48 protein-coding genes and 1 pseudogene (2 of these 49 cut by a window edge) are annotated in these 57,671 nt (G+C 38.5%); 48 read left to right on the forward strand and 1 reads right to left on the reverse strand.

All coding sequences use genetic code 11. The features are described 5' to 3' along the window. The 3 genes from BMX84_RS12460 to BMX84_RS01240 all read left to right on the forward strand — a co-directional run. Positions 1–1,493, forward strand: partial view of a family 16 glycosylhydrolase gene (locus BMX84_RS12460; protein WP_091486276.1) — the 3' portion only. It extends 1,315 nt beyond the left edge of the window; the window shows 1,493 of its 2,808 coding nt (coding positions 1,316–2,808); its start codon lies off the left edge, out of view; its stop codon occupies positions 1,491–1,493. A gap of 138 nt (positions 1,494–1,631) precedes the next feature. Then, the gene (locus BMX84_RS01235; protein ID WP_091486279.1) at positions 1,632–2,612 is read left to right on the forward strand and encodes an acyltransferase family protein; all 981 of its coding nucleotides are present in this window, start codon (positions 1,632–1,634) and stop codon (positions 2,610–2,612) included. Between the two features lie 1,271 nt (positions 2,613–3,883). Next, positions 3,884–5,746: an LTA synthase family protein gene (locus BMX84_RS01240; RefSeq protein WP_091486281.1), complete on the forward strand. Its 1,863-nt coding sequence runs from the start codon at positions 3,884–3,886 to the stop codon at positions 5,744–5,746. A 79-nt stretch (positions 5,747–5,825) separates the two neighbouring features. On the opposite strand, the gene galE is transcribed toward BMX84_RS01240, so the two are convergent. Next, positions 5,826–6,839: a UDP-glucose 4-epimerase GalE gene (gene galE / locus BMX84_RS01245; RefSeq protein ID WP_091486284.1), complete on the reverse strand. Its 1,014-nt coding sequence runs from the start codon at positions 6,837–6,839 to the stop codon at positions 5,826–5,828. A gap of 293 nt (positions 6,840–7,132) precedes the next feature. Here galE and BMX84_RS01250 point away from each other — a divergent pair, with 293 nt between their 5' ends. The 45 genes and pseudogenes from BMX84_RS01250 to kwaA all read left to right on the forward strand — a co-directional run. Beyond that, positions 7,133–8,185, forward strand: coding sequence for a glycosyltransferase family 2 protein (locus BMX84_RS01250; protein WP_091486286.1), 1,053 nt, complete (start codon positions 7,133–7,135; stop codon positions 8,183–8,185). 185 nt (positions 8,186–8,370) lie between these two features. Beyond that, positions 8,371–9,690, forward strand: coding sequence for an IS1380 family transposase (locus BMX84_RS01255; RefSeq protein ID WP_091486289.1), 1,320 nt, complete (start codon positions 8,371–8,373; stop codon positions 9,688–9,690). 214 nt (positions 9,691–9,904) lie between these two features. Continuing rightward, positions 9,905–11,341 carry a lipopolysaccharide biosynthesis protein gene (locus BMX84_RS01260; protein ID WP_091486292.1) on the forward strand — a complete coding sequence of 479 codons (1,437 nt, stop codon included), beginning with the start codon at positions 9,905–9,907 and terminating at the stop codon, positions 11,339–11,341. A 19-nt stretch (positions 11,342–11,360) separates the two neighbouring features. Continuing rightward, positions 11,361–12,287, forward strand: a complete 927-nt coding sequence (locus tag BMX84_RS01265) for a glycosyltransferase family 2 protein (RefSeq protein WP_091486294.1) — start codon at positions 11,361–11,363, stop codon at positions 12,285–12,287. Between the two features lie 161 nt (positions 12,288–12,448). Further along, the gene (wecB, locus tag BMX84_RS01270) at positions 12,449–13,567 is read left to right on the forward strand and encodes a non-hydrolyzing UDP-N-acetylglucosamine 2-epimerase (protein ID WP_091486297.1); all 1,119 of its coding nucleotides are present in this window, start codon (positions 12,449–12,451) and stop codon (positions 13,565–13,567) included. Between the two features lie 31 nt (positions 13,568–13,598). Further along, complete coding sequence (locus BMX84_RS01275; protein WP_091486300.1) at positions 13,599–14,837, forward strand: hypothetical protein; 1,239 nt, start codon at positions 13,599–13,601, stop codon at positions 14,835–14,837. Further along, a complete protein-coding gene (locus BMX84_RS01280; protein WP_371860938.1) occupies positions 14,827–16,203 on the forward strand; it encodes a sugar transferase in 1,377 nt (458 codons plus the stop codon). The genes BMX84_RS01275 and BMX84_RS01280 overlap by 11 nt, the downstream gene beginning before the upstream one ends. A 14-nt stretch (positions 16,204–16,217) precedes the next feature. Next, entirely contained in the window at positions 16,218–17,339 is a 1,122-nt protein-coding gene (locus tag BMX84_RS01285; RefSeq protein WP_091486305.1) for a hypothetical protein, read from the forward strand. A gap of 131 nt (positions 17,340–17,470) precedes the next feature. Further along, positions 17,471–19,534, forward strand: coding sequence for a glucosaminidase domain-containing protein (locus BMX84_RS01290; protein WP_091486306.1), 2,064 nt, complete (start codon positions 17,471–17,473; stop codon positions 19,532–19,534). Positions 19,535–19,773: 239 nt separating this feature from the next. Beyond that, positions 19,774–20,871, forward strand: a complete 1,098-nt coding sequence (locus BMX84_RS01295; RefSeq protein ID WP_177165421.1) for a glycosyltransferase family 4 protein — start codon at positions 19,774–19,776, stop codon at positions 20,869–20,871. Between the two features lie 4 nt (positions 20,872–20,875). After that, the gene (locus tag BMX84_RS01300) at positions 20,876–22,195 is read left to right on the forward strand and encodes a nucleotide sugar dehydrogenase (protein WP_091486311.1); all 1,320 of its coding nucleotides are present in this window, start codon (positions 20,876–20,878) and stop codon (positions 22,193–22,195) included. Between the two features lie 17 nt (positions 22,196–22,212). Further along, complete coding sequence (locus BMX84_RS01305; protein ID WP_091486314.1) at positions 22,213–23,187, forward strand: SDR family oxidoreductase; 975 nt, start codon at positions 22,213–22,215, stop codon at positions 23,185–23,187. Further along, positions 23,187–24,314, forward strand: coding sequence for a glycosyltransferase family 1 protein (locus BMX84_RS01310; protein ID WP_091486317.1), 1,128 nt, complete (start codon positions 23,187–23,189; stop codon positions 24,312–24,314). Before BMX84_RS01305 ends, BMX84_RS01310 begins: the two co-directional genes overlap by 1 nt. A 15-nt stretch (positions 24,315–24,329) precedes the next feature. Further along, positions 24,330–25,463, forward strand: a complete 1,134-nt coding sequence (locus BMX84_RS01315; protein WP_091486320.1) for a CDP-glycerol glycerophosphotransferase family protein — start codon at positions 24,330–24,332, stop codon at positions 25,461–25,463. Positions 25,464–25,494: 31 nt separating this feature from the next. Beyond that, the gene (locus BMX84_RS01320) at positions 25,495–26,547 is read left to right on the forward strand and encodes a glycosyltransferase family 2 protein (RefSeq protein WP_091486323.1); all 1,053 of its coding nucleotides are present in this window, start codon (positions 25,495–25,497) and stop codon (positions 26,545–26,547) included. Between the two features lie 39 nt (positions 26,548–26,586). Then, a complete protein-coding gene (locus BMX84_RS01325) occupies positions 26,587–27,012 on the forward strand; it encodes an FAD synthase family protein (protein ID WP_091486326.1) in 426 nt (141 codons plus the stop codon). Between the two features lie 31 nt (positions 27,013–27,043). Then, positions 27,044–28,192 carry an EpsG family protein gene (locus tag BMX84_RS01330; RefSeq protein ID WP_091486329.1) on the forward strand — a complete coding sequence of 383 codons (1,149 nt, stop codon included), beginning with the start codon at positions 27,044–27,046 and terminating at the stop codon, positions 28,190–28,192. Between the two features lie 14 nt (positions 28,193–28,206). After that, positions 28,207–29,628, forward strand: coding sequence for an oligosaccharide flippase family protein (locus tag BMX84_RS01335; RefSeq protein WP_091486331.1), 1,422 nt, complete (start codon positions 28,207–28,209; stop codon positions 29,626–29,628). A gap of 167 nt (positions 29,629–29,795) precedes the next feature. Beyond that, positions 29,796–30,665 (forward strand): glucose-1-phosphate thymidylyltransferase RfbA, encoded by an 870-nt coding sequence (gene rfbA, locus BMX84_RS01340; RefSeq protein WP_091486334.1) that lies wholly within the window; start codon positions 29,796–29,798, stop codon positions 30,663–30,665. Between the two features lie 11 nt (positions 30,666–30,676). Beyond that, positions 30,677–31,246 carry a dTDP-4-dehydrorhamnose 3,5-epimerase gene (gene rfbC, locus BMX84_RS01345; RefSeq protein WP_091486336.1) on the forward strand — a complete coding sequence of 190 codons (570 nt, stop codon included), beginning with the start codon at positions 30,677–30,679 and terminating at the stop codon, positions 31,244–31,246. Further along, the gene (gene rfbB / locus BMX84_RS01350; protein WP_091486339.1) at positions 31,246–32,226 is read left to right on the forward strand and encodes a dTDP-glucose 4,6-dehydratase; all 981 of its coding nucleotides are present in this window, start codon (positions 31,246–31,248) and stop codon (positions 32,224–32,226) included. The genes rfbC (BMX84_RS01345) and rfbB (BMX84_RS01350) overlap by 1 nt, the downstream gene beginning before the upstream one ends. Before the next feature lie 65 nt (positions 32,227–32,291). After that, on the forward strand, positions 32,292–33,134 hold the full coding sequence (rfbD, locus tag BMX84_RS01355) for a dTDP-4-dehydrorhamnose reductase (protein ID WP_091486341.1): 843 nt from the start codon (positions 32,292–32,294) through the stop codon (positions 33,132–33,134). An 84-nt stretch (positions 33,135–33,218) separates the two neighbouring features. Beyond that, positions 33,219–34,193, forward strand: coding sequence for an LCP family glycopolymer transferase (locus BMX84_RS01360; protein ID WP_091486344.1), 975 nt, complete (start codon positions 33,219–33,221; stop codon positions 34,191–34,193). 180 nt (positions 34,194–34,373) lie between these two features. After that, positions 34,374–35,354, forward strand: coding sequence for an LCP family glycopolymer transferase (locus BMX84_RS01365; RefSeq protein WP_091486346.1), 981 nt, complete (start codon positions 34,374–34,376; stop codon positions 35,352–35,354). A gap of 108 nt (positions 35,355–35,462) precedes the next feature. Beyond that, positions 35,463–36,632 (forward strand): nucleotide sugar dehydrogenase, encoded by a 1,170-nt coding sequence (locus BMX84_RS01370; RefSeq protein ID WP_091486349.1) that lies wholly within the window; start codon positions 35,463–35,465, stop codon positions 36,630–36,632. A 309-nt stretch (positions 36,633–36,941) separates the two neighbouring features. Beyond that, positions 36,942–37,685, forward strand: coding sequence for a YveK family protein (locus BMX84_RS01375; RefSeq protein WP_091486351.1), 744 nt, complete (start codon positions 36,942–36,944; stop codon positions 37,683–37,685). A gap of 14 nt (positions 37,686–37,699) precedes the next feature. Continuing rightward, a complete protein-coding gene (locus BMX84_RS01380; protein WP_091486354.1) occupies positions 37,700–38,401 on the forward strand; it encodes a CpsD/CapB family tyrosine-protein kinase in 702 nt (233 codons plus the stop codon). A 27-nt stretch (positions 38,402–38,428) separates the two neighbouring features. After that, the gene (locus BMX84_RS01385) at positions 38,429–39,199 is read left to right on the forward strand and encodes a tyrosine-protein phosphatase (protein WP_091486357.1); all 771 of its coding nucleotides are present in this window, start codon (positions 38,429–38,431) and stop codon (positions 39,197–39,199) included. A gap of 30 nt (positions 39,200–39,229) precedes the next feature. Further along, on the forward strand, positions 39,230–41,086 hold the full coding sequence (locus BMX84_RS01390) for a polysaccharide biosynthesis protein (protein ID WP_091486361.1): 1,857 nt from the start codon (positions 39,230–39,232) through the stop codon (positions 41,084–41,086). 95 nt (positions 41,087–41,181) lie between these two features. Then, positions 41,182–42,306 carry a DegT/DnrJ/EryC1/StrS family aminotransferase gene (locus BMX84_RS01395; RefSeq protein ID WP_091486363.1) on the forward strand — a complete coding sequence of 375 codons (1,125 nt, stop codon included), beginning with the start codon at positions 41,182–41,184 and terminating at the stop codon, positions 42,304–42,306. Between the two features lies 1 nt (position 42,307). After that, positions 42,308–42,958, forward strand: coding sequence for a sugar transferase (locus BMX84_RS01400; RefSeq protein ID WP_143058651.1), 651 nt, complete (start codon positions 42,308–42,310; stop codon positions 42,956–42,958). 26 nt (positions 42,959–42,984) lie between these two features. Further along, positions 42,985–43,608 carry an acetyltransferase gene (locus tag BMX84_RS01405; protein ID WP_091486366.1) on the forward strand — a complete coding sequence of 208 codons (624 nt, stop codon included), beginning with the start codon at positions 42,985–42,987 and terminating at the stop codon, positions 43,606–43,608. A gap of 18 nt (positions 43,609–43,626) precedes the next feature. Then, complete coding sequence (locus BMX84_RS01410; RefSeq protein WP_091486368.1) at positions 43,627–44,793, forward strand: glycosyltransferase; 1,167 nt, start codon at positions 43,627–43,629, stop codon at positions 44,791–44,793. A 107-nt stretch (positions 44,794–44,900) separates the two neighbouring features. Further along, positions 44,901–45,686, forward strand: coding sequence for a glycosyltransferase family A protein (locus tag BMX84_RS01415; protein WP_091486371.1), 786 nt, complete (start codon positions 44,901–44,903; stop codon positions 45,684–45,686). A gap of 156 nt (positions 45,687–45,842) precedes the next feature. Next, entirely contained in the window at positions 45,843–47,162 is a 1,320-nt protein-coding gene (locus BMX84_RS01420) for an IS1380 family transposase (RefSeq protein ID WP_091486373.1), read from the forward strand. A gap of 350 nt (positions 47,163–47,512) precedes the next feature. Beyond that, positions 47,513–48,473: pseudogene (locus tag BMX84_RS12825) on the forward strand (IS30 family transposase). Positions 48,474–48,733: 260 nt separating this feature from the next. Next, positions 48,734–49,933 (forward strand): CDP-glycerol glycerophosphotransferase family protein, encoded by a 1,200-nt coding sequence (locus BMX84_RS01430; RefSeq protein ID WP_091486376.1) that lies wholly within the window; start codon positions 48,734–48,736, stop codon positions 49,931–49,933. Between the two features lie 107 nt (positions 49,934–50,040). Further along, the gene (locus BMX84_RS01435; protein WP_091486378.1) at positions 50,041–51,105 is read left to right on the forward strand and encodes an EpsG family protein; all 1,065 of its coding nucleotides are present in this window, start codon (positions 50,041–50,043) and stop codon (positions 51,103–51,105) included. A gap of 224 nt (positions 51,106–51,329) precedes the next feature. Further along, a complete protein-coding gene (locus BMX84_RS01440; protein WP_091486381.1) occupies positions 51,330–52,769 on the forward strand; it encodes a lipopolysaccharide biosynthesis protein in 1,440 nt (479 codons plus the stop codon). 23 nt (positions 52,770–52,792) lie between these two features. Next, a complete protein-coding gene (locus tag BMX84_RS01445; protein WP_091486383.1) occupies positions 52,793–53,710 on the forward strand; it encodes a glycosyltransferase in 918 nt (305 codons plus the stop codon). 38 nt (positions 53,711–53,748) lie between these two features. Next, positions 53,749–54,642 carry a glucose-1-phosphate thymidylyltransferase RfbA gene (rfbA, locus tag BMX84_RS01450; RefSeq protein ID WP_091486386.1) on the forward strand — a complete coding sequence of 298 codons (894 nt, stop codon included), beginning with the start codon at positions 53,749–53,751 and terminating at the stop codon, positions 54,640–54,642. Further along, positions 54,639–55,205, forward strand: a complete 567-nt coding sequence (gene rfbC, locus BMX84_RS01455) for a dTDP-4-dehydrorhamnose 3,5-epimerase (RefSeq protein ID WP_091486389.1) — start codon at positions 54,639–54,641, stop codon at positions 55,203–55,205. Before rfbA (BMX84_RS01450) ends, rfbC (BMX84_RS01455) begins: the two co-directional genes overlap by 4 nt. Next, complete coding sequence (gene rfbB, locus BMX84_RS01460; RefSeq protein WP_091486392.1) at positions 55,202–56,182, forward strand: dTDP-glucose 4,6-dehydratase; 981 nt, start codon at positions 55,202–55,204, stop codon at positions 56,180–56,182. Before rfbC (BMX84_RS01455) ends, rfbB (BMX84_RS01460) begins: the two co-directional genes overlap by 4 nt. Before the next feature lie 83 nt (positions 56,183–56,265). Beyond that, entirely contained in the window at positions 56,266–57,117 is an 852-nt protein-coding gene (gene rfbD / locus BMX84_RS01465) for a dTDP-4-dehydrorhamnose reductase (RefSeq protein WP_091486394.1), read from the forward strand. A 107-nt stretch (positions 57,118–57,224) separates the two neighbouring features. Beyond that, positions 57,225–57,671: the 5' portion of an anti-phage protein KwaA gene (kwaA, locus tag BMX84_RS01470; RefSeq protein ID WP_091486397.1), read on the forward strand. It continues 108 nt past the right edge of the window; only the first 447 of its 555 coding nucleotides appear in the window; it begins with the start codon at positions 57,225–57,227; its stop codon lies off the right edge, out of view.

Here is a 57,671-nt window from a genome sequence, read left to right on the forward strand (position 1 = left end):
CGGGACAGGTCGAAGTGGATTATGTCCGCGTCTATGAAGATGCTAATGCCAACTATGACAAATCACCTTCACCACTGAAAGAAACGGTAGAAGAGCCGGAAGAACCGACAGACGAGCTGGACCGCGACCCGGCCAACTGGGAAGCTGTTGGAGACAACCTCGTCACAGATGGTTCGTTTGATGATACAACGACTTTCGGCGACCCTGACAGTGACGCTACTTGGAAGACTTTCAACATGGCTGACCATGATCCAAATGGCGGCAAAGGCGAGTTTTCAGTCGTGGACAACGTCCTGAACACTGAGATCCAGCAGCTTGGCTGGAACTGGTGGCAGATACAACTGATGCAGGATATGGAACTAACTGAAGGGACCTATAAGCTGACCTTCGACATGACTTCCGAACTGGCTAGAGACATGCGTGTCGAATTAGTCGGTTCAGGAGAAGAAATCAAAGTCTTCCCGGTCGACGAAACAGAAGAAACCTATGAACTGATCTTCCACGTAGGAGGCGGAACAGAGAGTCTGATGTTCGGCTTTGGACGCGAGATCGACGAAGAAGAATTAGCTGTCCCTTACAATATGACGCTGGACAATATCGTCCTTAAAGCAGCTGAACCAGTCGAAGAAGCACCGGCAGAACCGACACCGGATGAAGAAGACGGTGAGTGGGTCGAGATCGGCGACAACCTGATCGAAGACGGTATGTTCGACGAGACCACTGACTTCGGTAATGCAGATGAACTGTCTACCTGGAACATCCATAACCAGGGCGACTATGAAAACTGGGCCGGTCTGGCAGGCTTCTCTGTGGTGGACGGCGTAGTGAACGCTGAAATCACACAAGTCGGCTGGGACTGGTGGCAGATCCAGTTATACCAGAACCTGGACGTTGTTCAAAGCGGCACATACAGACTGTCCTTTGACATGGCATCCGAACACGCAAGAAATGTCCGTGTCGAACTCGTCAATGCCGGTCTTGAGGTCATGGACTTCACAGTAAACGAAGAAATGAACACCTATGAAGCCATCGTTGAGATCGAAAACGGTGAAGGCCTGCAGCTGCTGTTTGGCTTAGGCAGACTGCCGGAAGACGAAGAACTCGACACACCTTACACGGTGATGCTCGATAACGTCAGCCTCAAAGAAGTCGAATTCGTTGTGGAAGAAGAACCTGTTGAAGAAGAGCCTGGTGACGAAACGGATCCTGAAAACGGTGAAACGCCGGTCGAAGGGGAAGAACCTGGTGATGAAAACGACGACAAGAACGACGATAAGCAGGAGAATGAAAAAGTTGACGAAAAAGACGATTTGAAAGACGATCAGAACGAAGAGAAAGACAAAGACGATAAGAAAGATAAAGAAAAATCAGATACTGCAGATGAAGACGGCGAAAAACTGCCTGAAACAGCCACAGCTATCTGGTCAGTCGGTGCGCTCGGTTTGACCGGGCTAGGAACCGGACTGGGATTGAAAGTCTTTAAAAAAGACTAAGCTAAATCAATAAGTATCAGAACGTCTTCCGGACGACCGATCCTCCCGGAAGGCGTTTTTGATTTGCCTCAAAGCAAGCATAAAAGTTGTCTGGATCAGCGTATAGACGTATACTCTTTGTTAAGAAAGAGGTGCGCTATGGCAAAACGCAATTATACGATCGACATCATCAAGGCACTGGCGATCATCTCCGTCATACTTATCCATGGATTATCCAATGCCACGCTTTACGATATCCTGGCGCCTTATTATATCTGGCAGACGGTCCCGGTGTTTATGATTTTAATGGGCTATAACGCCGCCAATTCCTTCATGAGAAAGGGATACGAAAATCTCCCTGACATCCTTGCCCGTCATTATCTCCTGAACAAAGCGGAACGCATCCTGCTGCCGTTCAGCGTCATCTGGCTCATGCAGGTACTGATTCAGTTCTTTTATTTTGACAACAGGAATATAGGCGAACTCCTGCTGAGATTTCTGGAAGGGGGCTACGGTCCGGGCAGTTACTTTATTCCGCTGCTCCTGCAGGCATCGATCCTTATCCCGTTCATCTATCTGATCCTGAAAAAGCAGCCGACTAAGATGATGATCCTGCTGTTTTTTGTGAGTCTGCTGATCGATTTGGCTTCGTTCTGGTTGAATATCTCCGGGAGCTTATACCGCATCCTGATCATCCGCCACCTGTTTTCAGTGACCTTGGGGATATGGTATGCTTTGGAAAAGTCGACCATCAAGCTGAAGTGGCTCGTTATTCCAGCTATTGCGAGTCTGGCGTACATCACGGCCGTCCACTACTATAACTGGGAGCTGATCGTAGAGGAATACTGGCACAGTCAGCACGCCCCGTCCTATTTTTACGTGCTGTTCATCATCATGATCGGCATGAAGTATCTGGAAGTCGGCAAAGAGTCCCTCCTTGAGAAGTTTTTTATACTGATCGGTCGGGCATCGCTGCATATCTACCTGACACAGATGTTTTACTTCTGGTTCCTGCACGAACACCTGCCGGATTTCAGCGGCTTTATGTATCTTCTGATGTTTCTGACGATCCCCATCGCTTCAGGCATCGGTTTTTATCTGCTGGATGGCTACTTGAACAGGAGAGTCATTAAAAAGTAGATCATACGCGCAGGCTTGCGCGTATGACCATCATGAAAAGCAGTTTGCGGGACAAGTGGCTAGTAATTTCTGGATCACTTGTCCCGCTGATCGGTTTACGGACCAAGTGGTGCTCAGAGACTGTCCCACTTGTACCGCAAATGGCTATTCGGAACAAGTTTCAATCATAAAGAGTCTCACTTGTTCCAAAAAGACCTTAATAAATTGAAAAAGCCGCCAGCGATGGCGGCTTTCCTTTTAATAGATAAAATTCGGTACATGTGAGCAAATAGTATACTGCCGCTTGTACCGAATGTGTGTATATAGGAATAAACTGACTTTAAAGGTGAAGTAAGCAGCATGAAGTAAGGTGTTTTCTGTTCTATAAAATACAGAGGCACTGTAAAGACTTAAAGCGTTTTACAGGTCGTATGGCGATCCGTCTGCTTTAATGTAAGTTTTCTTTTTGCATTTAGTGCAGCGTTGAGTATAACAATAGGAATGATGAGGGTGTTCTTTAAAGTTGGTCCCCTTTAGCGCTGATCTGCACTCCGGATTGCTGCAAGGGACAGACATCAGATTTGGGAGCATTTTATTCATCCTTTCTTTCTTTGAGTTTAATGTAACGCTCAATAAGAAGGGAGTCAAGAATGTTTATAAAACACTGTTATTTTTTATGCATTAAGTGACAAAAAAGTGAAAAGTGCTTAGTGCTGTAACGCTTGAGCAAGGAAAAGTTAAACCATAAAACCAATCAAATCTAAATAATAAACGCATAAAATTATCAGGAAGGGTATGATTTTGTATTAATATACTTTTAGGGGGAACAAAGGCGCAGGCGTGCGCGTTTGAACATCATAAAAAACGTTTTGCGGTACAAGTGACAAGGATATTCTTCCGCACTTGTACCGCTGATTCATATTCGGAGCGAGTGAACTCCCCCAAAAATACCACTTGATCCATAACCGGCTATTCAGTACAAGTTGCAGCGTTAAAAAGACAAACTTGTATTGAGTATCATATAAGTAGTTAATATACAGATCCTGGCACTTTAAAATACGTGAAGTCGTTAAATTTGTTATAGTTCACTTATCTCTGTTAATAAATTGTTATCTTACGACGAGCAATATATTGAAATTGTGTACTCAATGTTGTTTACGCAGTCATAAAACTGTACAAGACGATGCTATAATAGAGGTTTTTTTCATCATTTTATAATAATATTTACAAATCATACAAAGAATAGTATAGTGGTATAGATATTAATAATCATAGAGAGGTTGAATATTATAATGATAAATAAAGAGAAATACGCGGGACGGGTGTTTAGATATTTCCTCTTTGGTATATTTGTTTCTTTGATATCAGCATTCGTCATGCAGTATTTTTTTACTCAGTTTAATTTTCAAGACACATACTTTTTTGTTTTTCATTCTCACACAAAGCTCTTTTTATATGGTGCAGGACTACTTTTCGTAGTATACATGTGGTTAACAGCGCTTACAGGAAGCTCTGTTTTAGGAAGTTCCATACTAATGTTTTTATCTATACTTTTAAGTTTAACCTCCTATGTGAAATATCAATATCGTGTTGAACCTCTATATCCAAATGAATTAGGAATGGTTACAAATCTTTCGGAACTAGCTACTATGGTCAGTACAGCAGACATATTAATGGCAGCTGGGGTAATACTGCTTACATCAATAACGACTTTTATATTATATAAAAAATTTTCAACTAAAAAAGAATACATTTCTCCAAAGACAGTTCATTATGGCTGGAGGATTTTAACACTTATTATTTCAACTTTTTTTATGATCTATGTCACTCATTTTAATGGTTCAGGTAATCAAATCAAGGAACATTTTTCCAACTATACCAGATGGGTAACATATAACCAGAATATGAATTATCAGCGGAATGGTTTTATAGCAGGTTTCTTATATAATTTAGGAACAGTAAATATGGAAGAGCCTGAAGACTATTCAAGAGATGAAATAGAGAGAATTTACAAAAAATATTTAGAGGAAGCTGAAAAAATCAACCAAAATAGGACTCAAAGTAAGATAAATACTAATCTTATATATATTATGAATGAATCGTTTTCTGATCCCACTAAAATTAATGGTTTTTCAACGGATCAGGATCCAATTCCTTATACAAGAGAACTTTTGAATAATACACTGAGCGGAGAGTCTTTAGCATTGAATATTGGTGGCGGCACAGCCAATAGTGAGTTTGAAGCACTTACCAGTCTTTCAAAGGAACCTTTTAGAGTGAGTGTTCCATTCGTTGAAGCCGTTAATATTATGCACAAGGTCCCATCTATTGTAAAAAAAGCAAACAATGATAAATTAACGACAACAGCTATTCATCCCTACGATCCAACGTTGTACAGACGTTTATCAGTATACGAAAAATTGGGTTTTAGCGAATTTTTATATGCAAAAAATATGAAAAATACTGAGAAGATGGGAAATAGCCGACATATTTCTGATCGTTCTGCATATAAAGAAAGTATAGAAGTAATTGAAAAAACTGAAGAAAAAGATTTTATTCATCTCGTAACCATGCAAAATCATGGTCCTTACCAAGGAAAGTACGAAGATCTTAAATTCAGTACTAACGCTAATGGTACCGAATCGAGCTTGGAGGCGGATAGTTACCTTGAAGATCTTCACAATAGCGATTTAGCACTAAAAGAGTTCTTAGAATATTTAGAAAATCAAGAAGAAGAGTTTTTAGTTGTATTTTGGGGTGATCACCTTCCTGGTATTTATAGCGAAGAAGTTCTTAGTGAAAACAGTGATTTAAATATGAGAGAAACACCATTATTTTTCTACTCTAATAAGCAAGAACTATCTGGAGATGTTGGAACAATAAGCCCGATGTTTCATACTAATCAAGTTCTTGATATATTAGATATTGAGGTATCTCCTTATGAAGCTTTGGTAGATAATCTAGAACAGAAATTGCCTGGTCTTAACGGAGGAGTATACTTGGAGAGAAATAGTGAAAAAGTCATTTCATCCAGAAATGAATTAAGCAAAGAAGCCCAAGCTATACTCAAAGATTTTAACTTAGTTCAATATGACATTGTTTCAGGCAATGAGTACGGTAAGAAGTTAGGTCTTTTTGAAATCAAAAGCCAATAATAAAAATCATTATTGTGTTATTTTCTTCTCTGTTATAAAGAAAAAAGCCGCCATCGCTGGCGGCTTTCCTTATAGTCTTTTAACTCTCGTATCCGTTCGGATTCGATTTCTGCCAGCGCCATGAGTCACGGCACATGTCTTCGATCGAATAGGTGGCTTCCCAGCCGAGTTCGTTTTTGGCTTTAGTAACGTCGGCGTAGCTGGTGGCGATGTCGCCGGGACGGCGGTCGACGATTTCGTGTGGGATCTCAACATCATTGGCATTTTCGAATGCATGGATCACATCCAGCACGGAATAACCTTTACCGGTCCCTAAATTATAAGCTTCGACGCCGGTCATGCCCATGACTTTCTCCAACGCCTTGATATGGCCTTTCGCCAGGTCGACCACGTGGATGTAGTCGCGCACGCCGGTCCCGTCATGTGTATCGTAGTCTGAACCAAACACAGATAGCTTCTCGCGCTTTCCGACAGCGACCTGAGTGATATACGGCATCAGGTTGTTCGGGATGTCGTTAGGGTCTTCGCCGATACGTCCGGATACGTGGGCGCCGATCGGGTTGAAGTAACGCAATAATGCGGCACTCCACTGATTGTCAGCGATATACTGATCCTGGATGAACTGCTCGATGAACATTTTTGTCGTGCCGTAAGGATTTGTTGTCGACAGGGGCATGTCTTCAGTGAACGGCGCTTCATTCGTCATACCGTAAACTGTGGCACTTGAACTGAAGACGATTTTCTTCACGTTGTATTCGTTCATCAGCTCCATCAACACGATCGTGCCGTTCAGATTGTTGCTGTAATATTTCAGCGGCTGGGCCACAGATTCGCCGACGGCTTTGTAGCCGGCAAAGTGGATTACCGCGTCCAGTTCGTGCTGCTCAAAGACCTCGCGCAGGGCTTCCTTGTCGCAGATATTCACTTCGTGGAAAGGGATGTCTTTTCCTGTGATGTCTTTCAGACGTTTCAGGACTTCCGGTTTTGAGTTGGAATAGTCGTCAACGATCACCACATCATATTTTTTTTCGATGAGTTCAACGACCGTGTGGCTGCCGATATAACCGGCACCACCTGTAACTAATATAGCCATGAGTTTCGCTCCTTCATAAGTAGTATTTTTTACTAAATTTTACTCTTTATTTTACTCCCCTCATTGTACCACAGACATCTGTTTCCGTGCATCGATATTCTTATTAGATAACAAAACGGTTAAACTCTATCGACAAATGTAAAGAATTAATGAAAACTCTAGTTATAGACAGAAACTGTGGTATAATTTGCTGTAATTGAAAAATCCATACCTATATGAAATCATAAATATAAACGTACGAAAGAGTTTCAAGAAGCAGCAGTTAAAAGCATCAAATAGAGAGGACTTGAGTTATGTTTGAAGTTTCCATCATCATGCCGGTGTACAACGTCAAGGAACATCTAGCGAGGGCGATCGAATCGGCCTTGAATCAGAAAAAAATACTCACTGAAATCATTCTTGTTAACGACGGGTCGACCGACGGCTGTGCAGAGATCTGTGACGACTATGCTCAGCGCGAACCTCTCTTAGTCAAAGTGATCCATCAGGAAAACAAAGGATCAGGCCCCGCGCGCAATGCCGGACTGGACCAGGCGATCGGCAAATATATTTATTTTGCAGATCCCGATGATTATTTTGACAACAACCTTTTGCAGGAAAACTGCCGCCTGGCCAAAGAAGCAGAGCCCGATATGGTGGTTTTCGGCTACACACAGGAAAAGGCGTCAGATCCTTTAGACCGTGAAATAAAACTGCCGAACTTCCCGCAGCTGACGACCCAAGAAGGGTTCCGCCAGCACTTTGGCAATGTCTACCATTTTTCTCCCTATGCTCTATGGAACAAGCTCTATAAAAGAAAATTTCTGAAAAAGCACCACATTCGTTTCACGAGTCAGAAGACCGGACAGGATGCGCTCTTTAATATCGACGTCTTCAAGCACCTGTCATCCGTCGCCGTCAACCGGAAAGCCTACTATCACTACGTTTCCCACGAAGGATCATCGGTGAACCGGTACCGTCCGGAGCGTTATCTGATGGAACAGAACATCGCAGAAGCCTTTGAACAGCTGATGAGTGAGTGGGGCGAAGAAGGGACCTTCGCCAATCTGATCGGTGAAGAGTATTTCAATACGCTCTACCTTGAAACGGCCAATCTGGTCCACAGAGACTGCCCGCTTTCCGATGAAGAGAAAATTAAACGTCTGATTGATATCTGGCAGACCATCGGAATCACAAAAATAGTCCCTTATAAACAGAGCGACCATAATCCGTTTAGACGCCTGCTGCTCAGCACCTATAAGCAGCAGAACTTCAATCAGGCACTACGCCTGATGAAGAGCCGCAATCAGGTCGCCAGACGCTACACGAAAGTATTCAGTAAAGTGAGAACCTTTTTTAAAAATTAAACAGGAAAAGAAATCCTGAATTATTCATAGTTTAAATCTAAATCTGTGTTTATCGTTGATGTTCTCAACTTTCTTTTCCTCTTTTTTCTTCACCCATTGGGTGAGGAAAAAAGGATACAAAAAGAGCACACTCTGTGTTAATGTAAAGTCATCCAAAACCAACAAAAACAGAGGTGTGCTCTTATATGGAAACTTTACAAGAAAAATCGCTAAAATTCAACTCAAATATAATTGTATCTAACGATGGTGGTCAATTATCCAATGATGCCGGGCTTCTTTTGCTTTTTGAATTTATACACAACATCAACTTTGATGCGTTGCTTGACGAACACTTCCATCTAAATGATTCTCGTGCCTATTGTATTCACGAATACGAAGATATCTTGAAACAATTGATTGTCCAACTGATCGCTGGGTATCCGCAAGATTCGGCTGCGAACCGACTACGTTTAGATCCTATTCTAAAGCAAGGACTGGAGAAAGAGCAGCTCGCTTCTCAATCCATGATTTCTCGTTTTATAAATGAACTAACAGAAGAGAATGTCAGTCAATTCCAACAAATCGCTAAAGTTTTAGCGGATCAGTGGCTTCACCATACGAATACTCAACACATGATTATTGATGTCGACTCTACCCATTCGGATACTTTTGGCAATCAAGAATACACAGATTTCAATACCCATTATGGTACCAATGGGTACCACCCTTTAGTCGCTTTTGACGGATTAACGGGCTTGTTTTTAGATGCCCAACTTCGCCCTGGGAATGTGTATACGTCTAATGCGGCAGAAGGTTTCTTAGCCTCTATTATTCAACAGTACAAGAAGCATTCATGTGATATGTTTCTAACGGTTCGTGGGGATAGTGGCTTTGCCAAACCTGAGATTTATTCCCTTTGTGAAGAAGAATACGTCAAGTATCTGATTCGATTGAAAGTCAATAAAAAGCTGAAAGACCTCGCACACCGTCACGTTCTTTATGGGGAAACCACTGACTTCACAAAGGAAGAACATCAATATTTCATGATGGACTATCAAGCGGGCAGTTGGACATCCTCACGGAAAGTAGCTGTAAAAGCCACTCGTGAAGCAGGCAATCTGTTATTTTCGAAGTATGAGTTTATCGTCACCAACTTCCATGGGCTTTCAGCCGATGTCGTATTTAAGTTGTATCAAAAACGAGGAACGATGGAAAATTGTATCAAAGAAATCAAGAATGGGTTTGCCTTTGATAAAACCGACAGTTCCACCTTTGTGGCCAATCAAGCCCGTATGATGATCAGTTGTGTAGCTTACAACTTGGTTCATCTGATGAAAGAAACCACCTTCCCAAAGGAAGTGAAGCGTTCAACCATTTCAACGATTCGTTTCAAACTCTTTCATATTGCCGGAAGATTGACGAGTCACGCTCGACAACTACGGGTTCGCTTGGCGACCTCTCATGTCTTTGATTCTCTCTTTTGGGAAGTGCTTGAGAACATACAGTCATTGGTTCTTTTGCATTAGGTTCGTCAGCTACCCTCAATTTTTTTGAGTTCTGTATGACCAAGGGGGCCGTATACCCTTTTTTAGAAAGAAAACGAGTCCTGCCTTCTAAAGAACTTCTATTCAAGGCTTTTGAGATGGATAATCGCTCAAAACAACGAAAATATTCGGTAAAATACTTATCCACAGAAAGCTATGAATTATTCAGGAAATAACAGCCGAGGAGTCAACCGCTATGATGGAACAGTTCAAACATGCCCTTTTTTATACAGCTATTGGTAAATATTCCATCGTTGTGGTCCAGCTGCTCGTTCAGGCAGTCCTGTCCCGGATCCTGACACCAGCGGAATATGGGATCGTGGCAGCCGTCAATATCTTCCTCGTTTTCTTCCAGCTGCTGGCCGATTTTGGGATCGGTCCAGCAGTTATACAGAATAAAAGTCTGAATAAAAGAGAATTAAATGATATCTTTTCTTTCAGCCTCTATGTCGCGGTCGGATTGGCAGTGGTGTTTTTCTTTCTGGGATATCCGATGAGTGATTTCTACGGGAACCCAGTTTATATAGCGATAAGCCGTATCCTGGCCATCGCCGTCTTTTTTTACGGCGTTTTAGTCGTACCGCAATCGATCCTCCTTCGGGAAAAGAATTTCCGGCTCGTCAATATCACGACAGTGACCGGCGCGCTGGTATCTGGAGTGATTTCTATCGGCCTCGCTCTGTTAGGGTTCAGCTATTATGCAATCATCATCGGCAATACGGCCCGGGCATTCATTATGTTCGTAATTTTCTACATAAAGACCGAGACGAAGATCAGTCTCAAATTCAACTGGGGACCGCTCAAAAAGATCTTTGCCTTTTCACGCAATCAGTTCCTGTTCAACTTCATCAACTACTTTTCAAGGAATCTGGACAATCTCCTGATCGGGCGCTACTTCAGTGCAAGCGCGCTGGCTTACTATGACAAAGCCTATCAGGTCTCGCTGTACCCCAATCAGGTGCTGACAAGTCTCGTGACGTCAGTGATCCACCCGATCCTGTCCGATTATGAAGATGAAAAGGAACGGATCAAACGCGTCTATTTAAGGATTTCCAATCTACTAGCAACACTTGGCATGCCGCTGTCTATCTTCCTGTTCTTCGCTGCCGAAGAAGTGATCCTGTTTCTTTTTGGGGGACAATGGGACGGCAGTGTCGCGGCCTTTCAGATACTGGCTTTGTCGATCTGGATCCAAATGATCCTGTCGAGCACCGGCGGCATCTTCCAGTCGGGGAACCGGACGGATCTTCTATTACTTTCAGGCATCTTGTCGACCGCCTTCAATATCACCGGTATCGTTATCGGTATTTTGATGGGACAGATCGAATATGTCGCCGGCTTTCTGGTCCTGGCGTTCAGCCTGAATTTTATCCAGGCCAATTACCTGCTCATGATCAAGATGTTCAAGTCAAGTCTGCTGGAGTTTTTTAAAGTGCTCACCAAGCCGGTCATTCTGGCGGTGATGCAGGCCGGGGCGTTCTGGCTGCTGCCGGAACTGCCGCTGAACAACTTCTTCAGCCTGGTCGTCAAAGGACTCGTGTTCGTTGTCGTCTGGATCATCGGTTTGTTCATCACCGGGGAATTTAAACGGCTGAAACTGGAACTGCAGCGTGCACGTGGCATCAAAGAATAAAGAAGAGAGGAGCAGGAACATGACTAAACCCTTAGTATCGATCATCGTACCCACTTATAATGTAGAAAGATATATCGAGGAGTGCATCGATTCCCTGCTCGCTCAGACCTATCCGAGTACCGAGATCATCGTTCTGGATGATGCGTCGACCGATGCGACTGTATACTTATTAAAGCAGTACACCGAAGAGATTATCCTGATCGAAAATGAAAAGAACAAAGGTCAGGGTGCAAGACGAAATCAGGGGCTGCAAATAGCCAGCGGAAAGTACATCTATTTCATGGATGCCGACGACTGGCTGGAAAAAGAGGCACTCGAAGAATGTGTCGAGCTGGCCGAAAAAACCAGTGCAGAACTCGTTCGTTTCAATGGCTTGGCCTTTTATCAGGACGACCAATCGGCGGTAAATGAAAACAACTACGACTTTTCTCAAACGCTCGAAAATAATAAGCTCTACACAGGAGAAGAGGCTCTTTTGAAAAATAGAAAAGCCTTCACGCCGTCACCCTGTCTCTATTTAGTGAAAAAAGACCTGATCGACCAAAACAACTTGTCGTTTATCGAAGGCGTCCTGCATGAAGACGAGTACTTCACGACCGTCCTGTTTTCGAACACCGAAAGAATGATTTACTTGAATAAAAAATACTATCACCGCCGCTACCGGACCGCTTCGACCATGACAGAACAGACGAAACAGCACAAGCTGAGATCGTTCAATTCTTACATCAAAGTGTTTCAGGCGCTGGAAGAGGAGTATAAACAGTCGAAATATTCAGAACATCAGAAACAGTTCATCAAGCGTCAGCTGCTATCCATATACAACGGACTGCTAATAAGCGACGTGTATCCGGAGATGAAACGCCAGCTGAAACAGTTTAAAACGGTATCGCTTAAGGACAAACTGTTCGTGCTTGGTGCAAGACTTAAGCAGCAGCTGAAAAAATAAGAATAAAAAGTGAATAAGAAAGCACTTACCTTTACCAGATTATGACAATACGCTGAAAATGTGTCGGTAAAGGTTCTTTTTATGGTAAAATAGCTTTTGATTGTGTCACACTATAGATACTGAATATCATGAATAAATAAAGAGAATGGAGAAGAGCCAGGATGAAGAAAAAGAAAATTGCGATCGTATTCGGTACGCGTCCGGAAGCGATCAAAATGGCGCCAGTCATTCTTGAACTGAAAAAATATCAGGATGAATTTGAATCCTGTATCATTGTCTCTGCTCAACATAGAGAAATGCTTGACCAGGTTTTATCCGTTTTTGATATCAAACCGGATTATGATTTGGACATCATGAAACGCAACCAGACTTTGTCGGATATCACATCTGATGTCTTGAAAGGGATCGAAACGGTCTTTGTAAAAGAACAGCCAGATATGGTGCTGGTTCACGGGGATACGACGACGAGTTTTGCCGCGGCTCTGGCGGCTTATTATCATCAGATCCCGATCGGTCACGTGGAAGCCGGGCTCCGCACTTACGATAAATATTTCCCCTTTCCTGAGGAAGGAAACAGACAGTTGATCGATGCAATTACCGATCTGTTCTTTGTCCCAACGGAGACCACGAAACAGAACCTTCTCAAAGAAGGCAAGGATGAACAACAGATAGTTGTCACAGGCAACACAGTGATCGATGCGGTTCGTTATACAAAAGTCAGTAAAACCAAGCACAATGCATTGGACTTAATGGATGAAAAAACGGATCAGAAATGGATATTACTCACATCTCACCGGAGAGAAAATTACGGACAGCCAATGATCAATATATTTGAGGCTATTTTAGAAGTTGTAAATAATCACAAAGAAATTGAAGTAATTGTACCCGTTCATTTAAGCCCGACAGTTCAGAGAGTAGCGAATGAGATTCTAGGCGATCACGACAGAATCCATTTAATCGAACCACTTGAAGTCGATGTCTTTCATCAAGTCATCAATAAAACCTATTTAGTACTGACAGATTCCGGTGGTCTGCAGGAAGAAGCACCTGCATTAGATAAACCTGTCCTTGTCTTAAGAGATAAGACGGAACGACCTGAAGGACTGGATGCAGGCACACTCAAAGTTATAGGTACAGATAAGAGAAGAATAGTAGAAGAAGTAAATGAGTTAGTTACAAATAGAGATCTATATATAAAAATGTCTCAAGCAGATAACCCTTATGGAGATGGATACGCAAGTGGAAGGATACTCGAAACAATAAAAGGTTACTTTCTGTAATTGAATGAGTATGAATAGAGGAGATGGTTGAGTGGAGTCGACGTTAGTCAATAAATGGTTAAATCAGTACGAAAACAGACAACCTGTATTCAACCATCTGGTTTTATTCTTAGTAGCTATCTCATTCGCCTTAAGTGACTGGCTTTACGGTGCATTCACTTTTACAGAACTGATACTTGGATTGTCTCTCAGTATCCTATTTTTAGCGGGAAAGTATAGAATACATGTTCACCAATTAAAATGGGTACTGGCTCCAATAATCATAATTTTAGTTCATTCTCTTTATTTATATAACGTTTATGATGATTTTAATTTGCGGATTTCAGTTATAGCACTTATTAAGTTATTATTTTACGTGTTGGCCGTTACTGGACTGTATAATTTTATCAAGGTGCAAAAGCTGAAAGAGGAGTTCATGATATGGAATAATCTTGTTGCTCTTATTATTTTAGCTCTGGGTGTATACATTGCTCTTGCCGTCTACATGGAAACGAACTTTGAGCAAGGATTACCTTATGAATTTCTGTTGAGATTTACTCGACTTGATGGACACCTTTACCGGCGAGATATACCGATCGTACGAATGAAGAGTATCTTCCAGGAACCTGCTCATTTAGGGTATTACTTAAATTCAATACTCATGATAAATCTGTTGAACAAAAAGCAGCTGAGAATGAAAAAATGGATCAACAGCTTATTGATTACGGGGGTTATACTAACGTTATCATATAGCTCAGTCTTTATTATGCTTTCGATATTGGCACTTTGGCTGATTGTCAATTTTAATCACTTTAAAGGTAAACTAAAATGGACTCCAAGTGCATTTGTCAGTTTAGGACTTGTATTGATCGTTGTGTTTTTTTTCAGAGAGTTAATATACACGACGCTGGTACAGAGGACCATAGAAATTATTACAGGTGTAGAAACATCAGGATATGAACGCTTAATTGTCAGCTGGCGCTATATAAATAAAGAAACATTTTTATCAGGATATGGTTTTTTACAAAGTCCTGGAATGTTATGGAACATTTTTGCCTATGTATTTACAGAGTTAGGTCTGATTGTGTTCTTTTTATACGTATTGAGTATCGGTTACTTAATGAACTATAATATACCAATTGCGCTAGTGTTTATATTAATGAACTTCGCTAAGGGCGGATATTTATCCTCTGGGTACTGGTTCCTGATTTTACTTGTGATCATTTATTCGGCTCGTAACTTTGAACCATTTCATGTTACTAATAGAAAGGGAGAACACCGTGAGAAGTAATGAAGGATTTGACAAGACAAAAAAAATATTAATAGGAATGGTAGAAGTCCTATTGTATCATTTATCGATATGGCTATCGTTTTATTATAGATATGACGGGAATATTCCTAGTTTTAACTATATATCGTATCAAAATGCCCGAGTGTATATATTTTTTGTATTTCTACTGTTAAACATTTTGTTTGGAATTTATATATACTACAACAAATCAATTATGGATCTGTTTGTGATTACAATCATTGTTCAGGTAATACTTACTGTAATGATTATGGCCATGACCTTTTTCGGAAGATGGTTTAGTTTCCCCAGATCTGTCATAGTTATTAGTTTTATTACCAGTTCAGTTATTCTATTTATTTGGAGAGTAGCAGTATTTAAACTCTACGAAAGAATTGCAGGGACGAAGAAAGTTATGGTCGTGGGTGAGGAAAATAAAATCGGTGAAATCATCTACAACTTCATGAATGCTAAAAATAAAAGGCATACTGTCACCTCGGCAGTGCTAGATAATTATATTGAAAACATAAAGAAACATATCGATACCATAGATATTGTCTATATTGCAGCCGACTTGTCACGTCAGGAAAAATTAACAATTATTGATTTTCTTGTTAAAAATAACAAAAACATATTTGTTAACACGAGTTTTGAACATCTGGCTTTAGTGAACCCAAACATTATGAATATTGAAGACGAGAGTGTGATAGAGTTATCTAATTTTCGAATCTCTCCTGAATTTGATTTAATAAAGCGGACGATCGATATCATTGTGGCGGCACTTATGATTATAGTTACATCGCCGATTATGATACTAACGGCTATGCTGATCAAGCTCACCTCAAAAGGTCCGGCCGTCTATAAACAAGTAAGAATTACTAAAGGTCAGAAAGAGTTTAATATATATAAATTTAGAACCATGTCCGCAACTGCAGAAACAGATTCTGGACCGGTGTTGGCGAAAGCGAATGATATGAGGGTCACACCGATAGGTAAATACTTAAGAGCTTTACGTATTGACGAATTACCTCAGCTGTTCAATGTATTGAACGGTACGATGGCATTGGTTGGACCGCGACCGGAAAGACCGTTTTTTGTTGACCAGTTCAAGAAAGAAAATCCTTATTATGATTTAAGACATAATGTTAGAGCTGGGATTACTGGCTATGCTCAAGTGTACGGAAAATATTCTACGAATTTTAACAGCAAACTAAATTTCGATTTAGTTTATATAAAGAATTATAACTTATTGATGGATTTAAAAATACTTTTACAAACCATTAAAGTTCTGTTTGATAAAGTTTCTTCAAAAGGTGTAGATGAAGAAATCGATACTAGCATTCCAGAGACGATAAAAATCTATAGATAGTTAGGAGTGGGGAAATGAAAGATGAGTTGACATTAAAAGATTTATACAGATTTTTAGTTGATAATATAAAAATCATTATTAGCACGGTCGCAGTTACGAGTATTATGGCAATAGTATTTGCTGTCTTATCAAATTTAGATTTAGATGACTCTGAAACTGTTGATACCACGCCTATTGAAAATCCTAGACTAATCAGTGAGAAAAGATATGAAGAATACGCTCAGTGGCCTGTAGAACTTTTCTCAGAGCCACAAATAAGACAAATGCAGGCGTACCTTCTTCCCAAAGCATATAAGATCACATTTTATGCCGAACATGAGGATTACGAACCAATCACAAACACAACATTCATGAGAGAAGTATTCAGAAATAACGATGTCCTAAATTATATTGAAGACAATCTAAATGCTGATTTAACACCTGATATCGATTTTGCAGTTCATATCGAGAATTTGGCTAACTCCGGTGTCTACGAATTACATTTTCAAAGAGGTACACAGGAGGAAAGTTTAGAATTAGCTTATATCGTGATGGATGCTATTGAAGAAGGCGTAATACCTGTATTAGAGAATAAAAATGTATATTTCGTTGAAGATGAACCTGAACTGGTCGAAGAAGATTATTCTAATTTTGAAGAGGACACAACAGTTGAATCTGGTTTTTCAATCGGCTCATTCATCAGATATATAGTGTTGTTTGGGATCATAGGTATTGCAGCTGGAACTGTGATTGGAATTATTATTGCTTTGCTTGGAATAATAATGAGTAAACAGGTGACAGCACTTTATGACTATGTACGTAAAGATACGGATAAAGTGGTGCGACTGAATCATTTAAGAAATGTTGGTCCAGAAGAACGGATGCAAAAAGGACAGACTAATATCAATACGCCATTAGTTAATTCTAAAATCCTTCTTTATGATGAAGAAACTGAAAATGAGTGGACTGATTTATTCAGCAACCTTAAAGCAAACGTTTTTAAGTATAAAGATTTTTCAAATATAAATGAAGAATTGATAAATATTGACGAAATCATTATTTTATCCAAAGTAAATAGGACCTCCAAAGACTGGTATAATAATCAGCGAGTTCAATTGAACGGTTATAACATCCCTATAAAGATAATCCAATTCTAGGTAATATTGTTACAAAAAAATGAATATTAATTACTCTTTTCTTTACTTCTTTACAGAATGACGTTATATATTACGCTTCTCTGTGTTATACTTTTTGAGTATCAAACTTTTACATACTTAAGGAGGACACAATGAAAAAATATAAAGCGTTTGGAATCATCATGAGTAGTATGCTAATCCTCGGTGCTGCCAGTACTACGACGATTGCTGTAGCAGAGAGCGTTGACGAGACAGCTGAAATGAGTACACAGAGTGATGGTGAAAGTTTAAATAGACTTTTCAATGAATTGGAAACCATCACTTTTGACTCATCTTCTTTATCTGAGGAACAAATAGCGGCACTTGAAGGTCTCATTGATGGTACATATAGTGTCATGTTAGAAGTGGATGAAAATACAACTTACATAGGTTTTAACGAAGTAGATGAAAGAGTAATTAGTTACTTTGAAAATCAGGAGTTTTTACAGTTTGTTTCTAATGAAAATAAATCGGTAACAGCTGAAGTCAGCCTCTCCGAATTATATGATCTAACAGAACTACTGGAAAAAGAATCTACTACTTCTTCAGAAACTGAGCCCCGACAATTGGAATCAGTTGCAACTGCAGCTAAAGAAGAAATACCTGAAGCGAGCTATACCCCTAAAACTTATTCTACAGAAGATGACGTTTCATATTCAAGATCATCTGAAGTTGAAGAATTATTACATGGAGGGGAGGATGTCTTTAGTACTTTCGGTACAATGATGAGCATCTCCTCTTCGGACGGTAGAGTAGCAGAAAACGGTATATATACAGTTGTTAGTGGAGATACATTCAATGACATAGCTTCGTCGTTTAATTTGAAAACAAGACAGTTACAAGAATGGAATGGGCATGTCTCTAATATCAATAGTTTGATAGTTGGGACAGAATTAGCGGTAACACGCAGAGGCGTGGAAGCACTGTTGTCTGATGCTGATAAAGCACGACTTTATAGAGGTGGAGCTGAACCGGTTTACACTATACCGCAAGAGTTTATCGATGATATTGCTACACAAGCGATAAAAGTATCCAATCTGGAGGGCGAAGAAGCGTTGTGGCCATCACTGATGATCGCTCAGGCTGCACATGAGAGTAATTATGGTCGTTCCTCATTAGCCAGCCCTCCTTATCACAACTTAAGTGGTATAAAAGGTTCTCACAACGGTAAATCTGTGTTGATGTGGACATGGGAGGTTTTAGATGGTGTGAGAGTCGATGTCTTGGCTCCGTTCAGGCATTATCCTTCTTACGATGCTTCTTTACAGAGTTATGCAAGTTTACTTAGAAATGGTCTTTCCTGGAGCAGAGACTATTATTCTGGAACCTGGAGAAGCAAAACCGATTCTGTCTGGGATGTGCTGGATAATGGGGGATTACGAGGATATGCGACAGATCCGAACTATTATGTTGCAATCAAACGGATCATCGACAACTTTGATTTGACTAAATACGACACAGGAAATTACTACGTTCGTACGGGAACATTCTTAGGAGAAACCTTCACTCAGCTTCAAGTCAATAAACTTGCCAGCCAAAATAAAGCGCTGGACTATAGAATAGAAGTCGATACGAATAAAACACCTTATTCATACCGAAGAATCGAATCCACTGAAGAGTTCCTGGGAGAAGCCGGTGCTCAAAGAGTGATCGATCAGTTACGCAGAGATAAAGGCTGGGGTGCATCGATGATCGCCACAGGAAATGGTACTGAAAGACACCGCGTACGCTCAGGATTCTTCAATACAAAGGCTAGAGCAGAAATCGCTCTTGATAACTTCAGGAACTTAAGTGGTTATTCAGCAAGTATTGAAATAGATTCGGATGGGAAATACAGAATACTTACAGGCTTCTTTAATGGAGCATCCAGCGCACGTAAAGGTCTTGCTTACATGCACGAGCTTGGATGGGGTGCAAGTATAATTGGAACAGGTAATTACACACCACACTACACTGTAAGAACTGGAACGTTCAATACACCAAACCATGTGAATAGTGCCGAAATCTACTTTAACCATTATGGATGGGGAAGTAAACAGGTACTGTCCACTAGAACAAATCCTTATTACCGTATTTATGCGGAAGGCTTTGTTTATGAAGGTCAGGCCAATACATTTGTTGAGCAGTTAAGCAGCCAATACAACTGGGGGTCAACAGCTTTTCCAGTACACAAATAAAGTCATAAAATAATCACTCATTTATACTGTCTAGATCCACTTTGATCAAAGGTTGGGATCGGAATAGACAGACTATAAGTGAGTGATTTTTTTGGCATGTAACGAAGCTGATATTTCAAATGTTATGAATTTCTGAAGATTTCATAATAATGGCACAATAAAAATGCATTATTGGTAAGTTTCCTTTATAATTGAATAGATTGTTTTAGACAATGATAATAGGTTTCGGAGGATATCTGATGACAAAAGTACTGATTTTTTCTAATCACCCGGCATATACGTATAACTTGAGAAAAGAAATTATTGAAGGTCTTATTAATGAAGGATACCAAGTGTCTTTAGTCGTACCTTATGGTAAAGAAGTCGAGCACTTCAAAGACATTGGCGTCAAACTGATCGATATAAAAATCAGTGAACGAAGCGTTAATCCTTTCACTGACTTGAAACTGCTTCAAAACAACGTAAAAATTTTAAAAGAAGAAAAACCGGATGTCGTACTTACATACGCCACCAAACAGAATATATACGGAGGGATGGCAGCAAGACTGACAAGGACGCCTTATATACCGATGATAACCGGTCTGGGAACAGCAATGGAGAATCCGGGCATCCTCCAAAAGATTGCCAGTACATTGTATAGATTGGGTGTCAAAGGAGCGACGGCTTTATTTGTTCAGAATGAGTCTATCCGTAAAAAGCTGAAGGACTTTGATATGATCCATGCACCCGTGTACATGACACCAGGGTCTGGAGTGAGCCTAGAGCGGCACCCACTGGCAGAATATCCGAATGAAAACGAACCGATCCAGTTTCTGTATATCGGACGTATCATGAAAGACAAAGGGATCTTTGAATTACTGGAAGCGGCACGTGCCGTTAAAAAGGAATATCCGACTGTTACTTTTAGAGTGATCGGACACGGTAATCTGGAAGAGGATATAGTAAAAGTAAAAGCTGCAGATAAAGAAGGGACGATCGAATATCTCGGTAGGCAGTCAGATGTGAGACCCTTTATAAGAGAATCCCATGCAACTGTTCTTCCATCCTATCATGAAGGGATGGCCAATGTATTGCTAGAATCAGCAGCCGCAGGACGCCCGATTCTTGCTTCGAAGGTGCCCGGCTGTCAGGAGACATTTGATGAGAACCGGACAGGAGTTGGTTTTAAGGCCAGAGATACCGGATCTCTTATTAAAGCTATTGAACAATTCATTGAGCTCCCTTATAATCTTAAAAGAGATATGGGTCGGGCTGGACGTCAGAAGATGGAAAATGAGTTCGACAGAACGATTATCTTAAATATGTATATCAAAATAATTGAAAAGATTGGAAGATGATAAAATGACTCTTTACGATGAAATAGTGAATAAAGAAGCAAAAATATCTTTAATTGGATTGGGTTATGTCGGTATGCCGATTGCCGTGGCATTTGGAAAAAAAGCAGAAGTTCTTGGATTTGATATCAGTAAGGAAAAAGTAGCCCTTTATAAAAAAGGGATCGATCCGACGAAAGAAGTTGGAGACGACGTCATTTCAAAAACAACAGTCGACTTCACTTCGGATGCTGAACGCTTGAAAGAAGCAAAATTTCATATCGTAGCGGTACCTACTCCCGTCAATGACGATCATACGCCAAATCTTAAACCGGTTGAATCGGCAAGTCACACTCTCGGTAAGCAACTGACTAAAGGATCGATCGTCGTTTATGAATCAACGGTTTATCCTGGTGTAACAGAGGATATCTGTATCCCGATCCTAGAAGAAGAATCTGGTCTCAAAGCCGGAGTAGATTTCAAAGTCGGTTTTTCACCTGAGCGGATCAACCCAGGCGACAAGGTGCACCGCTTAGAAACGATCGTTAAAGTCGTGTCTGGTCAAGATGATGAGTCATTGGATATTATTTCTAAAGTATACGAACTCGTCGTTGAAGCAGGAGTCTATAAAGCAGAATCCATTAAAGTAGCTGAAGCTGCTAAAGTTATCGAAAACTCTCAGCGGGATATCAATATTGCTTTTATGAATGAGTTATCCATTATTTTCAATAAGCTAGATATTGATACAAAAGCAGTACTTAAAGCAGCTGGAACAAAGTGGAACTTCCTCAACTTCTCTCCGGGCCTGGTAGGCGGCCACTGTATCGGGGTCGATCCATATTACCTGACTTATAAAGCGGAACAAGTCGGCTATCATTCACGTATCATTCTAGCCGGCAGACAGATCAATGATGAAATGGGTCATTATGTTGTCGAAAATCTAGTGAAGAAATTAATTAAAGCAAATGTCCCAGTCAAGACAGCACGAGTGGGTATTCTAGGCTTTACCTTCAAAGAAAATACACCAGACACACGAAATACGCGAGTCATCGATATTGTTGAAGAACTGAAGGAATATGGGGTGCAGCCTTTGATTGTCGACCCTGTTGCAGATGAGAATGAATTAAAAGAAGAATATGGTTTGAAACTGAATACGATGGAAGATTTAAAAGATATGGATGCCTTGATTGTAGCTGTGGGGCATGATGAGTTTTTGAACCTATCGTTTGAACAGCTGGAATCATTTTATAAAGATGTACCTAACGAACAGCGAGTATTGGTCGATGTGAAAAGTATTTTGGATAAGAAGAAATATCTGGCGTCTGGCTATAATTACTGGAGATTATAAAAGAAGGAGTTTCATTCATGGGATATAGTGAGGTTCAATTTGAAAAAGACAGTGTATTTTTAGTGACAGGTGGGGCAGGTTTCATAGGGTCTAACCTTATTGAAGTTTTGCTCGATAGTGGGTATTCAGTGAAGTGTCTGGATGATCTATCAAATGGACATAAAGAAAACATCGATCCTTTTATGGAGAACGAACGTTTCAGATTTATTAAAGGAGACATTGCGGACTTTGAGACATGTTTGAATGCAGCAAAAGGCGTGGATTATATACTGCACCAGGCGGCATGGGGCAGTGTGCCGAGGAGTATCGAAATGCCGCAGTATTATGAAAAGGTAAATGTACAGGGAACGATCAACATGATGGAAGCGGCTGTCAGAAATAATGTGAAAAAATTTGTGTATGCATCCAGCTCTTCTGTTTACGGTGACGAACCGACTCTCCCTAAAAAAGAAGGGAGAGAGGGACAGGTTCTTTCACCTTATGCACTGACTAAAAAAGTGGATGAAGAGTATGCACGTCTTTACCATTCACTCTATGGTCTTGACACGTACGGTTTGAGATATTTCAATGTTTTTGGACGACGTCAGGATCCTGATGGTGCCTATGCAGCGGTTATCCCGAAATTCCTGAAACAGCTGATCAATGATGAACAACCGACGATCAATGGTGACGGCAAACAGAGCCGGGATTTCACTTATATCGAGAATGTTATCGAGGCTAATCTGAAAGCTTGTCAAGCACCGAGTTCTGCTGCCGGTGAAGCCTTTAATATTGCCTTTGGCGGTAGAGAATATCTGATCGATATCTATCATCATTTAACAGACGCTTTAGGAAAATCGATCGAACCTAAATTTGGGCCAGAACGTGCCGGTGACATTAAGCACAGTAATGCAGATATCTCTAAAGCAAAAGAAATGCTGGGATACAGTCCCGACTGGAGCTTCGAAAAAGGAATTGAAGAAGCGATTGACTGGTACAAGGAGAACTTATAGTGGCGAAGAAGCCTGTTCGTATCTTACATGTACTTGGGTACTTTGATTTCGGCGGAACAGAATCACTGGTTATGAATATATTTCGTCACATTGATCGCAGCCAGGTGATTTTTGATTTTGTGGTACATTCTGAGCGAGAAGGGGCCTATGAAAAAGAAGCCAAAGAGCTAGGCGCAAAGATATATCGTGTTCCTCAGTATAAAGGTAAAAATCATTTATCATATAAGAAAGCCTGGCGATCATTTTTCAAGCTCCATCCTGAGTATGCAATCATTCATGGTCACGTGAGAAGCACTGCAAGTATATATCTAAACATAGCTGACTCTTATGGACTGAAAACTATTGCACACAGTCACAGTATTTCTTCTGGGTCTGGTGTTTCTGGGTTTATTAAAACTTTAATGCAGAAAAGAATCCGTAATAAGGCAGATCAGTTTTTAGCCTGTTCCAAGGAAGCAGGACAGTGGCTTTTCGGCGACGAGGTCGTAGAACAGCCTAATTTCCATGTGATGAACAATGCAATAGAAGGACAAAAATATATTTATAATGAAGAAATCAGAAACCAATTGAGAAATGAGCTGGCGGTGGATGATCATCTTGTTATAGGTCATCTAGGAAGGTTTCATGAATCAAAAAATCATATGAGATTGCTGGAACTCTTCAACTCTGTTCATGAACGGATTCCTCATGCAAAACTTATGCTGATAGGTGACGGAGAACTTTCTGAGCAGATAAAAGAGAAAACAGAAGAATTGAATCTCTCTGATCATGTATTATTTATGGGCTCCAGAAATGATGCCCATGAACTTTTGCAGGCAATGGACGTTTTCCTCTTCCCATCAAAATATGAAGGGCTGGGTATAGCAGTCGTTGAAGCACAGGCCAGTAGTTTGCCTTGTGTCGTATCCGATACCGTTCCCGATGAAGCTGTTTATACGAAACTGGTCACTTCAGTAAATCTCGATGAGCCGGATAGCGTTTGGGTAAAGCAGATTGAAAAGGCAGCGAATCTCGAAAGAAAGAGCCGAGTGACATTAGAGGATCTAAAAGAAGCTCATTATGATATCGCTGAGATTGCTTCCTGGTACAACAGATACGTCACTAATCTATTAACAAAAGAAAGTTAGGAGAATAGTATCGAAATGAAATATTTGTCAATCATGATTTTTCGAATGATCCTGAAAGTGTTTTATCTTTTCCCGATAAAGAACAATAAAGTCTTGTATATGTCATATGGTGGCAAAAAATTTAATTGTAACCCGAAATATATCTTTCAGTATATTCAAGATGAAACCAGTGAGCTGGAACATATCTGGGTGATTGAAGATGAGAAGAATGATGAGTTGAAAGATTATGATAATACATCACTGGTAGATAACAAAGGTCTGTCTTTCTATTACCATTTCCTGACATCTAAAGTGGTGATATCCAATGCCTCGATCCCGACCTACATTCCTCTCAGAAAAAAACAGAAGTATATAGAGACCTGGCACGGGGGGGGAGCGTATAAGAAAACAGGACTTTCTTATGACAAGAGCCCACTGCAGATTAAAAAACTGAAACTGATAGCGGATGAAATCGAGTTTTTCATTTCAAGCAGCCAAAAGGTGACGGATACGAAATCGGATAATCACCTGATCAGCAAAGACAAATTCTATAATATCGGTATGCCGAGAAATGATATTCTTTTAAAAGGATCGGAAGAAATCAAAAATAAAGTCAAAAAATTCTATGATCTGGATATGGATACAAACATCGTCTTATATGCACCGACATATAGAAGCAAAGAGGATGATGAGTCTTCATACGAACATCTGGATATGAAAAAATTAGTCAATGCTCTACAAACAAAATTCGGAGGGGAATGGGTCGTCTTCACGCGCATGCATTACTATCTGAATGAAAAAATGGAATATAATAACGCAGTAAATGTATCCGGATATGACGACATGCAGGAACTGATGCTGGCGACGGATGTACTGATAACGGATTACTCATCAGTCATGTGGGATTTTTCCTTGACGAAAAAACCTTGTTTCGTTTTCGCACCTGACATGGAGGAATATGAAAAAGACCGCTCATTCTTCACACCACCGAGCGAATGGCCATTTCCGATTGCTAAAACCAACGAGGAATTTGAATGGGAAATCATCGAGTTTGATCAAGTGCAGTACGAAGAAGCAGTAGATAGACATCATATTAACCAGGGAAGTTTTGAATCCGGACATGCCACACAGGATGTATGGATGAAAGTAAAAGAGTACACTGGAATTTAGCTGCTAATTATATATAAAAAGGAATAGTGATATGCCAAAAGTGAGTGTGATCGTCCCTGTTTATAACGGGGAACAGTATTTAACAGAAGCAGTCGGCTCAATTAGAAAACAGACAATGACAGACATTGAAATCATACTGGTTAATGATCAGTCGACAGATAACAGCGCTGAGATTTGTGACCAGTTAAAAAATGAAGATGACCGTATTAAGGTTATACATCTTGAGAAAAACTTAGGGATCTGTGGTGCTCGAAACAGAGGAATGAGTGAGGCAGAAGGTGAATATGTGGCTTTCTGTGACAATGATGATTTCTTTTTAACAACACTTATTGAAGATAATTATTCGATTGCAAAAAAAACAGAGGCTGATATGGTGAAATTCGGAAGAAAACTCATTGATGTCGATTCAAACGATAAGGTATTAAGAGAAAAAGAAACGCCTTTAAAAAAAGCGTCCGGCTTTAACGAACAGACTAAAATGGATCATTATTTCTATATGAAGTCTAAAGGTCTGTTGATGAACGTATGGAACGGGATCTATCGTTTAGCTTTAATCAAAGAGGGAAACATTTTCTTCAATGAATTTATGCGTTTTGGCAGTGAAGATGCTGATTTTTCATACCGTTATTTCTTAGCTGCAAAAAGAATAGCAGTAAACCCAAAAGCCTATTATATACACTATAGAAGAGATGCTTCGTCAACATCGAGAAAATTCAATGAAAACAAAATCGAGTCTATGATGCTGGCCTCAAAATCAGAGGCAGAGATCTTTGACAGAATGAAAAAAACACCTGAAGTCAAAGCAAGAATCATTATTGAAATAAACAAGCTGATCATGAACATGTATACACAGCAGCTGTTTCATCGGGATAATCCGATGACAGTTAAAGAAAAGGTCAGTTTCCTTAATACAGTTAAGAAGAACGAGCATTTGAACTACCATTTAGACAAAGTAACAAAAAAAGAGCTGGCAAAGATAAAACGCAAGCATTTACCTTTTTCACTGGCATTCAGTAATAACTGGATGATGTTAGCTTATGTTATCTTAAAAGGCCAGTTTATGCTTAATAATGAAAAGTGGTAGAAGGATCGTTTTCATATAGACAGAAAGGTCGTGAGACGTATGACGAAAATTGTAGGATATACGACAGGAGTATTTGATCTGTTTCATATCGGACATTTGAATGTGATAAAAAAAGCACATGAAAACTGTGATTATCTTATTGTTGGTGTCACAACGGATGAAGAAGTAGAACGTGTAAAAAAGAAAAAACCGATCATCCCTTATGAAGAACGTGCGGAAATCGTAAAAGCTATTCGGTATGTTGATGAAGTGGTCCCTGAGAATGATACAGACAAACTGAAAGCGGCCGAAGCCATTACCTTTAATCGTATATTTAAAGGTGACGACTGGAAAGGCACGCCTAAGTGGAATAGATACGAAGAAGAATTCAATAAAAAAAATATTGATGTCATGTATTTCCCTTACACAAAAGGAACATCATCGACACACTTGAGAAATGTACTGGACAATTTAATGAAGCAATAATGTCAGTTTTGTATGGAATGGAGGGGAAAGAATGACATTATTTCTATATTTAACAGTTGTTCTGACCAATGGCTATTACGCATTAAAGAAACGATCGAACCAGATCCTGGTCGTTCTGACATTGCTTTTTATTTTCTTTATAATGTCAGGGGCTGGGCCTTTCTATTCATTCCAGGCGGACTATGATAATTATTACAGAAACTACTACTCTGTGCTGGACCGGGGATTACTGCACGGCAATCAGGTTGGCTATGCGATACTAATAACCATTGGGAATTTTTTGGGTATCCCGTTCCCGCTGTTCAGACTGATCGTTATCGCAGCATGTATCGGCCTGCTTTATAAATATGTCATCAAACGGTATCAGGTCAACGTCAATTACATACTCGTTCTATACATGTTGTATGCAATTATTATTGATTCTGAACAATACAGAAACTGGATCGCACTCACTGTCTTGCTGAGTGGCCTGCATTTTCTTGAAACGTCACTATGGAAAGATAAACTGAAATTTTTCCTCGTCTGGCTGATCTCCATCAGTTTCCATTATTCTTTTGTGTTTTATGCACCACTTTTACTGGTAAATGGAAAACAGCATAACAAATGGATCAAACGTTTAGTCATTGCCGCACTGATGCTGAGTCTGATCATACTACTAAATGGGAATGAGATACCTTTTCAACAGTTGATTATCGATGCTGTAAATAATGAAGATATCGAAACGTATTTAACCACACGAACGAATTTTGGGTTTCTGATCCCCACTATCATGCACGGATCCAGTGTATTTTTAGCTTTCTGGTCCAGGAAGATCATCCATAATAAGTATTATGGGAGGGAACTGAATGCTTTGCCGAATGATCCGGAGTTTTTCGAAGAGCGAACGATTAGACGTGAATTGATTGTTTCAAACATCATATTCTGGATCAATGTCAGTATGCTTATGATTTTCCCATTATATCTAGTAAACGTTCAATTTTACCGACTGATGCGCAGTCTGCTCCTGATCACCTATGTTGTCTGTGCGAAAGCTTCTCAGCACATCATCAGACGCACGCCCAATATACTGTTTAATGCAATGGTTTTGGGATCTGTTTTTGTCTGGCTGTTTTTAGATTTGGTTCACCGTATCGCCCCGGGAAGGTTACTGATTCCTTTCTTTTTTGAAAACATCTTATAGATAGAAGGATAGTTATGAATAGTAAAGTTTTAAATTTTTTGAAGAATTTCTCTTATACCTTTTCTTCAAACCTCATCACGCTGTTGGTATCGACACTAGTCACCCTTATCGTACCCAAGTTGATCGGAGTGCAGGACTATGGTTACTGGCAGCTGTATATGTTTTATTCCACCTATGTAGGGTTCTTCCATTTTGGATGGAATGACGGTATTTACTTAAGATATGGTGGAGAAAATTATGAGTCTCTTGATAAACCGAAGTTTTTCTCACAGTTTATCCAATTAGGTGTTATGCAGCTGGTTTTCGCTGCAGTTGTCGCTTTATCTGCCGGTTTCTTTGTGGACGGTCCAGATCGTGTATTCATCTTACGTATGATCGCACTGGATATGGTGATCTTAAACGTCCGATATATGTTCTTATTTACCCTTCAGGCGACCAACCGGATCAAAAAGTATGCAGCGATCATGGTCACTGACCGTATCCTGTTTATAGCTACCGTACTCCTGTTACTATTATTCGGAAGCCGAGATTATCATTTAATGATTGCGGCTGATATTCTCTCAAAAGTAGTCTCATTAGTTTATGGTATGTATGTCTGTAAAGAATTCGTATTTCAGAGATTCTCTAATTTTTCACTGGATCTAAAAGAATCATGGAGTAACATCAATGTAGGGATCAAACTTATGCTGGCCAATCTGGCGAGTAAATTGATTATAGGTATCGTCCGGTTCGGGATCGAACGGGCATGGGATGTGGAAACATTTGGTCGTGTATCTTTGACATTAAGTATTTCGCATTTCATGATGGTCTTTATTACAGGTATCGGTGTCGTCGTATATCCGATCCTTCGGCGAACGAGCAGAGAAAAGCTCCCTAATATATATGAAATCATGAGGAACTTTCTGATGATCGTATCACTGTCCTTCCTGATTTTCTATTATCCGGCAAGAGTCATTCTGGCTGCTTGGCTGCCGGAATATGCCGAATCACTGTTATACATGGCTCTCTTGTTCCCTATGGTCATTTATGAAGGAAGAATAACATTGCTTATCAATACGTATTTGAAGACATTGCGTTACGAGAAAAAAATGCTGCACTTAAATGCTATAACCGTTGCAGTAAGTGCTGTGTTCACTATATTTACGACAGTTATCTGGCATAATTTAAACCTCGCTGTTTTGACCATTTTATTAGGCCAGATGGTAAGAGCTATCATTGCGGAAGTCTTCCTGTCCAGTAAACTGAATATCAGCTTGACTAAGGATTTTATCCTGGAAATCGCACTCACTATGATTTTCATCCTGTCGGGATGGTATATTGATTCCTGGTGGACAGTAGCGATTTATGGAGTAAGTTACCTTGTTTATCTGTTATTCAAAAAATCAGATGTCAAGAGAACGTACGTTGGAATGAAAGAATTAATGACAGCAAAATAAGAGTGAAGAGTAGTGGGCAGTTGGCTTTCTGCTCTTTTCTTTTAAGAGCTTTGTTTCTATTATCATGAAAGTCTTTACAAGAAAATAAGTTGTCAAAGTACTTTCAGTATATTAAAATTAGACCTAATGGAATAAATAAACGTGACACACAGAAAGGATATAACTCTATGAAAGGTATCATTCTTGCAGGGGGCAGCGGCACACGTCTGTACCCCTTAACGAAAGCTGTATCCAAACAGCTCATGCCGATATATGATAAACCCATGATCTATTATCCCTTATCGGTCTTAATGCTGGCAGGAATAAAGGAAGTATTGATTATTTCAACACCAGAGGATACTCCTCGCTTTGAAGAACTTCTAGGGGATGGCTCTGATTTAGGACTCTCTTTAGAATATGCTGTTCAGGAGAAACCGGAAGGCTTGGCTCAGGCGTTCATTATTGGAGAAGACTTTATTCAGGATGAGCCTGTCTGCTTAGTTTTAGGAGACAATATCTATTACGGTGGCGGGTTATCTAAGATGCTGCAGCGTGCGGCGGCAAAAGAAAAAGGGGCCACGGTATTCGGTTATCATGTGTCTGATCCTGAACGCTTTGGGGTCGTTGAATTTGATGATAATAAACAGGCGGTATCGATCGAAGAAAAACCTGAAAAACCTAAAAGTTCATATGCTGTCACAGGACTGTATTTCTATGATAATCAAGTTGTAGAAATAGCCAAGCAGATCAAACCATCTGAACGCGGTGAGCTGGAGATCACAGATATCAATCAGGCTTATCTAGATAAAGGAGAACTTGAAGTAGAACTTCTCGGCCGTGGCTTCGCCTGGCTGGATACAGGAACGCATGAATCCCTCCTTGAAGCCGGTCAGTTTATCGAAACGGTCGAGAAACGTCAGAACATGAAAATCGCTTGCCTGGAAGAAATCTCCTGGCGCATGGGGTATATCAGCTCAAAACAACTCAAAGAGCTGGCACAGCCATTAAAGAAAAATGAATATGGCCAGTACCTGCTGCGTCTAGTTGATGGGGAGTAAAGGAGAGACTTATGAAAGTAATTGAAACAACGCTAAAAGATGCAAAAATCGTTGAAACAGATGTCCACGGTGATCATCGAGGCTTCTTTACAGAAAGTTATAATCAAAAACGTTTTATTGAACATGGTATAGAAAATTCTTTTATTCAGGACAACCATTCCCTGTCAGTTGAACCGGGAGTTTTGAGAGGCTTGCATTTTCAAGTGCCTCCTAAATCACAGACAAAACTGATTCGTGCAACGACAGGTGTCATTTATGATGTCATAGTGGATCTGAGAAAAGGCTCTCCGACATACGGACAGTGGGAAGGGTTCATTCTAAGTGAATATAATCATCGGCAGTTACTTGTTCCTAAAGGATTTGCTCACGGATTTGTGACACTGACGCCCAACTGTAATGTTCAGTACAAAGTGGATGAGTCTTATTCTGCCGAACATGACGGTGGAATCATGTTCAACGATCCATCACTGGGTATCGACTGGACGATCGACAGCCAAAAAGCAATCTTATCGGATAAAGACAAACAGCATCCGACATTAGACGAATGGGATAATCCGTTTGTATGGGAGGATAAAACATAATGAATATACTTGTAACTGGGGGAGCCGGGTTCATCGGAAGTAACTTTGTTCACTACATTTTAGATAATGAAAAAGAAGCGAATGTAGTGAACTTGGATCTTCTTACTTATGCCGGGAATGTCCATAATCTAGATGATATCGAACAGAATGACCGGTATCATTTAGTTAAGGGAAACATCACGAATACTGAATTAGTCAGTCACTTGATCAAAGAACATAGAATTACACACATCGTTAATTTCGCTGCTGAATCACATGTAGATAGAAGTATTCTGAATCCTGATGTGTTTATCGAAACCAATGTTAAAGGGACCCTCAATCTTTTAAACTGTGCCAAACAGTTCGGTATTAAAAAATTTGTCCAGGTCTCAACAGATGAAGTATACGGAAGCCTGGGACCAGAAGGGTATTTCACTGAAGAAACTCCTTTAGCGCCGAACAGCCCTTATTCAGCAAGTAAGGCCAGTGCGGATATGCTTGTTCGTTCTTATAATGAAACATATGGAATGAACGTCAATATCACCCGTTGTTCAAATAATTATGGCCCGTATCATTTTCCTGAAAAACTTATTCCTTTGATGATCACCAATGCAATGGATGGAAAGCAGCTGCCAATCTATGGTGATGGAGAGAACATCAGAGACTGGCTGCATGTCAAAGATCACTGCCAGGCGATCCATCTGGTGATGAAAAACGGAAAAAGCGGTGAGGTATTTAATGTGGGCGGACATAACGAACGCACCAATAATGATATCGTTAATCTGATCGTAGATAAGCTCGCAGTATCAAAAAATCTTATTACATACGTGGATGACCGTCTAGGCCATGACAAACGCTATGCTATCGATCCAACGAAGCTGGAGAATGAATTGGGATGGAAGCCGGAATACACATTTGACACAGGCATCGAAGAAACAATCGACTGGTATCAGAAAAACGAAGACTGGTGGCGTCCACTGAAAGAAAGAGCACAATTGTAGAATCAAAAAAGAGTCAGCATAATGCGGCTCTTTTTTTACAGCTTAAAAGAAAGAAGGAGTAGAATATGAAAGCATTGATCACTGGAGCAACGGGGCAGTTAGGTCAAGAACTACAAAAATATCTTACTGAAATAAAAGTGCCATATACAGCATACGGTGCGTCTGAAATGGATATCCTGGATAAAGATAAAGTTGAAAAAGTAATAAGCAAAGATAAACCCACTGTCGTATTTCATTGCGCAGCCTATACAGCAGTGGATAAAGCTGAAGAAGAAACAGAATTAAACTGGGTAGTGAACGTAGAAGGAACGCGTCATGTGGCAGAGACATGTAAAAACAAGGACATACCTTTCGTTTATATCAGTACAGACTATGTCTTTGATGGGAAATCGGAGGAAATGTATAAAGTAGATGATCAGCCAAACCCGATCAACGAATACGGCAAGGCAAAACTGGCTGGAGAGAAAGTCGTCCAGGAAACATTGAAAAAGTATTATATCATCCGCACATCATGGGTGTTTGGAGAATTCGGGTCCAATTTTGTTTACACGATGAAAAAGCTGGCTAAAGACAGAGACGAGCTGACAATCATCAGTGATCAGATCGGCCGACCAACCTGGACACGTACATTAAGTGAGTTTATGATCCATCTCGTAGAAACAGAACAGGAATACGGGACGTACCACTTATCAAATGAAGGAACGTGTTCGTGGTATGAGTTTGCGAAAGGAATTCTAAAGGATGAAGCTGTAGCAGTTAAACCGATCGAGTCAAAAGATTACCCCCAAAAGGCTGAACGGCCTATGCATTCTGTACTTGATTTATCCAAATCCGTCAAAACTGGATATGATATCCCTCACTGGAAAAAAGCATTAAGCGATATTCTGGAAAAAGAAAATAATTTATAAAAAAGTCACAAAGTATAAGATTAAAGTTAATAAACTTCTGGTATAATGTATAAAGTATTTATAAACCGGAAAGTTGGAAATGTTATGACTAAGCAGACACGTTCTGAGAGAAACAAACCAAAAAAAAAGAAAACAGTCAGTAAGATCCTATTGAAAACCACTCTATTCTTCTTGTTGATCCTAGTAGCTGGCGGCGGATACGTTGGCTGGCAAGTATGGAGTGACCTGCAAAGCACGACGGATGATATGTATGAAGGGGCGGAAGACCGCGAAGAACACGCGTCTCGGCAAGATAAACCCGTTGATGTCAACAGTGGCGAAGATGCATTTACAGTGCTCTTAATGGGTATAGATAATGATGGTGACAATGTCGAGTATGGACGATCAGATACGATGATGCTGGTGACCGTGAATCCCAATACGGAAAAAACGAGTATTTTGAGTATTCCTAGAGACACGTACACAGAGATCGTTGGCAGAGGAACAAAAGACAAGATCAATCATGCGCATGCCTTCGGAAAAGCCAGTATGGCGATGGATTCGGTTCAAAACCTATTGGATGTCCCTGTGGATTATTATTTATCTGTGAATATGGAAAGCATGCAGCAGATGGTCGATGCTGTCGGTGGCATTACAGTCACACCCCCACTGTCATTCACTCAAGGCGAGTATCAGTTTACAGAGGGAGAACCAACGCATATGGATGGCGAAAAAGCCCTGGCTTATACCCGCATGCGTAAAAAAGACCCCAACGGTGATTATGGGCGTCAGCTGCGTCAGCGTCAGATCATAGAAGGAGCAATGAAAAGTGTCGCATCGGTCGATTCGATCGTGAATTACCGGGATATCCTTGGAACCATGGGCAATACGATGAAAACCAATATGAGTTTCAGTGAGATGCAGGATCTGTTCAGTAACTACCGCGGAGCGGCGAAAGAAATCGAACAAGATCAACTTTCTGGAAGCGGCACAATGATGAATGGTGTTTATTATGAAATTATACCAGATGAAGAGATCAGTCGTGTTCAGAATGATTTGAAAGCAGAACTGGAAATATAATTGTAGAGAAGTCCTTGATGTATTTAGGGGCTTTTTTAGTGTATAAGAATGAATCAACTGGAGAATCGTTCTTATATTTCTAAATTATGAAGAGGGTTTCGTGATATAATAGAGATTAATATGATCATAAACCAAAAAATATAAGGATTAATAAAGAACAGCTAAGAGAGTTGGGGCAAAATGGATGAGCAGTCAAACCGGACACATAATCACAGATCGAAAAAGAAAAAGTCAGTCACAAAAATCGTATTAAGTATCGTACTGGGCCTGCTCGTACTTATTACAGCCGTGGGCGGCTATGTCGTCTGGCGTGTGTATGATGATGTGAAAAGCACGACAGAAGTCATGTACGAACCGGTCGTAGAGCAGGAACCGCATGAGAGCCGGCTGAACAAACCTCTTGTGGTGGATGAAGGAGCGGACCCCTTCTCGGTTCTCATCATGGGGGTCGACACTGGCGACTTTAACCGGGAATACACGGGACGGTCGGATACCATGATGCTGGTGACGGTCAACCCGAACACCGAAAAAACGAGCATCGTCAGTATCCCCAGAGATACCTACACGGAGATCGTCGGACGGAATGAAAAAGACAAGATCAATCACGCCTATGCCTTTGGCGGGACCAGCATGGCAGTCAATACGGTCCAGAACCTCTTTGACATCCCGGTCGACTACTACATTTCTGTCAACATGGAAGGCATGCAGACCATTATCGATGCTATCGGTGGGATCACCATCATACCGCTTCTCACCTTCAGTCATTCAGGGAACTCATTTGTCGAAGGTGAGGAAACACAACTGTCGGGGGCCGAGGCTCTGTCCTATTCACGTATGCGTTACGAGGATCCGGAAGGGGACTACGGACGCCAGCACAGACAGCGGCAGGTCATTGAGGCCACGATGCAGAAAATAGCCACACTCGATTCTGTGCGCAATTACAGTTCCATCCTGGAATCGATGAGCAGTTCGATGAAGACCAACATGTCCTTCGACGATATGGTGGACATGTTCAACAAATACCGCGGTGCCGTAGATAATGTGGAGCAAATCCAGCTGTCAGGCAGCGGCACGATGATCGATGGCGTCTATTACGAAATCATCCCTGAAGAAGAAATCACACGGGTGCAAGAGTATCTGCAGAAAGAGCTAGAACTATAAAGCTGAAGGAGTGCTTCTACATGGAGCGCTCTTTTATTTTATATTGTGATAAATATTTCAACATGGTAAACTTGAAAAGATGAATGAACAAAGAGAGGAATGAAGTATATGAACATCACAGTTGTAGGCTTAGGCTATGTTGGCTTATCAAATGCCGTTTTGCTGGCACAGAACAACACAGTGAAAGCCATTGACGTCATACAAGAGAAAGTCGACTTGGTGAACGATAAAAAATCGCCGATCGTCGATAAAGAATTATCCGAGTACTTAGCGAACAAAGACCTGGACCTTGAAGCAACGACTGACAAAAAGGTAGCGTACGGAAACAATCCAAAATTTGTAGTGATTGCAGCTCCAACGAACTATGATCCAAAGACGAACTATTTCGATACATCCCTAGTTGAAACTGTCATTGAAGATGTCATGAATTATGCACCTGAAGCCGTCATGATTATCAAATCAACGGTGCCTGTTGGCTATACTGAAAGCATCCGTCAAAAGTATGAGACAGATAAGATTATTTTTTCACCTGAGTTTCTACGTGAAGGCAATGCCTTGTATGACAATCTGCACCCGAGCCGTATCATTATCGGTGGAACAACAGAAGAGGCCCAGACATTTGCGGACCTGTTGTTAGAAGGTGCAAAAGATAAAGATACACCGGTCCTGTTAATGGCATCAACAGAAGCAGAAGCTGTTAAACTGTTTGCCAATACGTACTTAGCTTTACGTGTGGCTTACTTCAACGAGCTGGATTCTTATGCAGAAGTACATGGCCTGGATACTCAATCGATCATCGATGGCGTTTCATTAGACCCACGTATCGGTGACCACTACAATAATCCCTCATTTGGTTATGGCGGCTATTGTCTTCCAAAAGATACCAAACAATTACTAGCAAACTATGATAAGGTACCTAATAATCTTATTCAGGCTATCGTAGATGCTAACCGTACACGTAAAGATTTCATTTCGGAACAGGTCATTGCCAAGAATCCTAAGAAAGTCGGGATTTACCGCTTGGTTATGAAATCCGGATCTGACAATTTCCGTCAGAGTGCAATCCAAGGAGTCATGAAACGCATCAAAGCAAAAGGGATTGAAGTGATAGTCTATGAACCTGTCCTTCAAGAAGATACTTTCTATAATTCAAGAGTGAATAATGATATAGAATCATTCAAGGAAGAAGTGGATATTATTATCGCTAACAGAATTACAGAGGATATCAAAGATGTTAAAGAAAAAGTTTATACAAGAGATTTATACAACAACAATTAGACATAAATACTATATCGTATCCAGCGTTTTAATGATTTGTCACATTTAAGGATGATCATAAAAATCTTCAAAGTTTCTTTAGGAAACTTTGAAGATAATTTTTTGCTAAAAAGTTTAAAAAATACCAATAATCTATGAAAGCAATTACAATTTTGTCTGAAATTTGTCTAGTGAGACTTATAAAATTTATAACTTTTTAAATTCACTTAAAACAATCTACCGGTCTATGGTACTATTGAAATTGTTATACAAAGTATAGATACATTTTGTGAAAAAATAATCAATGTTATTTAACATCAGGAGGATCTAATGGAAGAAGAAATCAGCTTAGTCGAGTTGTTCGACATTGTAAAGAAAAGAATGGCATGGATCGTGAATGCTACATTACTTGGCGTTCTATTAGCAGCGCTTTACACGTTTTTTATTGCAGTACCTGAATACAGTTCAACTACGCAGTTACTCGTAAACCGTACGCAACAGACCGAGGTCATTCAGCAGTCTGATATCAACACGAATGTACAATTAATTAATACATATAAAGATATCCTTAAAGGTCCAGTCATTCTGGATGAAGTAAGAGAAGATTTAGAGTTAGAGTTAACACACTCTGCCTTATCAAATAAAATATCCATTTCCAGCGAAAACAACTCTCAGGTATTTTCTATTCGAGTAACAGACACGAATCCTTATGATGCTGCAACGATCGCAAATACAACAGCGTCTGTTTTCCAGGATAACCTGGATGAGATCATGAATGTCGATAACGTAACAGTGATCTCTGAAGGAACACCAAACATTACACCTATCTCTCCCAATAATGTTTTGAATATAGCCATTGGTTTAGTACTAGGTGGAATGATTGGCGTTGGATTAGCATTCTTATTCGAATTTCTGGATAACACTGTTAAAGATGAGAAGTTTATCGTTGAAGAACTTGGATGGACAAGCTTGGGACGTATTTCAGAAATGACACCAGATGAATTGAGATCTGACGGCAGACAGGCATTACCGCAGCGATCAACAGAGTCTAGAAGCGCTCGTTCGCGTGTGTAGGAGGGGAGTTAATCATGTTATTTAAACGAAAAAAAGAAATGAATAATACAGAACGTCCTGGACTGGTCGTTGTAAACAAGCCCTCATCGGTCGTTTCTGAACAGTTCCGGACAATACGTACAAATATCCAGTTTTCGATGATTGATGAAACGATTAAAACAGTTGTCGTGACATCTGCAGGACCAAGTTCTGGCAAATCAACGATCGCAGCAAATCTAGCCGCAACCTTTGCCTCAGAAGATAAACGGGTTTTGCTGGTAGATGCTGACTTAAGAAAGCCTACGGTACATAAAACATTTAAAGTACGTAACACAGATGGGTTGACCACTCTGTTGACGGATAAATTGACACATGTAGAAGATGTTGTCTACCGTACGCACACTGATGGTTTATATATTTTAACGAGTGGTGCGATTCCACCTAATCCGGCTGAACTCTTATCTTCCAAACGGATGGAAGAAGTGAAGCAGCAGATGCTCGATTATTTTGATATGATCATCTTTGACATGCCGCCTGTCCTAGCGGTAACGGATGCTCAAGTCATGTCAACAAAAACAGATGGTGTCCTCTTTGTTATTCCTCAGGGGCAGGCAAGTAAAGAGGAAGTCCACAAAGCAAAAGACTTGCTTGAAAAAGTAAAAGCGAATGTCTTGGGGGCTGTACTCAACCGCGTAGATAAATCTGACGACAGCTATTATTACTATTACGGTGAATAAAATAGAAGTATGTGGGGAGTGCTAGCTATGTTTGATTTACATTGCCATATATTACCCGGTATCGATGATGGGGCGAAGACAACGGATGATTCCATCGCCATGGCTGAAGCTGCCGTAGAAGAAGGTATCACACACATCTTAGCCACGCCTCATCACATGAACCGCAGTTGGATGAACGACAAGCAGAAGGTGATGCCTTTAGTCAAAGAACTGCAGGCCGAACTTGACCGTCGTCACATCGACTTGACTATTTTTCCTGGTCAAGAAGTCAGGCTGTACGGTGAGATCTTAAAAGACATGGAAGATAATAAAATCCTTTTCGTGGATGAACAGAAACAATACGTGTTGATCGAGTTCCCGACTGAAACAGTTCCGACTTATGCAGAACGTCTTTTTTACGACCTGCAGAATCAGGGTAAGACACCGATCATCGTTCATCCTGAACGTAATCATGAACTTGTCGAACACCCTAATCGTTTGAAGAACTTGGTCGATAAGGGTGCTCTTGCACAGTTGACAGCAGCCAGCTACACAGGTGGATTCGGAAAGAAAATCGAAAAACTTTCCAAACAATTGATCGAAGCGAATCTAGTCCATTTTATTGCCTCGGATGCACATAACACGACAAACAGAACCTTTCATATGAAAGAAGCGTATGACCTGCTGGCAAAAGATTATGGACGCAGTAAACGCCATGAGTTTCACCAGGCGACGAAAGATTTACTCAATGGTGACCAAGTCATCCCAGCAGATACATCTAGCATCAAAAAATCATTTTTATCGAAGTGGTTCAACTAGTATAAATTAAACATAGGAGTGGAAACAGACATGAATCGGACAATGAAACGCATCACATTAATCACACTGGACTTGACGGTCTTTTATCTGACGGCTCTCTTTTCCTATTTGTTCCTGAGTCCGCTCGTTGGCCTGGATGCACAGCCGATGGTCACGTCCCTGCTGGTAAGCACAGGGGTCTACATAGCACTATCTTTTTACTTTAGACTTTTTGATAAAATCAACCGCTATACTAGTATCAAAGAAACGATCGTGCATGCCTTAGTCGTGACCTTTGCCTTTGTGGTCAGTGATATCGTCACGATGCTCTTTGCACCGCTCAGCATGCGTTTCCTCTTCTTGTGGTATCTTCTAGCAGTCATGATCATCCCGGCAAGCCGTGTCGGTTGGCGGATCATTATGGAACACCGTATGAAGAAAGAAAAGCTGAATGGAAATAAAGACGTCACGAAACTTCGTACCTTGATTGTCGGTGCGGGCGAGGGCGGCGGACTTTTCATCCGAAACCTTCAGCACGATCCGGCTATTGAATTCGTTGGTATTGTGGACGACGACGACAATAAGAAAAATACCACCGTATTCGGCGTGCCGGTACTTGGGAAGACTAAAGATATCGAAAAACTGATCGATACCTATGATGTCGACCAGGTGACGATCGCTATCCCGTCAATTTCTTCTAAAAACTTAGAACGTATCGTCTCTTATTGTAACGAGACAGACATCAAAGTAAACCAGATGCCCTCAGTGGAAGATATGGTTCAAGGCACGTATGAAGTCAATGAATTCAAAGAGATCGATGTCACCGACTTACTTGGTCGTGACGAAGTGAAACTGGATATGGAAAAAATCGCGACCCAGCTATCCGGTCAAACGATTCTCGTTTCTGGAGCTGGCGGATCGATCGGTTCGGAAATTTGCCGTCAAATTATTCGTTTCTCACCTAAGCGAATCCTTTTATTAGGACACGGAGAAAATTCCATCTACTTGATCAACCGAGAACTGAAGCCTTTCGCGGATAAGAACGAGATCGATCTAGTTCCTGTTATCGCAGACATTCAGGACCGTGACCGTATTTTTAAAATCATGGCTCAGTACAAACCGGACCGCGTCTATCATGCGGCCGCGCACAAGCATGTCCCTCTGATGGAGTATAATCCAACAGAGGCCGTTAAGAACAACGTTTACGGAACGAAGAATATGGCTGAAGGGGCTAAGGCAGCCGGCGTCCAGAGTTTTGTTATGGTTTCAACGGACAAGGCCGTTAACCCGCCGAACGTCATGGGCGCAACGAAACGAATTGCAGAAATGATCGTGACTGGACTGAATGAAGAAGGTAAAACCAACTTCGTAGCTGTACGTTTCGGTAACGTCCTAGGCAGTCGTGGTAGTGTGATCCCCGTCTTCAAAGATCAGATCAAAAAAGGCGGTCCGATAACAGTCACAGACTTCCGTATGACCCGTTACTTCATGACGATCCCAGAAGCCAGCCGTTTAGTGCTCCAAGCAGGATCATTAGCTCGTGGAGGAGAAATCTTCGTCTTAGACATGGGTGAACCCGTCAAAATCGTTGATTTAGCAAAGCAGATGATTCAACTCAGTGGAGCGAAGAATAAAGACATCAAGATCACGGAATCGGGTATCCGTCCCGGTGAGAAACTTTATGAAGAACTTTTAAGTAAGAGCGAGAACACGAGAAAACAAGTCTATGAGAAAATATTTATTGGTAAAGTCACTAATACACCGCTTAATGATGTTCTGAATTTTGTTAGACGATTAGAACGACTTTCTGACGAAGAACTGAAAGAACAGCTAGTGGCGTTCGCTAATAATAAGATCAAACTTGAAGAACCAGAAACAAACGAAGAAACTGAAATGGTCTATGCGTAAGGGTAATGGCTTTGACTACGCTAAGTAGTTGGGGCCATTCTATACATAGTGATATAGATAATAGTAAAACACATACTTAAGGCAGGGTGACGAATATGACAGCAGAAAATAAAAAAATCTGGTTAGCTTCTCCACATATGAGTAAAGAAGGCTACGAGCAGCAATATGTGCAAGAAGCTTTTGATACGAACTGGGTTGCACCATTAGGACCCAATGTAAATAAATTTGAAAATGAGCTGGCTGAAAAAGTAGGTTCTAAACATGCAGCAGCACTTATTTCTGGCACAGGCGCTATTCATTTAGCATTAAAAGCAGCGGGCGTAGGAGAAGGAGATATCGTTTTATGTCCAACCCTTACATTTTCTGCGTCTGCCAATCCAATCATTTATCAGAATGCTACACCAGTATTCATTGATAGTAATTATGAAACATGGAACATGGATACTAATGCTTTGAAAGAAGCTTTTGAAAAATACGGTGAGCGCGTTAAAGCTGTAATCGTGGTTCATTTATATGGATTTTCTGCAGATATGGATAAGATCATGGAGATTTGCGATCAGCATAATGTTCCAGTCATAGAGGACGCTGCGGAATCTCTAGGGGCTTATTACAAAGGCAAACACACAGGAACGTTCGGAAAGTATGGAATATTTTCATTCAACGGAAATAAAATCATTACAACATCCGGGGGCGGCATGCTGGTCTCTGATGATGAAGAAAAAATTGATAAGGTAAGATTCTGGTCGACTCAATCGCGAGATACAGCGAGACATTACCAGCACAGTGAACTTGGCTTTAATTACCGCATGAGTAATGTGGTAGCCGGAATCGGTAGAGGTCAGCTGAAAGTACTTGACCGTAGAGTGGCTAAAAAGAAGTACATCTTTGATTATTACAAAAAAGAGTTAGGTGACTTAGATGGTGTAGAGTTTATGCCTGTCAATGACTGGAATGAACCTAACTTTTGGTTAAGTGTCATGACTTTAAATGGTGAAGTCAGACCTATAGATGTCATGGAAGCACTTGAAAAAGAAAACATTGAATCCAGACCCGTATGGAAACCGATGCACATGCAACCGTTCTTTGAAGAGTATGATTATGTTGGATCAGACGTAAGTGAAAAGCTTTATGAGGATGGTGTCTGCTTACCTTCAGATACTAAAATGACAGATGAAGATCTCGAGAGAATTTGTGAGATCATTAAGGGATTGTGGATGTAATATGGGAGAAAATATCAAAGTGAACAAAGGCGTATATAGGAAATTTATAAAAAGACCGATGGATTTAATTTTATCTTTAGCTTCAGTAACGGCTTTATCTCCTGTATTACTAGTTGTAGCTATATTAGTAAGAGTTAAACTAGGCAGTCCTGTACTATTTAAACAAAAAAGGCCTGGCCTCAATGAGAAGATTTTTACAATGTATAAATTTAGAACCATGACCGATGAAACAGACGAGAAGGGTGACTTATTACCGGATTCTGTAAGAATGACAAGTTTTGGTAAAACACTCAGAGCAACATCACTAGATGAACTTCCAGAGTTGTTCAATATAATAAAAGGTGACATGAGCATTGTAGGGCCAAGACCCTTACTGATTCAATATTTGGAGCTTTATAATAATCATCAAAAGAGGCGGCATGAGGTGAGACCTGGTTTGTCTGGCCATGCCCAAGTGAACGGCCGCAATGAAATAAGCTGGGAAGAGAAATTCAAGTTAGATGTTGAGTATGTCGATAACGTTAGTTTCATTGACGATTGTCGGATCATTCGATTAACTTTAAAAAAAGTCTTTGTTAAAGAGGGGATCAGTTCAGATACTTCTGTTACAATGGAAAAGTTTGAAGGCACTGATGAAGCATATAATAACTAGTTGTTTAGGAAGGACGTTTACCGATAATGAAAAATAAACTATTGATTATTGGTGCAAGCGGGCACGGAAAAGTTATCGCAGACATTGCATTGAAACTAAATAGATGGACGAGCATTGCATTTCTAGATGATGATGCGACAAAGAATATGTCTATGGGACTGAACGTCATTGGTAAGACAAAAGATGCTTTAAAGTATAAGGATATAGCTGATTTTTTCGTAGCTATCGGAGATAATGCAACAAGAAAAAAGGTTCAAGAAATGTTAGTCAAAGAAGGGTTATCGATAGCCACACTCATTCATCCAAATGCCTCAATTGGTACGGATGTTGAGATTGAAATAGGTTCTGCAGTGATGGCGGGCGTAGTGATTAATAGCTCAACGCGTATAGGTAAAGGATGTATCATCAATACAAGTTCCAACATCGATCACGATAATATAATCGAGGAATTTGTACACATTTCTCCCAGAGTAAGTCTCGCTGGTACTGTAAAAGTGGGCAAGAATAATTGGATAGGTACAGGTAGTGTAGTGAGCAATAATATTTCAATCTGCTCTGGCTGTCAAATCGGAGCGGGAGCATTAGTTATAAATGATATTACAGAGCCTGGAACGTATTTTGGTGTGCCAGCAAAGAGAATCAATCTTTAAATATGAGGAGAATAGTGAATGAACTTGTTTTTTAAACTATTATTTTATATTAGTGCCTTTATAATTTATTGGGCAATGATAGGATACCAATCATCATTAAAATACATTGGTAAGATTTATAAATCCAGAAAGCTACAGAAAGATTATAATCATCAACCGAAAGTTACAGTTATGGTTGTAGCTCATAATGAAGAAAAAGTAATACTAGAAAAACTTCATAATATCATAGAACTTGATTACCCTAAAGAGAAGATTGAATTTTTAATATCATCAGATAATAGCACTGATAAAACTAATGAAATTGTAAAGAATTTTATAGCCAGTCATTCTGAATATAATATAAGACTTTATGAAGTTAAAGCCCGTATGGGGAAAACTAATGCACAGAATGAAGCACAAAAAACAGTAGTGACCGAGTATCTTGTGATGACAGATGCAAATTCAATGATGGATACGAATGCAGTTAAAGAGTTGATGGCTGCTTTTACATCGGATGATATTGTATATGTTTCTGGACAGCTTTCAATTGTGAATCAGAAAGCAAGTGACGTAAGTAACGCTGAAGCAAATTACTGGGATAGTGATTTAGCAGCAAGAGAAATTGAAGGAAGAATACAAACCATTACAGCTGGTAATGGAGCTTTATATGCATGTAGAACAAAAGACTACTATGACTTCAATCCTATTCAATGCCACGATAGTGCAATGCCTCCGTTGTATGCACTTGAAGGTAAAAGAGCAATAGCGAACCATGATGCAATCGCTTATGAGAAGGCTGGAGAAGTTATAGAAGATGAATTCGGTCGAAAAGTAAGAATGAACCGGATTATTCTTAAGCATATTATACCTGACATCAGGATACTGAATGTATTCAAGTATGGTTGGTTTTCTTACTTTTATTTTGGACACAGAACTTGTAGATATTTGCTTTGGATATCACATCTTTTGATTTTAGTATCAAGTGCTCTGCTGATTAGGGAATCGTGGATATATTCAGTTGCATTTTTAGGGCAAACTCTGTTTTATTTACTAGCACTATTACGTGCAGTTACAAAATCACAAAACAAATATTTAACTTTGATTTACTATTATACAGTTACAATAATTGCTCAGTGGGTTGGAGTCTATCGAATATTAACTGGTAAATCCAAACCTTTTTGGGAAAAAGCTGAGAGTACTCGTTGAAGCTTCTTATACTTTAATTATATTTAAATTTTATAATACTAGTATGTATAATAGAAGAAACAAGTTAATACAATGATTTTGGGATAGTAAGAAAGGAGTTTCACTGTATGAACATGCAAGTACTCTTATCTACAATGAATCAAAGAAACTATAATTTACTTAATGAGATGAAGATAAGTTCCGATACGATTGTTGTGAATCAAACTAACGGTAATCAAATCGATGAATTCGATTATCAAGGAAATTACATTAAGTGGATAAACGTTACAGGTAAAGGATTAAGTAAAAGTAGAAACATAGCTTTATATAATTCATTTAGTGAAATTTGTTTACTAGCAGATGATGATTTAGAGTACGTCGATAATTATTCAGAGCTAATTAAGATCCAATTTGAATCACATGCAGAGGCTGATGTTTTAGTTTTTCAAGTAGAAGGAATTGAAAAAAAATTCAAGAAGTATTCTAGTAATTCTAAAAACATAAATTTTTTTAATAGTATGAAAGTCTCGTCAGTTGAGATAGCGTTTAAAAGAAAGAGTATTATCGAGAAAAATATAACATTTAACGAGCTTTTTGGTGCCGGAGCTATCTATTCTATGGGGGAAGAAAACATTTTCTTAATAGAATGTCTAAAAAAAGGATTAAAGATTAAATATGTTCCTATAAAAATAGCAGATTTACACATTGAAAACTCTTCCTGGTTTGAAGGATTTAATAAGGACTACTTTATTAGCAGAGGTGCTTCATTTGCTGCAATGGGTAAGAAGATTTCAGTGTTATTAGTTATTCAATTTGCTATAAGAAAAAGAAGTAAATTTAATAAACATATGAATTTATTTAATTCGATTAAGTATATGCTAAGAGGAAGAAGAGAATATTTTAAAAACTTTTAATAACCTGAACAATTCATACTTTTCGTTGAAACATGTGCCAACTGCTTAACGGCAGCTTAAATTTACTTTTTCATTTTCACCTGTTAAGTGATGAAAAAAGAACCCCATTCTGATATGGTAAAGGTGTCTAAACCAACCATACAAGGAGTTCTCTTCATGATTAGCTTACACAAAAACCAGGTAAAATTCAATTCAAACATCATCATTTCGCATACAGGTGGTCGTTTATCGAGTGATTCGGGTTTAGTCTTAGTTAAAGAAGTAATGGATACCTTCAAGTTTTCTGATTTGGCAAAATCACTTCTGGACATTAAAGATAACCGTGCTTACTACACGCATGATAATTTAGCGATATTAGAACAGCTCATTATGCAACTGATTGCTGGTTATTCTGCAGACTCGTCAGCTAATCTGTTACGACAGGATCCAGTCTTTCAAATGGTGTTAGGCAGAAAACAATTAGCCTCACAATCGTTAATTTCACGGTTTCTGGATCGTTTCACCACGGAAAATGTGGGTCAATTACAATCATTAAATCAGTCGCTCATTGATAAAGCGCGTTTGATTCGCAATGACACCGAGTTAATCATTGATCTCGATTCCACTCATTCAGATACCTTTGGCCATCAAGAACAAACAGATTATAATGCACATTATCAAACCTACGGCTACCACCCATTAGTTACCTTTGACGGACTGACTGGAGATTTCTTAAAAGCTGAACTGCGTTCAGGTAATCAGTACACATCTAAAGGGGTGAAAGCCTTTATCGACCCATTGTTACACCACTACAATGAATCCATACCGAATACTGACATATTGGTTCGTGGGGACAGCGGCTTCGCAACACCAGAGGTGTATGAGTCTTGTGAAGAAAATGAAAGTCAGTATGTGATCCGATTAAAGAACAATCGGAGGTTAAGTCAATTAGCTGAGCAATCCGTTCTTTACGGGGATAACCAAAAATGGGAAGATCGGGAAGTTCAGTATTTTTCAATGCCTTATCAAGCACAATCATGGTCGAAACCCCGTCGTGTCTGTATTCGATCAATCCGTGAAGCAGGAGAACTCCTCTTTCAACACGCATTCATTGTGACCAATCTGTCAGATAACGTATCGCCTCAAGTTATATTTTCTCTTTACGGCAAGCGAGGGACAATGGAGAATTTCATCAAAGAAGCGAAAGGTGGCTTTTATTTCGATAAAACAGATAGTCCACGCTTCTTAGAAAATCATGTCAGAATGATGATTAGTCTGCTTGCATACAACCTCATCAACTGTCTAAAGACTATCGGCTTTGATAAAAAGAACCAAGGGATGACTATTCATTCCATCCGACTAACATTCCTTAAAGTCGCTGGCAAACTTGTGCAAACAGGCAGACGAGCCTATCTAAAATTGTCGAGTTATCATGTGTATCAAACTGAATTCTATAGGGTCTTCGAGCGCCTACGGCGATCCAGTCAATGGATTTAAATCAGTTATCACGTTATTTTTTTGAATCAATCGTCTACAAGGGAGAAGTATGCCTTCAAACAAACAAGAGAATCGTAAGAAGGTTCATTTAGTTAAAATCTACTTCGAGAACGCACTATTTTGTAGAAAAATTCCCAATTTTTCCAAGAACGATTAATTTATTCAAGAAACCAGCTTAAATTATAGAGCTATGAATTATTCAGGAATAACTTTTAATAATCTTCTATAAAGTCGAATAACACTGGATTTTATAGTGAAGTTAGCCACCAAGGCTAACACAAAAAAACACCATATGAATTTCATGTTATATTGAAGTTACCACTAACTCTCAATAGACAGGATGAATTCACATGACGCACTCTAACGATACCACATTAGCACATAAAGGAAAACACTTATCATGTGCTTAGAAGGTTCAAATTGCTGTGTTAAAGAAGGAAGACTACTCCAACAGGCGTATTGCTGATGTCATCGGGCGAGTCCCTCAGACCATCAATAACGAAATCCAGCGCGGAACCGTTACTCAACTAAGACGTCAAAAACAAAACGGTAAGATCTACGATTATTATGACGATGTATACGATGCTTCTCAAGCCGCCTATGATAAACATCGATTAAACTGTGGCCGGCGGCCAAAATGGGCGTCTACAGGTGCTTTCATAGAATGGGCTGACGATAAAATGCTAAATGATAAATGGTCCCCTGATCGGTGGTCGGTTATGCTTAGAGACATGAATTGTTCGATGCTCCCATTATCCGTTGTAGAACCACGCTTTATGGCTGGATAGATAGAGGAATTATGAGAACGAAAACCATTGATTTACTGGAAAAGTTATTTCGGAAATCAATGGTTTCTGGCTAAAAGAAACGGCCGATGCTATTTTTCTCACTTTGGCTGAATGACAGATCAGATTTGAAATCATCTTAAAAGTAAATGGAAATGATTAGGAATCGGTTAATCAGGCGATTCGTGACCTAAAAAAACGATCAGGTCATACATTCTCTATACTATTTAAAACGATAACGTCTGATAATGGTTCTGTGTTTGCAGGACTTTATGAGCCCTTAAAGGATACTTTAGACATCTATTTTAGGCAGCCCTATGCATCGTTTGAACGGCAAACAAGTGAGAACCAGCATAAATTCATTCGTCGTTTCATTTCCAAAGGGAAGCCGATTGGTCGAGTCTCAGAAGCACAATGCTTACGTATATAACGATGGATGAATGATTATCCTAGAAAAATATTGAATTACAGAACGCCACATGAAAGCTACGTCAATGCTCTACGATCAGAGGTTCAAGCCGCTTAACCCGTGAGGGCTTGACAACGAGTCTCCTTTGACATGAATTGAAAGCTGTGAAGCTGGCCTAGGACAGCTTGTCAAAAAAATATCATACTTCAGCTTATTATCAAGCCCTCACTTTATGGATTGATAATTGCAAAATATCTCATGAAATATATTTTTACAGATGGCTTACTTAAACTTGAAATTTACATAATAATTTTTTAGTATTAACATTTATTTTTTTTAGGTTAAACAAGTAAAACTTTTTAATGGAGGAATAGATAATGCATAAAATCATAATGAAAATTTGCTTTATTAAATATAGTATTCAATATTTCTTAAACTTATATTTAGCTCTGCTTGTTTTTAATATTGTTTACAAAGGTAAAACTCTCAAAGGTTCAATCAGTATGGGAAGTTCAAGCGGGAAATTTTGTGATGAAAATATTCTAGAATTACTTAAGTATTTACAAAATAATAATGAATATGTTAACTATATAATCGATAAAGACAGTCCAGATTATTATAAGATTAATAAAGTTACTCCACCATTAAAACGTTTTTCTTTTAATGCGAATTTAAAAATATTCAGGTCAGAAATTATTATATATGATACATCATATATTGATCTTATACGATGTAATAGTAAATATATAAAACATATAAAGAAAATAAATATTTTCCATGGTATTCATGGATTGAAAAAGGTCTCTGTTCAAAATGCTAATAAAAGAGTAAAGAATGATAATTATATAATAGCATCATCTGATTATGAAGCTAAAATAAAAGAGAGTTGGGGATTCTCAAAGGATAAAATATTTGTAACTGGCTTGCCAAGGTTCGATAATTTAGAGAGAGCAAAAAAAAATAATAAAACAGAGAATATTATATTTTTCATGCCTACATGGAGACCTTGGTTTAAGAGAGGTTTTTTAAATCCTTCGGACAAGGAGTTAAATGAATTTAAAAATTCTAACTACTACAAAAACATTTTGAAAGTTGCTTCTAGTAAAGCTATCAATGAGTATTTAAAAGAACATAATTTCATTCTAGAAATTTATGTTCATAAGTTAATGAATAAGTATCTTAACAACGTAAGCGGACTTAATAATATGAGTAATATTCACTTTTTAGATGACGGTACCAATATTCAGAATTGTATTATAAATTCTAAAATTTTGATTACTGATTATTCAAGTATATTCTTTGATTTTCTTTATCTTGAAAAACCAATAATATTATTTCAATTTGATAAAAATAAATATTACAGATCGATACCTGGTTCTTATATTAGTGACGAGGAAGTTAGTGAACTTACAGTCTTTAATGCCGACGAATTATTTACAAAGATAAAAATGCACATTAAAACGCAATATGACCCATTTAATATTCAATCAAATAGATTATCATCAAGATATATTAAATTTAAAGATGGAAATAATTGTTATAGAGTCTATGATATGATAAAGAAAATTAAAGATTAAAAGTTCAATTAAGCTATAATTTTAAATGGTGGTTCAGTCAATAAGTTTATGTTAGAAGTTACTATAAATTATTAAGTGTTTTCTAGAAGTGGAGTGTTGTAAATAGTATGGCTATATATATTGGAAGTTTAATTTTAGTACTAATAAAACCTTTTCTACTGAAAGTATCTAGAATCAAGAAATCTAAATTAATTTATGTAGTTATTGTAGGATTTATTTTATTTTTCATCTCTGCTGTCAGAGATATACAAGTGGGTACAGATCTACCTGTTTATGTAACAAGATTTAATTTAATTTCTAATACTTCTGGTTTCGATCTAAGTTATTTTAATGAAAGATGGGGATTTGAATATGGTTTTCTATACTTAAATAAAGCATTATCTTTAATTGGTGGTGGTGAAAGGTTTTTTATTATATTTACTAGCGGCTTTATTATTTCATCATTTACTATTTTTATATATAAATATTCAAAAATACCTTGGTTGAGTTTCTATTTATTTATAGTTTTATATTTTTTTGGTACATCATTAAATTTAATTCGAATGTTCATAGCAATATCTATATGTCTCACTAGTATAAATTATTTAAATCACAATAATTTATATAAATTCTCTTTAGTTGTTACCTTTGCCTCTCTCTTCCATACCACTGCTATAGTTTTCTTTATATTATATCCCTTGTCTAAGATAAAATTAAATACAAAATATCTTATCTTAGTATCAGGTTTAATTCTTACATTAGGTCTACTAGGAAGTAGAATTATTAATATAGTTTTAAATGTTTTTGGTTATCAACAATACCTTTCTTACGTGGGATCAGGAGATGGTATTACCATGCTTATTCTTTTAGTTAGTATAATTTTACTTACATTAATTTTAAAGAAAACAAATAATCTAACAGAAGATAATGGCCTAAATTTATTACTGCAAATGTTAATTCTAGCAGTTGGCTTTAATGTATTGTCGTTACAACTGACATTTGCAGCCAGAGTAATGTGGTATTTTAAAACGGCATTACTGATATTAATACCTAATGTAATAGCAAATCTAAAATCTAATGATATAAAAGGAATAGGATTATTTTTAGTTATAATTTCACCTCTGATTTACTTTAATATTATGTCAAGTGCAGATACTGCAGGCATTGTTCCTTATATTTTTATGTGGGAATAGCCTATTACTTTTGAAAAAATTAGTTAGTAATAGACTAATTTTTGTTATCACTTTTTTTAGATTTATTAATTTATTATAACGAAAAGTTGCAATTGAAGAGTTAGCAATTCAGACTATAGGAATAGCAGTGCTCATAAATAGTGAAATAAACTTAGCCTTATTAAAGTATTAAAGTTAAAATGTAAAAGTAATATCAACTAAATAAGTATTGAAGGAATTGACAAATGAAAATCAATAATCAAACTACATCTATTAAAGAAGCTACAATAATAAATTTTCTAGGAAAGTATACTCATGTTATTATCCAGATTATATATGGAGCAATATTATCTAGGATACTTGGTCCAGAGGACTTCGGAATAGTAGCTGTTGTTACTGTATTTACTTCACTCTTTACTCTCATAGCGAACATGGGGATAGGACCTGCTATTATTCAAAATACTGATATAAATGATAATGATATAAATAGTCTTTTTTCAGTGACCATATATATAGGATTAATTATGTCTCTATTCTTTGCATTTTTTTCAGGTCCAATTTCAATATTTTACTCCAATACTGTATATATTCCTATTGGAATTTTATTAAGTTTTTCGTTATTCTTTAATACATTAAATATTGTACCTAATGCAGTTTTGTTGAAAAATCACAAATTTAGAACTGTAAATTTAAGATTAGTCATAGTGTCAATTAGTTCTGCTATTTTAACTATAGCGCTAGCTTTAGTAGGATTTAAATATTATGCTTTAGTACTTCATTCTATATTGGTATCTCTCTTTACATTTATCTGGAATATGGTTACTGTTAAACCTAAATTTACTAGATCGGATAATAGAAAGAGTTTTGACAAGATTAGAGATTTTTCTTCATATCAATTTGCATTCAGTATCATAAATTATTTATCTCGAAATATGGATAATTTGTTGATTGGCAGATTTTTAGGTAACGAAGCTTTAGGATTTTACGACAAGTCATATAGACTAATGTTATATCCAGTACAAAACTTGACACATGTAATTACCCCGGTACTACATCCAATATTATCATTACATCAAGATGATAAAGAGTACATATTCGTGAGATATATTAGAGTAGTCAAATTACTTTCGTTAATAGCTGTTTTTGTAACTGCTTATTCTTTTTTTTCTAGCGAAGAAATAATTATACTATTATATGGAAATCAATGGTATGAATCTATTGGTAGTTTTAGGATATTAGCGCTATCCATATGGGCTCAAATGGTCACTTCAAGTACTGGAGCAATCTTTCAAAGTATTGGGGATACTAAGCTTTTATTTAGAACCGGATCGTATTCTGCAGTGTTGATAGTCTCTTCAATATTTTTAGGTGTTTTTATAGGTGATATAAATACTGTAGCGATAACTGTTACTATAGCATATAATCTGAATTTTTTTATGTCTTTCTATATGTTGGTAGTTAAAGGATTTGGGAAACGCTCATTCACTAACTTCATACAATTGTTTATACCAGATATCTTTGTTTTTTTCCTTGTCTTTTTTTCATTATTTTTAACTAATAAGTTGGAATTTGATAATTTGTTATTGTCAGCAATTATCAAGTTACTGTTTGGCGTAATATCATATATAACTGCTATAGTAATTACAAAGCAGCATAAATATTTACTACCTTTTTTTAAAAAATAGAAAAGTATTTTAGGAGAGATTTTATGAAATATTGTTTTATTATACTTCATTTTTTAGAAGGCGCTATTAAAGATACCATTGAGTGCGTAGAATCAATCGAGAATAATATAAAAAGTGAAAATTATTCAATAATAATTATTGACAATGGCTCTAAAGATGAAAGTAGTAATATCTTAAATGAAAAGTTTAAAAATAGTACATCTATTGATGTGATTACGTCAGAAAATAATTTAGGTTTCGCTAAAGGTAATAACCTTGGAGCGAGCTATGCAAAAAATAAATATAATCCAGAATTTTTAATAGCGTTGAATAATGACACGATAATAAATCAATCGAATTTTCTTAAATTAATTGATGAAGAATATAATAATAGCAGTTTCTCAATTTTAGGCCCATATATATATGATGCCAACAACATTCCACAAAATCCAATGCAATTTAAACCTATAGAATCTGCTAATGACATCGAAAATAAAATTAATAAAAATAAAGAAATTCTAAAAAAAATTCAGGAACCAAATCTAATATGGAAATTAAAAAGAAGCATAAAATTATTCATGCGTAAATATCCAATTTTTAATAGTCAAATTCTTTTATACAAAATGAATAGAGCGCCGGTACTTTATGACCCTGACAATGAGCATACAAATGTACCTCTACATGGTTCAGCATTGATTTTTTCAAAAAAATATTTTTCAAATAAGGATTATATATTTTATCCGTACACCTTTTTATATGTTGAAGAAGAAATATTATTTTACTTATGTAATAGAGATAATCATTGTATTAGATACCAACCGAAAATTAAAATTCATCATAAAGAGGATGTATCTACAGACATCAAATATGAGAACGATAGAGAAAAAATAATATTTACGCGTACTCATCAAATTAACTCATATAGGGTATTTTGGGAACTTGTAAGTGACGATTATCGATAAATACATGTTATTATAATAAAATATAAAAGGAGTTGCTTATGAAAGGAATTATTCTAGCAGGAGGAAGCGGAACTCGTTTGTATCCTCTTACAAAGTCTGTGTCAAAACAACTGATGCCAATTTATGATAAGCCAATGATATATTATCCAATGTCAACTTTGATGTTAGCTGGTATAAGAGATATATTAATCATATCTACTCCAGAAGATACCCCTCGATTTGAACAACTTTTTGGTAACGGGTCAGAAATAGGGTTAAAATTATCTTATGCCGTTCAAGAAGAACCAAATGGGTTAGCTGAGGCATTTATTATTGGAGAAGATTTCATTGGTGACGATTCGGTCTGTATGATTTTAGGAGACAACATTTATTATGGTGGAGGACTTTCTAAGATGTTACAGCGCGCAGCTGCTAAACCATCAGGAGCTACAGTCTTTGGGTATCACGTTAATGATCCTGAACGTTTTGGTGTCGTCGAATTTGACACTGAAATGAGGGCTCTCTCGATCGAAGAAAAACCTTTAAATCCTAAGAGTAACTATGCTGTAACGGGATTGTACTTTTATGATAATAAAGTCGTAGATATCGCAAAAAATATTGAACCTTCCCATAGAGGAGAGCTCGAAATTACTGATATAAATCAAGAGTACTTAGAAATGGGAGAACTTGATGTTGAAGTCATGGGACGTGGATACGCGTGGCTGGACACCGGTACACATGAATCATTACTGGAAGCAGGCACATTTATTGAAACCATTGAAAAAAGACAGAGTCTTAAAGTGGCCTGTTTAGAAGAAATAGCTTTTCGAATGGGATATATTACGCATAATCAGCTTGTTGATTTAGCTCAACCCTTAAAGAAAAATGGATATGGACAATACTTACTGCGCATTGCTGAGGAAAGTGTAATGGAAGGAGTACTTGATAAATGAAAATTATAAAGACAAACCTTCAAGACGTTGTTATGGTTGAGACAGATGTTCATGGGGATCATCGCGGCTTCTTCACAGAAAGCTATACAAAGGAAAAGTTTCATGAAGCAGGCATAACAAATGACTTTATTCAAGATAATCATTCGTTATCTGTTGAACCTGGCGTTTTACGTGGTATGCATTATCAACGTAATCCTAAAGCTCAAACTAAACTAGTGCGTGTCACTTCGGGTGCTATCTATGACGTGTTAGTTGACATGAGAAAAGGTTCGCCTACTTACGGTAAATGGGAAGGGTATATCCTTAGTGAGTATAACCATCGTCAACTACTAGTACCTAAAGGATTCGCACATGGATTCTGTACCATTACAGGTAATGTAAATGTTCAGTATAAAGTAGATGAATCCTACTCACCTGAACATGATGCGGGTATTGCTTTCGATGATCCAGATATTGGTATCGAATGGCCAATGACTAACGTGATTCTTTCTGGTAAAGATGAAAAACATCCTCGACTGAATGATGCTGTACACGATTTTGTATGGGAAGGAGATAGCCAATGAATATATTAGTTACAGGTGGGGCAGGCTTTATTGGCAGCAACTTCGTACATTATATCCTGGAAAACCATCCAGAAGATAAAGTCGTAAACTTGGATTTACTTACATATGCAGGGAATATTCATAATCTTGATGATGTTATGGATAATTCAAATCATATATTTGTAGAAGGAAATATCACGAATTCAGAACTCGTCCGTCATTTGGTGAAAATACACGAGATTACTCACTTTGTCAATTTTGCTGCAGAATCTCATGTGGACCGCAGTATCTTAAATCCTGAGATTTTTGTCGAGACAAATATTCAAGGCACATTATCCTTATTGAACGTTGCCAAGGAAATGGGTATTGAGAAATACCTTCAAGTCTCAACGGATGAAGTATACGGCTCACTAGGCCCAGAAGGTTACTTTACTGAAGATACACCACTAGCCCCAAACAGTCCTTATTCCGCCAGTAAGACTGGAGCAGACTTGCTCGTTCGTTCCTACTACGAGACATATGGCATGAATGTCAATATAACACGTTGTTCAAACAACTACGGACCCTATCATTTCCCTGAGAAACTGATTCCCTTAATGATCACGAATGCCATGGATGGAAAGAAATTACCGATTTACGGTGACGGAAAAAATATTCGTGACTGGTTACACGTCAAAGATCATTGTCAGGCGATAAACTTAGTTCTGCGTAAGGGCAAAAAGGGCGAAGTATATAATGTGGGTGGACACAATGAGCGCACCAATAACCAAATCGTCAATATAATCGTTGATAAGCTGGGTGTTTCAAAAGACCTTATCACTTATGTCGAGGACCGTTTGGGACATGATAAGCGCTACGCCATTGATCCAACCAAACTTGAAACTGAACTCGGATGGAAACCTGAATACACATTTGATACCGGGATTGAAGAAACGATCGAATGGTATCAGAATAATGAAGATTGGTGGCGTCCTTTGAAGGAACGCGCTGAGCTATAAAAAATTAAAAATCTGAATGAGACTTGCTACAAAAAGCAGGTCTTTTTCCATATACCAGAGCAACTATTATAGGAGGATTTAAAATGAAAGCATTGGTCACAGGAGCAAAAGGACAATTAGGAACTGAATTAACGAAGTTATTGGAAGAACGAGGCACGGATTATATTGGCATTGATTACCAAGACCTAGACATAACTGATGCAGAAGCTGTAATGGATCACTTTTCTGAAGCACAGCCTACAGTAGTCTATCATTGTGCAGCCTATACAGCAGTAGATAAAGCGGAAGACGAAGGCAAGCAAGCCAACTGGAATGTGAACGTTGACGGGACGAAAAATGTAGCCAGAGCTGCTAAAGCAATAAATGCATCACTAGTCTATATCAGTACAGATTATGTATTTGATGGAACAAATACAAATGAATATCAAGTCGACGATGAAACCAACCCGCAAAACGAATACGGACGTGCAAAATTAGCAGGTGAAAAAGCTGTTCAAGAAGAAATGTCCAACTATTATATCGTTCGTACGTCTTGGGTATTTGGAGAGTATGGTCATAATTTCGTATATACAATGAAACGACTTGCCGAAACGCATCCAAAATTGACAGTCGTAGACGATCAGTATGGACGTCCAACGTGGACACGCACTCTAGCAGAATTCATTACTCATTTAGTGGATAAAGAAGCAGCTTTTGGTATTTATCACCTATCCAACGATGACTCATGCTCCTGGTACGAATTTGCCAAAGAAATTTTAAAAGATGAAGATATCGAAATAGTTCCAGTAGATTCAACTCAATTTCCTCAAAAAGCAACAAGACCTAAGCATTCCATAATGGACTTAAGTAAAGCAAAAGCGACAGGGTTTGAGATACCGACATGGCAGGAAGCGTTAATGAAGTTTAAAAATACTATAGAATTTAAAAGTAAATAGTTATATATTTTTTGATTTCAAAAACACAGTAAGTAGGTTTATGAGGACTTCGATATTGACTAAGTAAGTCCTTTCCAAGTTGAAATAACTAATTAGGAGGAGATTTAATGAAAATGAAAGAAACAATCATGAAATTTTGCTTTTATTTGATTTCACTATCGCCGTTATTTCTTTTGTTAATAGTGCTTGAAACAGATTTGAAAGCAAGCTTCAGAGATAATTCTTTTTCAATATTCTCCTCCTTGGTATTATTAATATCAATAATTGCTTTATTGTATTTAAACGACTTAAGAAGGGATGGAAAGAATTTACCATTAACTATTACGAAAGTGACTGACATTAACTATGAACATCTTACATTTCTTGCAACCTATATAATTCCTTTAGTGGCAATACCTCTTGAAACATTGAGAGAGAAAACTGTTTTTATTATATTATTAGTATTTATGGGTGCCATCTTTGTAAGGACTAATATTTTTTATTCAAATCCTTCACTAGCCATTTTAGGTTTTAATGTTTATCAGTTTACTGACTCATCTGGAGCCTATAGTGAA

The organism is Alkalibacterium putridalgicola (assembly GCF_900109825.1).
Taxonomy (GTDB): domain Bacteria; phylum Bacillota; class Bacilli; order Lactobacillales; family Carnobacteriaceae_A; genus Alkalibacterium; species Alkalibacterium putridalgicola.

Bases quoted from the DNA above. Each gene is read 5' to 3' on its own strand.
- BMX84_RS01400 (WP_143058651.1), top strand. From the start codon at position 42,308: ATGGGAGAAAATATCAAAGTGAACAAAGGCGTATATAGGAAATTTATA.
- BMX84_RS01365 (WP_091486346.1), top strand. From the start codon at position 34,374: ATGGATGAGCAGTCAAACCGGACACATAATCACAGATCGAAAAAGAAA.
- rfbA (WP_091486334.1), top strand. From the start codon at position 29,796: ATGAAAGGTATCATTCTTGCAGGGGGCAGCGGCACACGTCTGTACCCC.
- BMX84_RS01370 (WP_091486349.1), top strand. From the start codon at position 35,463: ATGAACATCACAGTTGTAGGCTTAGGCTATGTTGGCTTATCAAATGCC.
- BMX84_RS01435 (WP_091486378.1), top strand. From the start codon at position 50,041: ATGGCTATATATATTGGAAGTTTAATTTTAGTACTAATAAAACCTTTT.
- rfbB (WP_091486392.1), top strand. From the start codon at position 55,202: ATGAATATATTAGTTACAGGTGGGGCAGGCTTTATTGGCAGCAACTTC.
- rfbA (WP_091486386.1), top strand. From the start codon at position 53,749: ATGAAAGGAATTATTCTAGCAGGAGGAAGCGGAACTCGTTTGTATCCT.
- BMX84_RS01415 (WP_091486371.1), top strand. From the start codon at position 44,901: ATGAACATGCAAGTACTCTTATCTACAATGAATCAAAGAAACTATAAT.
- BMX84_RS01410 (WP_091486368.1), top strand. From the start codon at position 43,627: ATGAACTTGTTTTTTAAACTATTATTTTATATTAGTGCCTTTATAATT.
- BMX84_RS01330 (WP_091486329.1), top strand. From the start codon at position 27,044: ATGACATTATTTCTATATTTAACAGTTGTTCTGACCAATGGCTATTAC.
- BMX84_RS01285 (WP_091486305.1), top strand. From the start codon at position 16,218: ATGAAAGATGAGTTGACATTAAAAGATTTATACAGATTTTTAGTTGAT.
- BMX84_RS01305 (WP_091486314.1), top strand. From the start codon at position 22,213: ATGGGATATAGTGAGGTTCAATTTGAAAAAGACAGTGTATTTTTAGTG.
- BMX84_RS01440 (WP_091486381.1), top strand. From the start codon at position 51,330: ATGAAAATCAATAATCAAACTACATCTATTAAAGAAGCTACAATAATA.
- BMX84_RS01420 (WP_091486373.1), top strand. From the start codon at position 45,843: ATGATTAGCTTACACAAAAACCAGGTAAAATTCAATTCAAACATCATC.
- BMX84_RS01260 (WP_091486292.1), top strand. From the start codon at position 9,905: ATGATGGAACAGTTCAAACATGCCCTTTTTTATACAGCTATTGGTAAA.
- BMX84_RS01325 (WP_091486326.1), top strand. From the start codon at position 26,587: ATGACGAAAATTGTAGGATATACGACAGGAGTATTTGATCTGTTTCAT.
- BMX84_RS01300 (WP_091486311.1), top strand. From the start codon at position 20,876: ATGACTCTTTACGATGAAATAGTGAATAAAGAAGCAAAAATATCTTTA.
- BMX84_RS01235 (WP_091486279.1), top strand. From the start codon at position 1,632: ATGGCAAAACGCAATTATACGATCGACATCATCAAGGCACTGGCGATC.
- BMX84_RS01375 (WP_091486351.1), top strand. From the start codon at position 36,942: ATGGAAGAAGAAATCAGCTTAGTCGAGTTGTTCGACATTGTAAAGAAA.
- BMX84_RS01385 (WP_091486357.1), top strand. From the start codon at position 38,429: ATGTTTGATTTACATTGCCATATATTACCCGGTATCGATGATGGGGCG.
- BMX84_RS01320 (WP_091486323.1), top strand. From the start codon at position 25,495: ATGCCAAAAGTGAGTGTGATCGTCCCTGTTTATAACGGGGAACAGTAT.
- BMX84_RS01265 (WP_091486294.1), top strand. From the start codon at position 11,361: ATGACTAAACCCTTAGTATCGATCATCGTACCCACTTATAATGTAGAA.
- BMX84_RS01395 (WP_091486363.1), top strand. From the start codon at position 41,182: ATGACAGCAGAAAATAAAAAAATCTGGTTAGCTTCTCCACATATGAGT.
- BMX84_RS01430 (WP_091486376.1), top strand. From the start codon at position 48,734: ATGCATAAAATCATAATGAAAATTTGCTTTATTAAATATAGTATTCAA.
- BMX84_RS01315 (WP_091486320.1), top strand. From the start codon at position 24,330: ATGAAATATTTGTCAATCATGATTTTTCGAATGATCCTGAAAGTGTTT.
- BMX84_RS01290 (WP_091486306.1), top strand. From the start codon at position 17,471: ATGAAAAAATATAAAGCGTTTGGAATCATCATGAGTAGTATGCTAATC.
- BMX84_RS01390 (WP_091486361.1), top strand. From the start codon at position 39,230: ATGAATCGGACAATGAAACGCATCACATTAATCACACTGGACTTGACG.
- BMX84_RS01295 (WP_177165421.1), top strand. From the start codon at position 19,774: ATGACAAAAGTACTGATTTTTTCTAATCACCCGGCATATACGTATAAC.
- rfbC (WP_091486336.1), top strand. From the start codon at position 30,677: ATGAAAGTAATTGAAACAACGCTAAAAGATGCAAAAATCGTTGAAACA.
- BMX84_RS01240 (WP_091486281.1), top strand. From the start codon at position 3,884: ATGATAAATAAAGAGAAATACGCGGGACGGGTGTTTAGATATTTCCTC.
- BMX84_RS01360 (WP_091486344.1), top strand. From the start codon at position 33,219: ATGACTAAGCAGACACGTTCTGAGAGAAACAAACCAAAAAAAAAGAAA.
- BMX84_RS01250 (WP_091486286.1), top strand. From the start codon at position 7,133: ATGTTTGAAGTTTCCATCATCATGCCGGTGTACAACGTCAAGGAACAT.
- rfbC (WP_091486389.1), top strand. From the start codon at position 54,639: ATGAAAATTATAAAGACAAACCTTCAAGACGTTGTTATGGTTGAGACA.
- rfbD (WP_091486341.1), top strand. From the start codon at position 32,292: ATGAAAGCATTGATCACTGGAGCAACGGGGCAGTTAGGTCAAGAACTA.
- BMX84_RS01380 (WP_091486354.1), top strand. From the start codon at position 37,700: ATGTTATTTAAACGAAAAAAAGAAATGAATAATACAGAACGTCCTGGA.
- BMX84_RS01335 (WP_091486331.1), top strand. From the start codon at position 28,207: ATGAATAGTAAAGTTTTAAATTTTTTGAAGAATTTCTCTTATACCTTT.
- BMX84_RS01445 (WP_091486383.1), top strand. From the start codon at position 52,793: ATGAAATATTGTTTTATTATACTTCATTTTTTAGAAGGCGCTATTAAA.
- rfbD (WP_091486394.1), top strand. From the start codon at position 56,266: ATGAAAGCATTGGTCACAGGAGCAAAAGGACAATTAGGAACTGAATTA.
- BMX84_RS01405 (WP_091486366.1), top strand. From the start codon at position 42,985: ATGAAAAATAAACTATTGATTATTGGTGCAAGCGGGCACGGAAAAGTT.
- galE (WP_091486284.1), bottom strand. From the start codon at position 6,839: ATGGCTATATTAGTTACAGGTGGTGCCGGTTATATCGGCAGCCACACG.
- wecB (WP_091486297.1), top strand. From the start codon at position 12,449: ATGAAGAAAAAGAAAATTGCGATCGTATTCGGTACGCGTCCGGAAGCG.
- rfbB (WP_091486339.1), top strand. From the start codon at position 31,246: ATGAATATACTTGTAACTGGGGGAGCCGGGTTCATCGGAAGTAACTTT.
- BMX84_RS01255 (WP_091486289.1), top strand. From the start codon at position 8,371: ATGGAAACTTTACAAGAAAAATCGCTAAAATTCAACTCAAATATAATT.